General features: G+C 69.1%; 47 protein-coding genes and 1 pseudogene. 21 read left to right on the top strand and 27 right to left on the bottom strand.

Features of this window, described 5'->3' with window-relative positions:
• Positions 1-41 precede the first annotated feature (41 nt).
• The 3 genes from mvaD to N5096_RS09655 all read right to left on the bottom strand — a co-directional run bounded on the left by mvaD (position 42) and on the right by N5096_RS09655 (position 1,745).
• Positions 42-1,040, bottom strand: coding sequence for a phosphomevalonate decarboxylase MvaD (gene mvaD / locus N5096_RS09665; RefSeq protein WP_267664274.1), 999 nt, complete (start codon positions 1,038-1,040; stop codon positions 42-44).
• Positions 1,041-1,113: 73 nt separating this feature from the next.
• Complete coding sequence (locus N5096_RS09660) at positions 1,114-1,506, bottom strand: PIN domain-containing protein (RefSeq protein WP_267664273.1); 393 nt, start codon at positions 1,504-1,506, stop codon at positions 1,114-1,116.
• Positions 1,503-1,745 carry an antitoxin VapB family protein gene (locus N5096_RS09655; RefSeq protein WP_007993051.1) on the bottom strand — a complete coding sequence of 81 codons (243 nt, stop codon included), beginning with the start codon at positions 1,743-1,745 and terminating at the stop codon, positions 1,503-1,505. The genes N5096_RS09660 and N5096_RS09655 overlap by 4 nt, the downstream gene beginning before the upstream one ends.
• A gap of 133 nt (positions 1,746-1,878) precedes the next feature.
• On the opposite strand from N5096_RS09655, the gene N5096_RS09650 reads away from it, so the two are divergent.
• Positions 1,879-2,217, top strand: coding sequence for a 2Fe-2S iron-sulfur cluster-binding protein (locus N5096_RS09650; RefSeq protein ID WP_267664270.1), 339 nt, complete (start codon positions 1,879-1,881; stop codon positions 2,215-2,217).
• Positions 2,218-2,252: 35 nt separating this feature from the next.
• On the opposite strand, the gene N5096_RS09645 is transcribed toward N5096_RS09650, so the two are convergent.
• A complete protein-coding gene (locus tag N5096_RS09645) occupies positions 2,253-2,573 on the bottom strand; it encodes an ASCH domain-containing protein (protein WP_267664269.1) in 321 nt (106 codons plus the stop codon).
• Positions 2,574-2,760: 187 nt separating this feature from the next.
• Here N5096_RS09645 and pyrB point away from each other — a divergent pair, with 187 nt between their 5' ends.
• The 3 genes from pyrB to N5096_RS09630 all read left to right on the top strand — a co-directional run bounded on the left by pyrB (position 2,761) and on the right by N5096_RS09630 (position 5,292).
• A complete protein-coding gene (gene pyrB, locus N5096_RS09640) occupies positions 2,761-3,702 on the top strand; it encodes an aspartate carbamoyltransferase (RefSeq protein ID WP_267664268.1) in 942 nt (313 codons plus the stop codon).
• Positions 3,699-4,157, top strand: a complete 459-nt coding sequence (gene pyrI, locus N5096_RS09635) for an aspartate carbamoyltransferase regulatory subunit (RefSeq protein ID WP_267664267.1) — start codon at positions 3,699-3,701, stop codon at positions 4,155-4,157. The genes pyrB and pyrI overlap by 4 nt, the downstream gene beginning before the upstream one ends.
• A 274-nt stretch (positions 4,158-4,431) precedes the next feature.
• Positions 4,432-5,292 carry an alpha-amylase family protein gene (locus N5096_RS09630; RefSeq protein WP_267664266.1) on the top strand — a complete coding sequence of 287 codons (861 nt, stop codon included), beginning with the start codon at positions 4,432-4,434 and terminating at the stop codon, positions 5,290-5,292.
• A gap of 743 nt (positions 5,293-6,035) precedes the next feature.
• Here the strand turns inward: N5096_RS09630 and N5096_RS09625 are convergent.
• The 9 genes and pseudogenes from N5096_RS09625 to N5096_RS09585 form a co-directional block, all read right to left on the bottom strand.
• The gene (locus tag N5096_RS09625; RefSeq protein ID WP_267664265.1) at positions 6,036-6,779 is read right to left on the bottom strand and encodes a ThuA domain-containing protein; all 744 of its coding nucleotides are present in this window, start codon (positions 6,777-6,779) and stop codon (positions 6,036-6,038) included.
• A 286-nt stretch (positions 6,780-7,065) separates the two neighbouring features.
• Entirely contained in the window at positions 7,066-8,193 is a 1,128-nt protein-coding gene (locus tag N5096_RS09620) for an ATP-binding protein (RefSeq protein WP_267664264.1), read from the bottom strand.
• 319 nt (positions 8,194-8,512) lie between these two features.
• Positions 8,513-9,118, bottom strand: a pseudogene (locus N5096_RS09615) (histidine kinase N-terminal 7TM domain-containing protein); the annotation flags it as partial.
• Positions 9,119-9,358: 240 nt separating this feature from the next.
• Positions 9,359-9,811 (bottom strand): DUF5804 family protein, encoded by a 453-nt coding sequence (locus tag N5096_RS09610; RefSeq protein ID WP_267664262.1) that lies wholly within the window; start codon positions 9,809-9,811, stop codon positions 9,359-9,361.
• 70 nt (positions 9,812-9,881) lie between these two features.
• Complete coding sequence (locus N5096_RS09605; protein ID WP_267664260.1) at positions 9,882-11,084, bottom strand: methionine adenosyltransferase; 1,203 nt, start codon at positions 11,082-11,084, stop codon at positions 9,882-9,884.
• 93 nt (positions 11,085-11,177) lie between these two features.
• Positions 11,178-12,299, bottom strand: coding sequence for a pyridoxal phosphate-dependent aminotransferase (locus tag N5096_RS09600; RefSeq protein WP_267664258.1), 1,122 nt, complete (start codon positions 12,297-12,299; stop codon positions 11,178-11,180).
• 72 nt (positions 12,300-12,371) lie between these two features.
• Positions 12,372-12,650, bottom strand: coding sequence for a hypothetical protein (locus N5096_RS09595; RefSeq protein ID WP_267664257.1), 279 nt, complete (start codon positions 12,648-12,650; stop codon positions 12,372-12,374).
• Positions 12,651-12,804: 154 nt separating this feature from the next.
• Positions 12,805-13,545, bottom strand: coding sequence for a tRNA (adenine-N1)-methyltransferase (locus N5096_RS09590; protein ID WP_267664255.1), 741 nt, complete (start codon positions 13,543-13,545; stop codon positions 12,805-12,807).
• Between the two features lie 10 nt (positions 13,546-13,555).
• Positions 13,556-13,969: a nascent polypeptide-associated complex protein gene (locus N5096_RS09585; protein WP_267664254.1), complete on the bottom strand. Its 414-nt coding sequence runs from the start codon at positions 13,967-13,969 to the stop codon at positions 13,556-13,558.
• Positions 13,970-14,075: 106 nt separating this feature from the next.
• Here N5096_RS09585 and N5096_RS09580 point away from each other — a divergent pair, with 106 nt between their 5' ends.
• On the top strand, positions 14,076-14,861 hold the full coding sequence (locus N5096_RS09580; protein WP_267664252.1) for a creatininase family protein: 786 nt from the start codon (positions 14,076-14,078) through the stop codon (positions 14,859-14,861).
• Here N5096_RS09580 and N5096_RS09575 read toward each other — a convergent pair.
• Both N5096_RS09575 and N5096_RS09570 read right to left on the bottom strand, forming a co-directional pair.
• The gene (locus tag N5096_RS09575) at positions 14,855-15,562 is read right to left on the bottom strand and encodes a 6-hydroxymethylpterin diphosphokinase MptE-like protein (RefSeq protein WP_267664251.1); all 708 of its coding nucleotides are present in this window, start codon (positions 15,560-15,562) and stop codon (positions 14,855-14,857) included. The two genes, N5096_RS09580 and N5096_RS09575, sit on opposite strands and share 7 nt — an antisense overlap.
• 180 nt (positions 15,563-15,742) lie before the next feature.
• Entirely contained in the window at positions 15,743-16,993 is a 1,251-nt protein-coding gene (locus N5096_RS09570) for a dihydropteroate synthase (RefSeq protein ID WP_267664250.1), read from the bottom strand.
• Between the two features lie 735 nt (positions 16,994-17,728).
• Here N5096_RS09570 and N5096_RS09565 point away from each other — a divergent pair.
• Positions 17,729-18,577, top strand: a complete 849-nt coding sequence (locus N5096_RS09565) for a ferritin-like domain-containing protein (protein WP_267664249.1) — start codon at positions 17,729-17,731, stop codon at positions 18,575-18,577.
• A 183-nt stretch (positions 18,578-18,760) separates the two neighbouring features.
• On the opposite strand, the gene N5096_RS09560 is transcribed toward N5096_RS09565, so the two are convergent.
• Positions 18,761-19,306 carry a DUF192 domain-containing protein gene (locus N5096_RS09560; protein ID WP_267664248.1) on the bottom strand — a complete coding sequence of 182 codons (546 nt, stop codon included), beginning with the start codon at positions 19,304-19,306 and terminating at the stop codon, positions 18,761-18,763.
• Positions 19,307-19,449: 143 nt separating this feature from the next.
• Here N5096_RS09560 and N5096_RS09555 point away from each other — a divergent pair, with 143 nt between their 5' ends.
• The 4 genes from N5096_RS09555 to N5096_RS09540 all read left to right on the top strand — a co-directional run bounded on the left by N5096_RS09555 (position 19,450) and on the right by N5096_RS09540 (position 21,945).
• A complete protein-coding gene (locus N5096_RS09555) occupies positions 19,450-20,043 on the top strand; it encodes a DUF8114 family protein (RefSeq protein ID WP_267664247.1) in 594 nt (197 codons plus the stop codon).
• Positions 20,040-20,903, top strand: coding sequence for an RNA methyltransferase (locus N5096_RS09550; RefSeq protein WP_267664245.1), 864 nt, complete (start codon positions 20,040-20,042; stop codon positions 20,901-20,903). Before N5096_RS09555 ends, N5096_RS09550 begins: the two co-directional genes overlap by 4 nt.
• 62 nt (positions 20,904-20,965) lie before the next feature.
• Positions 20,966-21,595, top strand: a complete 630-nt coding sequence (locus tag N5096_RS09545; protein WP_303654961.1) for an AzlC family ABC transporter permease — start codon at positions 20,966-20,968, stop codon at positions 21,593-21,595.
• A complete protein-coding gene (locus tag N5096_RS09540) occupies positions 21,592-21,945 on the top strand; it encodes an AzlD domain-containing protein (RefSeq protein WP_267664241.1) in 354 nt (117 codons plus the stop codon). The genes N5096_RS09545 and N5096_RS09540 overlap by 4 nt, the downstream gene beginning before the upstream one ends.
• 28 nt (positions 21,946-21,973) lie before the next feature.
• Here N5096_RS09540 and N5096_RS09535 read toward each other — a convergent pair whose 3' ends face one another.
• The 3 genes from N5096_RS09535 to N5096_RS09525 all read right to left on the bottom strand — a co-directional run bounded on the left by N5096_RS09535 (position 21,974) and on the right by N5096_RS09525 (position 24,738).
• A complete protein-coding gene (locus N5096_RS09535; protein WP_267664238.1) occupies positions 21,974-22,342 on the bottom strand; it encodes a DUF8147 domain-containing protein in 369 nt (122 codons plus the stop codon).
• A gap of 63 nt (positions 22,343-22,405) precedes the next feature.
• Positions 22,406-22,729 (bottom strand): DUF8066 domain-containing protein, encoded by a 324-nt coding sequence (locus N5096_RS09530; RefSeq protein WP_267664237.1) that lies wholly within the window; start codon positions 22,727-22,729, stop codon positions 22,406-22,408.
• A 77-nt stretch (positions 22,730-22,806) separates the two neighbouring features.
• On the bottom strand, positions 22,807-24,738 hold the full coding sequence (locus tag N5096_RS09525; RefSeq protein WP_267664236.1) for an aldehyde ferredoxin oxidoreductase family protein: 1,932 nt from the start codon (positions 24,736-24,738) through the stop codon (positions 22,807-22,809).
• Between the two features lie 277 nt (positions 24,739-25,015).
• Here N5096_RS09525 and N5096_RS09520 point away from each other — a divergent pair, with 277 nt between their 5' ends.
• From N5096_RS09520 to N5096_RS09510, 3 genes are all read left to right on the top strand, one after another.
• Positions 25,016-25,489: a hypothetical protein gene (locus N5096_RS09520; protein ID WP_267664235.1), complete on the top strand. Its 474-nt coding sequence runs from the start codon at positions 25,016-25,018 to the stop codon at positions 25,487-25,489.
• Between the two features lie 37 nt (positions 25,490-25,526).
• Positions 25,527-26,621: an archaeosine biosynthesis radical SAM protein RaSEA gene (locus N5096_RS09515; RefSeq protein ID WP_267664234.1), complete on the top strand. Its 1,095-nt coding sequence runs from the start codon at positions 25,527-25,529 to the stop codon at positions 26,619-26,621.
• A gap of 170 nt (positions 26,622-26,791) precedes the next feature.
• Complete coding sequence (locus tag N5096_RS09510; protein WP_267664232.1) at positions 26,792-26,995, top strand: DUF8106 domain-containing protein; 204 nt, start codon at positions 26,792-26,794, stop codon at positions 26,993-26,995.
• A 36-nt stretch (positions 26,996-27,031) separates the two neighbouring features.
• Here N5096_RS09510 and N5096_RS09505 read toward each other — a convergent pair whose 3' ends face one another.
• Both N5096_RS09505 and N5096_RS09500 read right to left on the bottom strand, forming a co-directional pair.
• On the bottom strand, positions 27,032-27,910 hold the full coding sequence (locus N5096_RS09505; RefSeq protein WP_267664231.1) for a 5-formyltetrahydrofolate cyclo-ligase: 879 nt from the start codon (positions 27,908-27,910) through the stop codon (positions 27,032-27,034).
• Between the two features lie 144 nt (positions 27,911-28,054).
• Complete coding sequence (locus tag N5096_RS09500) at positions 28,055-29,680, bottom strand: Na+/H+ antiporter NhaC family protein (RefSeq protein ID WP_267664230.1); 1,626 nt, start codon at positions 29,678-29,680, stop codon at positions 28,055-28,057.
• Between the two features lie 447 nt (positions 29,681-30,127).
• Between N5096_RS09500 and engB the strand changes: the two genes are divergently transcribed.
• The 5 genes from engB (at position 30,128) to N5096_RS09475 (ending at position 33,728) form a co-directional block, all read left to right on the top strand.
• Entirely contained in the window at positions 30,128-30,748 is a 621-nt protein-coding gene (gene engB / locus N5096_RS09495; RefSeq protein ID WP_267664228.1) for a GTP-binding protein EngB, read from the top strand.
• Positions 30,749-31,546: 798 nt separating this feature from the next.
• Positions 31,547-32,107: a thioredoxin family protein gene (locus N5096_RS09490; protein WP_267664227.1), complete on the top strand. Its 561-nt coding sequence runs from the start codon at positions 31,547-31,549 to the stop codon at positions 32,105-32,107.
• Positions 32,108-32,201: 94 nt separating this feature from the next.
• Positions 32,202-32,900, top strand: a complete 699-nt coding sequence (locus N5096_RS09485; RefSeq protein ID WP_267664225.1) for a hypothetical protein — start codon at positions 32,202-32,204, stop codon at positions 32,898-32,900.
• Between the two features lie 2 nt (positions 32,901-32,902).
• Entirely contained in the window at positions 32,903-33,316 is a 414-nt protein-coding gene (locus tag N5096_RS09480) for a JAB/MPN domain protein-containing protein (RefSeq protein ID WP_267664224.1), read from the top strand.
• Between the two features lie 85 nt (positions 33,317-33,401).
• Positions 33,402-33,728 carry a DUF5789 family protein gene (locus N5096_RS09475; RefSeq protein ID WP_267664223.1) on the top strand — a complete coding sequence of 109 codons (327 nt, stop codon included), beginning with the start codon at positions 33,402-33,404 and terminating at the stop codon, positions 33,726-33,728.
• On the opposite strand, the gene N5096_RS09470 is transcribed toward N5096_RS09475, so the two are convergent.
• The 3 genes from N5096_RS09470 to N5096_RS09460 all read right to left on the bottom strand — a co-directional run bounded on the left by N5096_RS09470 (position 33,725) and on the right by N5096_RS09460 (position 36,908).
• Complete coding sequence (locus tag N5096_RS09470; RefSeq protein ID WP_267664222.1) at positions 33,725-34,036, bottom strand: PRC-barrel domain-containing protein; 312 nt, start codon at positions 34,034-34,036, stop codon at positions 33,725-33,727. The genes N5096_RS09475 and N5096_RS09470 overlap by 4 nt on opposite strands.
• Positions 34,037-34,141: 105 nt before the next feature.
• Positions 34,142-36,376 (bottom strand): LUD domain-containing protein, encoded by a 2,235-nt coding sequence (locus N5096_RS09465; protein ID WP_267664221.1) that lies wholly within the window; start codon positions 36,374-36,376, stop codon positions 34,142-34,144.
• Complete coding sequence (locus N5096_RS09460; RefSeq protein ID WP_267664220.1) at positions 36,369-36,908, bottom strand: LUD domain-containing protein; 540 nt, start codon at positions 36,906-36,908, stop codon at positions 36,369-36,371. Before N5096_RS09460 ends, N5096_RS09465 begins: the two co-directional genes overlap by 8 nt.
• A gap of 177 nt (positions 36,909-37,085) precedes the next feature.
• Between N5096_RS09460 and N5096_RS09455 the strand changes: the two genes are divergently transcribed.
• A complete protein-coding gene (locus tag N5096_RS09455; protein WP_267664219.1) occupies positions 37,086-40,157 on the top strand; it encodes an FAD-binding and (Fe-S)-binding domain-containing protein in 3,072 nt (1,023 codons plus the stop codon).
• Between the two features lie 51 nt (positions 40,158-40,208).
• Here the strand turns inward: N5096_RS09455 and N5096_RS09450 are convergent, their stop codons facing one another.
• From N5096_RS09450 to N5096_RS09440, 3 genes are all read right to left on the bottom strand, one after another.
• Positions 40,209-40,418 (bottom strand): hypothetical protein, encoded by a 210-nt coding sequence (locus N5096_RS09450; protein ID WP_267664217.1) that lies wholly within the window; start codon positions 40,416-40,418, stop codon positions 40,209-40,211.
• A 21-nt stretch (positions 40,419-40,439) separates the two neighbouring features.
• Positions 40,440-41,435 (bottom strand): DUF5787 family protein, encoded by a 996-nt coding sequence (locus tag N5096_RS09445; protein ID WP_267664216.1) that lies wholly within the window; start codon positions 41,433-41,435, stop codon positions 40,440-40,442.
• Positions 41,436-41,524: 89 nt separating this feature from the next.
• The gene (locus N5096_RS09440; protein ID WP_267664215.1) at positions 41,525-41,971 is read right to left on the bottom strand and encodes a bis(5'-nucleosyl)-tetraphosphatase; all 447 of its coding nucleotides are present in this window, start codon (positions 41,969-41,971) and stop codon (positions 41,525-41,527) included.
• 203 nt (positions 41,972-42,174) lie between these two features.
• Here N5096_RS09440 and N5096_RS09435 point away from each other — a divergent pair, with 203 nt between their 5' ends.
• Together N5096_RS09435 and N5096_RS09430 are read left to right on the top strand one after the other, a co-directional pair.
• Positions 42,175-42,507, top strand: coding sequence for an uS10/mL48 family ribosomal protein (locus N5096_RS09435; RefSeq protein WP_267664214.1), 333 nt, complete (start codon positions 42,175-42,177; stop codon positions 42,505-42,507).
• 103 nt (positions 42,508-42,610) lie between these two features.
• Positions 42,611-43,891, top strand: coding sequence for an amidohydrolase (locus tag N5096_RS09430; protein ID WP_267664213.1), 1,281 nt, complete (start codon positions 42,611-42,613; stop codon positions 43,889-43,891).
• Positions 43,892-44,590: the final 699 nt, after the last annotated feature.

Genomic DNA, 44,590 nt, shown 5'->3' with positions numbered 1-44,590 from the left:
CGGGCGCTCGGCGGCACGCGCCACCGCACCGCCGCTTCTAGTTAAAAGAGCGCCTCGCTCTCGCCGAGGACCCGCGCCGGGCCGCCGACCTCCCAGACGTCGGTGTCGACGCCGATCTCGGCGATTCGGCTCTCGACCTCGCCGACGTGGTCGGCGAGCGTGTTCACGTACACCGAGGCGCCGGTGTCCGTCGAGAAGTAGACGGGGACGCCCGACTCGCGGAGCTCGCGCACCGCGTTGAACACCGCGATCGTCTCGGGCTGCCAGTACACCCAGCCCGCGGGGCCGGTCATGGTGGTCGCGGTGAGCGAGAGCGAGTCGTGCTCGGCCGTCTCGAAGATCCGGCCGAACTCGCCCGCGCGGAGCGCGTCGGTCATCTCGACGAGCTGGTCCTGCACGTGGGCGGTCCGCGCCTGCATCATGTGGCTGGCGGCGGCCTCGCGGTGCGCCTCCTCCGTCTCTTTATAAGCGGGCACGTGGGCGGCGACGATTCGGAGGTCCTCCTCGGGGTCGAAGCCGTCCTCGCTCACGCCGACGTCGAGGCGGTGCGAGCGGCAGTCTTCGTCGTTGAGCCCGGCGTCGAGCCGGGAGTACGCGCCCGTCACGGAGCGCGCCGCGGAGGAGGAGCCGCGGCGGGCGACGGTGGAGACCTCGGGCAGGGAGAGGCCGAGGCCGGCGGCCTCGGTGAGCGCGAGCGCGGCGGCCGCGAACCCGGACGACGAGGAGCCGAAGCCGATGTTCGACGGGAAGGAGTTCTCGCTCTCCAGCCGCACCGCGGCGTCGACGCCCGCCAGCTCGCGGACGTGGTCGACGACCATGTCGATGCGTTCGGCGGCGCGCCCGTCGACCGCCTCGCCGCCGATGCGGTAGACGTCCTCGCTCGCGTCGGGCTGCCACTCGACGGTGGTCGTCGTCGCGGTCGGGGCGGTACAGAGGCTGATGCTGTCGTGGTACGGGAGCCGGAGCTCCGGGTCGCGCATTCCGTGGTACTTGACGAGCCCCTGGATCGGGTGGGCTCGCGCGGTGGCCTTCTCGGTCATACCTCGGGAAGCGTCCGGCGGGGGATTAGTCGTTGCGATGAGCGGGAGGAAAGGGGCGCCCGTCGGCAAGCGCTCAGTACGTCTCGACGTCGAGACCGTCGATGCGCTCGAAGTGCTCGTGATTGCGGGTTACGACCGGTTCGTCGTTCAAAAGCGCCGTCGCCCCGATTATACAATCCTCTCTGTCGATCTCTTGGCCTTGGGCCCGAAGCGAGCCGGAAATCTTCCCGGCTTTTCGCATCACGGTCTCGTCGGCGACGACCGCGTGACGCGTGTCGAGTACGTCGAGAATCGCTTGACGGCGGTCTTCGGGGGCGTTCAACTGTGGGACCGCTTCGTACAGTTCGAGTACCGTTATCGAGGAAATCTTCTCGGGACGACTCTCCCGTTCGATGAGATCGAGGTATCGGACTGCGTCCCGATCGTCGTGTAGAACGTCGATGACGAACGTCGTGTCCTCGATCATTCGTCGCTCCGAACGTCCGAATCGAGGCGCTCACGCCGATCGCGAGACCGGGACCGCCCCTCCTCGACGAGAGATTCGAGTTCGTCGGCTTCGTCCTCTGAAAGGATCCCGGCGACCTCGGTCCACGATCGCTCGCCGGCGATCCGCTTGACCACGTCGGAAAACGACTCTCCCTCCCGCTTGTGGGATTTCAGACGCTCGTAGGCCTCCTCGTCGAGCGAGATCGTTTTCGTCGACATCACAATACACAGTTACGTGTGTATATTTATAAATGCCAGCGACGATTTCCGCCCGTTTCGTTCCCTTTCGTCCCCGCGACGGCGACGCGATCGAGGGGAACCCTTTTTGACCGGTCGGCGGGTACTCGGCGTCATGACCGAGTACACCGTCGAGTTCGTCGGCACCGGCGAGACGATAGAGGTGTCCGACACGGAGACGATCCTGAGTTCCTGCTTTGACGAGGGGATCGCCCAGGAGTACTCCTGCCGCGTCGGGATGTGTCTCGCCTGCTCCGCCGAGATAGTCGAGGGTGAGGTGACCCAGCCGGCGGCCCGCGGCCTCACCGACGAGGAGGCCGAGGAGTTCGCGCTCACCTGTATGGCGCGCCCGCAGTCCGACCTGAAACTCGACCGCGGGAAGTATCCGCCGAGCATCGATGACGACGCGGCGAGCGCGGTCGGCGAAGGCGGCGCGGCCGCGGACGACGACTGAGACGCGACTCGGGACGCTCCGGGCTCCCCGACGCCCTACTCCTCGACGCGCTCGAAGCGGTGCCGAACCACGTCGGCGTCCTCGTCCCAGTCGAAATTCCCGCCGTGGGCGCGCACCATCCGCTCTTTGTACGCCTCCAGCGACGGCGACCCCTCGCGCTTCGCGTCGGCGTCGGTCATGTCGCCGAGGGTACGCTCGGTGACCTCGGTCAACTCGAAGTCGACGCCGTCTATCTCGAAGATGTCGCCCTCCGCGCCGTACTGATTTCCGCGGTGAAGCTGCGTCACGTCGCCGTCGAGCGCCGCCTGCTTCACGCGGTCGTTCGGGAGCAGATCGGCCGGATCGGTCTCGCTCATGGGCAGACGTAGGACGCGAATCGGTTTATAAGTGCGGCCGCCGTTCGTCCGGGCGAAATCCGTGTGAACGCCCCTCGCGTTCTGCGAATCTCGAAACGGCCGCTCGCGGCGATCCGCATGCACGTGAACACCCGAGTCGACGCCCGAGCCGAGGGATTCAAGATACTGCCGACCCCCTACTCCGACGATGCGTCAGGACCACCTCATCACCGCGACGCAGCTCTCGCGGGATGACATCGAGGCGGTGCTCGACCGGGCCCGCGAGGTCGCCGACGACCCCGGCGCCTTCGCGGACCGGCACGCCGGGCACGTGCTCGCGCTCTGTTTCTTCGAGCCGAGTACGCGCACCCGGATGAGCTTCGACAGCGCGGCCAAACGCCTCGGCATGGAGACAATCGGGATGGGCGACGTGGACTCCTCGTCGGTGTCGAAGGGGGAGTCGCTCTCGGACACCGTCCGCGTCATCGAGGGGTACGCGGACGCGATGGTGCTCCGCCACCCGAGCGAGGGCGCCGCGACGCTGGCCGCCGAGCACGTCTCGGTCCCCGTCGTCAACGCGGGCGACGGCGCCGGGCAACACCCCTCACAGACCCTCCTCGACCTCCACACTATCCGCGAGAACCACGGGCTCGACGACCTCACGGTCGGGATCATGGGCGACCTGAAGTACGGCCGCACGGTCCACTCGCTCGCCGCGGCCCTGACGAACTTCGACGTCAACCAGCACTTTATCAGCCCGGAGTCGCTTCGGCTCCCGCGGTCGGTGCGCTTCGACCTCCACGAGACCGGCGCGCAACTCCGCGAGCACACCGACCTGGACGACGTGCTCGGCGACCTCGACGTGCTGTACGTCACCCGGATCCAGAAGGAGCGGTTCCCCGACGAAAACGAGTACCACCGCGTCGCCGGCGAGTATCAGATCGACGCCGAGACGCTCGACGACGCCTCAGACGACCTCACCGTGATGCACCCGCTCCCGCGCGTCGACGAGATCGCGCCCGACGTCGACGAGACCGACCACGCGACCTACTTCGAGCAGGCGCACAACGGGATCCCCGTGCGGATGGCGCTGCTGGACACGCTCATGGAGAACGCCGAGGCCGACGAGGAGACGGAGGCGGACCGATGAGCGACCACGAACTCCGCGTCTCGAAGATCCGTGACGGCACCGTGATCGACCACGTGGAGGGGGGACAGGCGCTCAACGTGCTCGCCATCCTGGGCATCGACGGCTCGGAGGGGTTCGGCGTCTCGGTCGGGATGAACGTCCCCTCGGACCGGCTCGGCCGCAAGGACATCGTGAAAGTCGAGGAGCGGGAGCTCTCGCCGTCCGAGGTCGACGTGCTCTCGCTCATCGCCCCCGAGGCGACGATCAACATCGTGCGGGACTTCGAAGTCGTCGAGAAGAACCGGGTGACTCGCCCCGACACCGTCACCGGCGTCCTCTCGTGTCCGAACCGCAACTGCATCACGAACGCCGACGAGCCGATCGAGACGCGGTTCGACGTCGTCGCCGACGGGGTCCGCTGCGACTACTGCTCGACGATCCTCCGCGCCGACATCGCCGAGCACATCGACGTGTAACACCCGCTCCGTCCTCGGGGTTGCCCCCCGTCGCTTCGTGTCGCGTCGGACGCTCCGGTAGGTTTTAGCGCCCGCCGTTCGATGCGTTGGATATGAGCAAGAAAGTCAAGCTCGTCCTGGTCGTGTCGCTCGTCGCGCTCGCGTACTTCCTGTTCGCCGGCGACAAGGAGCCGGTGACGGTCGAGTAGGGACGGACGACCGACCGCATCGACCGCCGACCCTCCCCGCGGGCGGATGCCCGCCGTTTTTACCCGTCACTCGCGTAGCGACGGGTATGTACGGGGTCGTCACGCGCAACGCCGACGAGGTCGAGATGGAGCCGTTCGACCTCGGCTGCTTCGAGGTGAAAGACGTCACGGGGCGGGCCGCCGCCCCCCTGCCGAACGCGGTGAACATGGTGTCGTGTTTCGGCGACAACGCCGCGGCGGCCGAGAACCCGGATCTCGTGCCGGTCGACGAACGCGGCGAGCCGGCCACCCGCGACCGGGACTACTTCGACTGGGCGTACATCTGCCCGACCCACCCGGAGTACCGCGAGGGGCTCATGGAGATAATCGCGGACTGCGCCGCCGAGAGCGACGACGTCCGGCTCGACGACGTGGGGTTCCCGCGCGAGGGGTTCTGTCGGTGCGACCGCTGCGAGCGGCTGTTCGCCGAGAGCGACCGCGAGCGGTGGAACGACTGGCGCGTCGACGTCATCACCGAGTTCGTCGCCGACGCCGCCGAACTCGTCTCCGGCCGCCTGCTGCTCACGCTGTACCCCGACCCGTATCCCGACCACCTCAGGGCGCGCGCCGGGATCGACCTCGACCGGCTCGCCGACCACGTCGACGAGTTTGTCGTCCCGCTGTACGACACCGAGTACGCGACGACCTACTGGCTGGAGACGATCGCCCGCGGGTTCCGCACGCGGCTCGGCGGCGACTACGACGTCCACGGCGCGCCGCCGGAGACGCCGTTCTCGCTTGAGCTGTACGCGGTCGACGTCGCCGTCGACGACCTGGTCCACGCGACCGAGGTCGCCGAGACGTACGCGAAGGACGTCTTCTTCGGTTACGACGCCAACAACGCGGCCGCCGCGCTCCGCCGGAAGGACGCCGACAGGCGCGACGGCGAGGTCCACCGGCCGGACTGAGTCGTCCGCGGCGGCGCTCGCGGCCGTCACGTGAACGAGGGTTTAAATACGGCCGCGGCGGACGCCTACTCGACCGGCCGCCGGCGTGTGACACACCGGTCGTCTCGCGTTCGCGCGAGGCGGTCGCCTTTCAACGTCCGCGCCGTAGCGGCGGTCACTCTACAGTCGCGAGCCGACGGCTCGTCGGTTTCTTCGGCACTGGTAGAATCCTCACATCGACAGCGATACAATAATTAAAGGAGCGAGTGACGGAGAAATTACTTAGATAGGTGGGCGGTGGCGCGTGCCGACGAGCGCCCGGAGGGCGCGAGTCGCACGCGCGAGGGACGCCGCGAACGCCCGAAGGGCGTGAAGCGGCGAGGTTGGGGAGGTGTGAGGTGCGGTGCTGTGCGGTGTGTGGTGGGACTCAAAGGGGCAGCCGGGAGGCGGGCGCAGGCGATGTAAGCACTGGAAGGAGTGAACGGAGTGAGCGACTGAAGCGCGCAGCGAGCGTGCGCCCGCCTCCCGGCTGGGGCTTTGGCGGTGTTCGCAGTCGTTCCGCAGTCGACTATTTATAAGCGAGCGGCTGGGGCTTTGGCGGTGTTCGCAGTCGTTCCGCAGTCGACTATTTATAAGCGAGCGGCTGGGGCTTTGGCGGTGTTCGCAGTCGTTCCGCAGTCAACTATTTATAAGCGAGCGGCTGGGGCTTTGGCGGGTTTCACCGACGACCCGTGGTCAACTACCCCCGAAACCGCCAGCTCCGATCAGCGCACCGTCCGGTCGTCGCTCGCGTCGATGTCTTCGATCGGCTCGGCGTTGCCGAACTCGGGGGCCGGCTCGTCGCCCGGTTCCGCCCAGTCGACCGCGTTCCGAAGTACCCGCCTGACGTCGTCGTCGTGGTAGATCGGGTACGTCTCGTGGCCCGGCCGAAAATAAAACACCTTGCCGTTCCCGCGCCGGTAACAGCAGCCGGAGCGGAACGTCTCGCCGCCCGCGAACCAGGAGGTGAAGACGAGGGTGTCGGGCGCCGGGACGTCGAAGCGCTCGCCGTACGTCTCGGTCTCGTCGAGTTCGAGGTACTCGCCGACTCCGGCCGCGATGGGGTGGCTCGGCTCGACGGTCCAGAGCCGCTCCGTCTCGCCGGCCTCGCGCCACTTCAGCGAGCAGCTGGTGCCCATCAGCCGCTTGAAGATCTTCGAGTAGTGCGCGGAGTGGAGCACGAGGAGGCCCATCCCGTCGAGCACGCGCTCGTGGACGCGGTCGACGACCACGTCGCGCACCTCGTCGTGCGCGGCGTGCCCCCACCACGTGAGCACGTCGGTGTCGTCTAACACCGCCTCCGTGAGCCCGTGCTCCGGGCCCTCGTCGAGCGTGGCGGTGCGGACCTCGTGACCCGCCTCCTCGAAGGCGTCCGCGAGGACCGCGTGGATCCCGTCGGGGTAGCGGTCGGCGACGGCGTCGCTCTCGCGCTCGTGTCGGTACTCGTTCCAGACCGTGACGCGCGCCATACACCCCCTGCTCTCCGAACTGACTTGTAGGATCGCCTCCGCGCCGGAAGGGGTTCGTACCGGGTCGCGCAGCGGCGGGGCAGCCGGAGGAAGTCCGGCGACGAGGCCGGGGTTTGGAGTTGTTTTCCGCGACCCCTCATCGACCACTTATAAGCGAGAACCGAGGGTTCGTGAGCGCTCCCCGCGAGGTCGTCGGGTACAGACGGTCGACGTCGACACTGCGTCCGCGGCTAATCGTCCGTACCGTCTTCGGACACGCCTGCCCGTGACAGCCGACGGTCGCGCCTTACGACGTCTTCGGGAGGCGAATCGTGACCGTCGTGCCCTCGTCTCCCGCCGTCGTCTCGAGTTCGCCGTTGAGGCTGGTGACGATCCAGTGGATCAGCCACAGGCCGAGCCCCTCGCCGTGAACCAGCGGCGTCTCCACGGTGGACTGCAGGACGTCCTGCTCTATCTCGGGGATCCCCGGTCCGTTGTCTCTGACGGCGATCACTACCCCCGCCTCGGTGACCGTTACGTCGACCTCGACGTCCGGTGGGTCACCGCCGTGTTTCGCGGCGTTTTCGACGACCTCCCACAGTGCCGTCTTAAGACGCTCGTGGGTGTCCGCGACGACGGTGTCCGGGGCGTCGACGGTCACCGACGCCTCAGGGAACTGCATCCGCAGCTCCGAGACGGTGTCCTCGAGCATCGGGGCGATGTCGATCGGTTCGAGCTCGGGCGACAGCTCCCGGTACTCGTCGAGACGCTGGGCCGACTCGGTCAGGTCGAGCAACTGGTCGGCCGTGTCCTTGATCTTCGTCGCCTTCTCGGCGTCTTCACCGCTGAGTCGCCCCTCGAGTATCCCCGCGTACCCGGTGATGATGCCCATCTTGTTCCGCATGTTGTGACGCAGCACGCGGTTGATGACGCTGATGAGCCCCTCGCGCTCCCGGCGTTTCGTCGCGTCACGCACCATCAGCTGGATGCCCACGATGTCGTCCGTTGTCCGCTCGTCAGCGGGGACGCTCCCTCGATAGATGGGAACGCCGCGCACGTCCGTGAACACGGTCGGCCCGGCTTTCGTCTCCAGCGGGAAGTCCTGCACCAGGTTGCGTTCGCCGTCGAATATCGGCTCGATTTCGTCCCACGCCCGTTCGACCGTCGCCTCGTTCGGGAGGAGGACCGACACCGGTTCCCCCTCGAGTTCCGCCGGTGAGTACCCGAGGAACTCCGCCACGGACGGGGAGGCGAAGGTGAACCGACCCTGCTCGTCGATCCGGAAGACGAAGCCGAAACTGGCGTCGATGACGCCCCGGTAGAGCTCGTTCTGCTCGTTGAGTTCGATCTCGCGTTCGGCGAGCTGGCGCCGCTGCCGCTCCGTCTGGGTCACGTCCGAGAGCCGTACGACTTGGGCCCCGGCGTCGCCGAGCATGGCGGTGCTCGTCGAGACGAAGTAGTACCGCGGTTCGCCGGCGGCGCTCGCGTTCGAGTATCTGGTCGTCGCTCTCGAGCGCCTCGGCGACCGACGGAACGGCCTCGGAGAGCGGGTCGCCCGTCGCCCCCTCGAGTTCCGGCAGCACCTCCCTGACGGTCGCCGAGTGGTCGCGGATGCGCCCTCGTTCATCGAGGTAGATGGAGAGATCGTCACCGAACGACGCCCGCTGCACCGCGAGGAAGCGGCGTTCGAAGACGAACAGCACGCCGACTGCAAACACTGCCACCCCGATGGGGGCGTAGATGATGTCGATGACCAACGGCGTGAACTGAGCGCCGACGTCGAACACGACCGGGAGCCCGATCAGGGCCGACAGCGCGCTGAGGGGTCGGGTCTCGTACCCCGATTCGAAGAAGAGCTGGAAGATCATGAACAGCCCCACCGCCGCCAGCACGTACGATAGCCCCGTCGCGGTCCAGTGGAGCACGTTGTGTTCCACCGCGAGGTGTGCGAACGGCGTCGACACCTGCCTCGGCGTGAAGTAGGCCCCGTGGACCGGATTCGTAGCTTTGATCAAGACCACGACGAGAAAGACGGCCGCGCTCGCCCGTCGTAACGACGGGTCTCGGTGGTAGTTCCGTCCGGAGTAGGCCGAACAGAAGTAGAGCCACGCCCAGACGGTGGCGAAGCCGATGGTGAGTCCGACGATGTACGTCGGCACGCCCAGGGAGTCGGGGAGCAGGAACCCGGCGGCTCTGAGGAGCGCCCACCCCCCGGCGGTGGCGAGCAACCCCACCAACCCCCGGCGGGCGTCGGGGTCCTGGAACTTCCGCGCCCGACCGATAGCGGCGAAACAGACGATACCGCTGAGCGCGAAGACGCCGACGTATATCTGTCCGACGACACCGAGACTCTGCAGCATCAGTCGTGTGGAACTCACTTCATGTGGGGATAAACATTGGCTTGTGGAACACGGGGACGCCGTTCGTGGGCGTCCCGCGGACGCTCGGCCGGTGAGCGTTCTGCGAACGCCCGGCAGGTGAGCGCACGTGGCGCCATGTCCCGCGTCTCGGGGCCCGACGGCCGGCGCCTATTTATATACGAATGCGGCCGATCGGGCCCGCGACCACCGCGACCGGCGACGCCGATGGCCGACGGCCGGTCACCCCGAGAACTCGGTCTCGCTCACCCGGACGATCACGGTCTCGTCGACGTCACGGAGGTCGTACTCGGGCGTCTCGCCCTGCGTGCGCCGGACGTACAACGGCTCGACCGGCCGGCCGTCGACGAGGCCGAACACCTTCAGGCGCTGGTCGGTCTCCTCCGGCGGGACCGCGCCGTCGCGCACCTCGCGGGCGAGGTCCCGTGAGAGCCACTCGTGGGTCGAGACCGACGGCTCGCGGACGAGCGCCTCGCTGACGAAGCGCACGAGATACCAGTTGAGGTCGTTTAAAAGGGACACCGCGGCGCCGAGGCTGACGGTGTCGACGGCGAGGCCGTTCGCGAACGGCTCCTCGATGTCGTACGTCGCCAGGGCGTCCCGGGCGGTCTCGCGCGACAGCAGCTCGTAGGTGAGGTTGACGTCCGGATCGCCGAGGAGACACACCCGCGTCACACCCTATCGGTCTCGTCGGCTCCCCAAATCGGTTGCGGTCGGTTAGCCGCCGACCCCGTCCCGCGCCGGCTCAGAACGTCGAAACGTCCCCATCGATGACGCTGCGGGTCACGTCGGTGACGTCGGACAGCTCGCGGTCGACGATCTCGAGGACCGCCGCCTCGATGTCCCCGATCGCGACGCCCTCCTCCGTGACGAGCTGCGCGTCGGCGACGTGCGGCTCGTCGATCGGGCGGCCGATCTGCGAGAGCAGGCGGACCTGCAGGTCGCGGATCCCGTCGATCTCGTCGGTGACCGACTCCGCGATCCGGGTCGACAGGAGGTTGTAGATCTTCCCGATGTGGTTGACCGGGTTCTTCCCGGAGGTCGCCTCCATCGACATCGGTCGGTTCGGGGTGATGAGCCCGTTCGCGCGGTTGCCTCGCCCGACCGACCCGTCGTCGCCGTGCTCGGCCGAGGTGCCCGTGACGGTGAGATACACCGAGCCGTCGTCGTAGTCGTCGGCGGTGTTGACGTCGACGTGCACCTCGCGGTTGGTGTGGTCCTCGGCCAGTTCGGTGACGAACTCGCGGACGTGCTTGACCGCGTCGTCGTACTCCTCGAGCCCGTCGACGTAGGCGTCGACCATCGCGGCCGCGACCGTGATATCGATCCGGTCGCCCTCGCGTTTCCCCATGATCTTCACGTCCGGACCGATCTCGGGGTGGTCGTCGTGGTACCGGCCGTTGAGCGCGCGCTCCGCCTCGCGGACGATCGTCTCCGTCTCCGTGAGGGGCGCGTGGCCGACGCCGAAGGAGGTGTCGTTCGCCATCGGCACCTGCTGGGTCTCCTCGCCGAAGACGTCCTGGAGGTCGCCGGAGCCCTCGCCGAGCTTGGCGTCGACGACGACGTCGGTGCCGTACTCCAGCTCTGGGATCGCCTCGGCGAGGTAGTCGCGGGCGGCCGCCAGCGCGGTCGAGTTGACCGGAAGCTGCTCGCCCTCGTACTCCTTCGTGGCGCGCCCGACGATGAGGACGTAGATGGGCTCGACGACCTCGCCGCCGCCGTAGGCCGGCGCGGCGCGCCCGGCGACGAGCTGCGTCTCGTCCGTGTTGTAGTGCAGCACCTTCCCGACGCGGTCCAGGTAGAGCTGCGAGAGCGCCCGCGACACCGACTCCGCGATACCGTCGCAGATCGAGTCAGGGTGTCCGATACCCTTCCGCTCGACGATCTCGACCTCCTGGTCCTCGACGGCCCGCCGGTCGAGGCGGCTGACCTGAATGTTCCGGTCCATTACCTTTCGGTACTCCGCCGGCCGCAGTATAACTTGCGGAAACCTCCTGCGTCCCGGTAATGCTTTGAGGTTATACTTTCGGCGAGGTCGATCTCACTCGACGGCCTCGTACGCCTCGCCCATGACGTCCAGCGCCTCACGGAGCTCGCTCTCGTCGGTCGCGTACGAGATCCGCGCGTGACCGCGACCGCCCTCGCCGAACGCCTCGCCCGGGACGACGATCACTCCGCGGTCGAGGCACTCGTCGACGAACCCCTCCGGCACCCGCGGCATCGCGTAGAAGGCGCCCTGCGGGGTGGGACAGTCGAGGCCGATCTCGTCGAGGCCGTCGAGGACGAGGTTCCGTCGCCGCTCGAAGGAGGCGGTCATCTCGTCGACGACCCCGCGGTCGCCCCGGAGCGCGCCCTCGGCCGCGTACTGGGCCGGGGCCGACGCGCAGGCCTGCGCGTACTGGTGGACGCGCAGCATGCGCTCCACGCGCTCGTCCGAGCCGTACACCCAGCCGAGCCGCCAGCCCGTCATCGAGAACAGCTTCGAGGCGGAGTTGACGACGACGACGCTGTCGGTCTCCGCGAACTCCATCGGCGAGCGGTGCTCGCCGTCGAAGACGGTGTACTCGTACACCTCGTCCGAGATGCAGAGGACGTCGTACTCGTCCGCGATCCGCGCGAACTCCCGAACGTCGGCCTCGGAGGAGACCGCCCCGGTGGGATTCCCCGGGGAGTTCACCACGAATGCCGCGGTGTCGTCGGTGATCGCCTCCTCGATCGCGGCCGGGTCGATCGTGAGGTCGTCGCGCAGCGGGGCGGGGACGGGCTCGCCGCCCGCGAGCTTCGTCAGCGCGTCGTAGGAGACGAACCCCGGGTCCGGGATCACGACCTCGTCGCCCTCGCTCACATGCGCCTCCATCGCGACGTGGAGCGCCTCGCTCCCGCCCGCGGTGGCGATCACGTTGTCGGGGTCGAGGTCGACCCCCTGGTCCGTCCGGTGTTTCTCCGCGATCGCCTCCCGGAGCGACCGGGTCCCCTTGTTCTCGGTGTACGCGTCGGCCTTCCCGTCCTCGATCGCGTCGACGGCCGCCCGGCGCGCGTGTTCCGGCGTCGGGAAGTCGGGCTGTCCGAGCCCGAGGTTGATCGCGTCGTCGCCGGCCGCCTCGAACACCTCGCGGATCCCGCTGATGGAGATCCGCTCGACCCTGTCGGAGAAGTTCGGCATATTCGTTGGGGGGCGCTGCCGGGAGTTAGTTCTTGTCACGTCGGCGCCGCCGCGGAGCCGCTCGACCGGCGCTCACCGCTTCCGGTCCCACACCGGTCGGCGCCCCTCGCCGTCGGGACCGCGGCGGAGGGTTCCGTCCTCGTCGAGCGGGAGCGCGAACCGCCCCCGGAGCACGCTGAGCACCTCGGTCGGCCTGGCCCGGCGGAGCGCGTCGACGGCGTCTGGGCGACAGGCGACCCGCCACGACGCGCCGCTCTCGGTCCGTCGCCGAGCCGCGAGGACCGGCGGGAGCAGTCCGAGCGGGACACCGACGGCGACGACGCCGGACCGTCCCGCGAGCGCCGACTCCAACGCGTCGGTGAAGTCCTCGCCGGACTCGCCGATAGCGACGGCGACCGCGGAGGGCTCGGCGGTCGCGCCGTCGCTGTCTCTGTTTCCGTCGCCGCTCTCCGCCGGAGAAACCGTACGGTCCGTGGCGGCGGAACCGGAAAGAGCGTTGCGCCGGTCAGGGCGCCCGCGCGAAGACGAGGTAGCCGGTGTGGCCGACGCCCGCCGTGGAGGGGCGGGAGCCGCGGTCGGAGAAGTCCATCTCGCGCTGGATCGTCTCCAGCGTCTCGATCCCGTCGAGACCCGCCTCGCGGGCGGCGAGGACGGCGTCGCGGGTCCCCTCCACGAACGGCGAGTAGACGGCGAGACAGCCGCCCGAGGCGAGCACCTCGTCCGCGCGCTCGACGACCGCGGGCGCGTCCCCCGTGTCGAGCGTGAGGGCGTCGAAGGGGTCCCCGTCGGCGAGCGCGTCCAGCTCCTCGGTGATGTCGCCGGTGCGGACCTCGACGCGGTCGGCGACGCCGGCAGTCGCCATGTTCGCGCGGGCGACGTCGGCGAACTCGTCGTCGACCTCGTAGCTCGTCACGTCCGCGCCGGCGCGGCCGAGATAGGCGGCGAGGATCCCCGTGCCGGTGCCGGCGTCGAGGACGCGGTCGCCCCCCGACGCGCCGGTGTGGCCCATCACGAGCCCCACGTCGCGGGGCATCATCGGGGCGCCGGTGCGCTCGAGGTGGTTGAACAGGTCCGGGCCGCGGAGTTCGCGGACCTCGAAGGCGGTGCCGAGGTGGGTCTCGACGGTGTCGCCGTCGGCGACGTCCTCGGGAACTTCGAGCACGCCGAGGTCGGTGCCGAACTCCTCGCCGGGCTCCAACAGGTACTCCCGGTCGTCGTGGACCAGCAGGTACGCGGCGTCCGTCACGCCGGATCAGTCACTCCAGGGCCGCGATCGCGGCGGCGAGGTCGCCGTCGGCGTCTTCCAGGGCCTCGCGAGCCGTCGACTGCGGCACGCCGGCGCGCTCGGCGACCAGCGCCACGTCCTCGTCCGGGACGCCGGCGTCATCTGTGCCGTCGTCTTCGATCGCCGCCGCGCCCGCGTCGGCCTCGACGGCCGAAGGCCCCCCGCCGGCGCCCGCGTCGGCGACCGCCTCCGGCGAGCCGACGATCTGGTAGGTCTCCTGGCCCTGCGCGTCCATCTTGGTGACCTGGGCGCCGTCGAAGACGAGGTCGTCGCCGTCGGCCGTCTCGATGACGACCCGCTCGGCGTCGATGTCCTCGACGTCGATTCCCATCTGTTTCATCATCTGTTTCATCTTTCGCGGGTTCATGCCGCCGCCTCCGAACATAACGGCCAATTCGGCCGGACGACACAAAAAGGGTGGCGACACGCGACGAGACGGCGAGCCGCGCCGGAACGGCCGGGTTCATACGTCCCGACGCACACCTCCCGATATGTACCTCGCCGACCGGACGTGGCCGGAACTCGGAGCGCGGCTCTCGGAGGAGTCCGTCGCGGTCGTCCCCCTCGGCTCCACCGAGCAGCACGGACCGCACCTCCCGCTGGCGACCGACCACCTCATCGCCGAGGCGCTCGCGAGCGCGGCCGCCGAGGAGGCCGACGTGATCCGCACGCCGACGATACAGGTGGGCGTCAGCCCGCACCACCGGCAGTTCCCGGGGACGATGTGGGTCGACCCGCCGGAGTTCAGAGAGTACGTCGAGGCGTTCACCCGGAACCTCGCGTACCACGGGATCGACCGCGTCGTCTACGTGAACGCCCACGGCGGTAACGTCCAGCACCTCCGCGAGGTCGGCCGACGGCTCCACCGAGACGGGACGACGTACGCGTTGGAGTGGATGTGGGACGAGTCGATCCCGGAGCTCGTCGACGAGTTGTTCGAACACAACGGTCCCCACGCGGGCCCGAAAGAGACCGCGATGATCACCCACATCGCCCCCGAGCTCGTCCGCGAGGACCAGCTGGAGAACGCCCGCGACGACGGGCTGGTCCACCTCGGCGACTCCGACGCGTTCGTCCACGGCGCCCGGACGTTCTACGACTCGGTCGACAACTCCGCGAACGGGGCCTTCGGCGACCCGACCGACGTGACGCCGGAGAAGGCCGAGCGGCTGTTCGAGGCCGCGACCGATCAGCTCGTGCAGCTGGTAGAGTGGCTGGAGGCGCGCGACCGCGAGGAGCTGCTGCCGAAGGAGCGCGTCGAGTCGTCGCCCTACTGATCGCCGCCGGACAGGATCCGGTCGAGCGCCGCGTCCGACTCCCCTCGCCGCCCGTCGAGAATTCCGAACCGCTCGTCCCGGCGGCGTTCGAGCCACCGCAGCAGCCGGGCGGCCCAGTCGAGCTTCCTGGCCTTCATGGGACCGACGTCGGGGTCGTCGAACTCCCAGCCGGGGAAGACGAGCCGGCCGGCGCCAACGTGGTCGGCGAGGAAGGCGGCGCGGTCGCCGTCGGTGAACCCCCCCGTGTTGACGACCGGTCCCGTCGGCGCCGCCTGCGTCGTCGCCAGCGTCCACTCGTCGGCGAACCGCGGGAGCCACTCGCGGACGGCGGGGACGTTGTCGCCGTGGGCGTGGGCCGCGACCGGCACGCCATCGCGGGTCAGCGCCGCGGCCGTCTCCGGGTTCTTGTCGAGGTCGGTCACCATGCAGTCCACTTCGACTCCCCGGTCGCGGAGGACGTCGACGGCGGTCGAGGCGGCAACGACGACGTCGGCGTCGCGGGCGATATCGACGTCCTCGACCAGTCGCGGCGCGGCGCCCGCGACCGCGACGGTCGCGCCGCGCCAGTCGCCGAGCCGGTCGAGCGGGAAGGGGGTCGCCAGCTCGGCGGCGACGTCGCGGGCGCGCTCGTCTGCGGCTCGCTCGAAGCCGAACTCCGCGAGGATCGCCTCGTAGGTCGGCTCGAACGTCTCGAAGTTCACGTGGGCCCCTCCGAGTGAACTCCGCCGACGTCGCAGTTCCGCCCTCGCTCGGGCGCCGCGCGGCGCCGTCGCTGGCGGGTTCGAATGTGGTATGGGCCGGAGTAGCACTGAGTACCCCTACCCGCGTGCCCCTCCGGCGTCCGATCGATTGGTTGTCTGCACGACGGCATAAACTTTCTCTTACTTCCGGCCGGCGTCAATCGTTTCGAGCGCGGCGTCGAGCGCGGCGGAAACACCGGAAACCGCGTCTCTGATCCCTGCGAGCCCGGCAGGCGTACAGACCACGAGCCCGGTCCCGCCGGCTCCCGCGGGCTCGTCGACCTCACCGCCGTCGACGGCGCCCCCGTCGGTCGCGGAGGGCGGGTCGGCGGTCGCCGCGTCGGCCGCCCCCGCGAGGGCGAACGCGGCCCCGTCGACCCCCTCGGCTCCCGCTGTCGCGGCCCGGAGCGCGCCGACCGCCGGCTCCGGGAGCCCGGCGAGTTCGTAGGAGCGAACGGCGGCGTCGCCGGCGACGTCGCGGTCGACGCCGAGCCTGTCGAGGTGGCGCTTCGCCTCGCGCGCGGTCGTCACGTCGAGCTCCTCGACGGCGACGTCGCCCGCGTCGCGGCCCGAGCGGACGCGGTCGCGAGCGAACTCGGCGCCGACGAGCGCCGCGTCGCGGGTCTCGGCGACGTCGTGGGTGCGGATCACGTGTGCGCCGCGCTCGACCGCCATCGACGTGGCGGCGAGCGACACCGGAAGGGCCTCCTCGGTGGAGCGGCCCGCGATCGTCTTGAGGAAGCTCTTGCGGTTGATCGAGACGAGCAGGGGGCGGCCGTACCCCCGGAACTCTCGCAGGCGGTCGAACGTCTCGCGGTCGTCGGCGTGGGTCTTCGCCTCGGACCACCCGCCGAAGGCGGGGTCGAGGATCGTCTTGTCGGTGAGCCCGTTCATCGACAGCGCGTCGTATATCTCGTCCACGTCCTCGATCGCCCCCGGCCGCTCCACGTCCGGCGGCGAGGCCATCTTCGAGACGGCGGCGTCGTGCTCGCGGCAGACGCGGGGCATCTCGGGGTCGGCGAAGCCGCAGATGTCGTTGACCATGTCGAACCCCCGCGCCAGCGCCTCGTCGGCGACCTCGTGATAGCGGGTCTCGATCGACCAGACGGCGTCGCCGGAGGTCGATTCGAGGGTCTCGATCGCCGTGTCGAGGCGGTCCAGCTCCCCCTCGGCCGAGAGCACGTCGAGGTCCTTGTTGGCCGATTCGAGGCCGACGTCGACGATGTCGGCGCCCTCGCCGATCAGCTCCTCGTCGACGTACGCGGCGGCCTCGCCCGGGTCGTCGTACACGCTCGGATCGTACGGCGACTCCGCGGAGACGTTGAGCACGCCCATGATCCGCGGTGGGTGATCGTCGCCGATTCCGAGCCCCGCGGCGTCCACGTTTTGCATACCGTTACCACGGGCGCGAGCGACATAAACGGGGCGAGTACCCGACGTCCTCGCCGGGAGACCGGAGTCGGAATCGGGTCGAGCGCGACCGGTGCGGCATCGGGACCAATACCCGACTAAGCGGTGCCGTGAGCACCTATCGGCCGCGAGTAAGCAGGAGCCAACCGCTCCGCCGACGGCCGACGACGACGCCGCCGGCGACGGCTGCGCGAACACCGCGAACCCGTCGTCTCGACCGCTGCCGGCGCTGTGAACGTACTATTCAGTTATGCAAAAGTAACGCAGCGGTACTGTTTCTACCCTGTATATAACTATGAGTCATGTGCCCGAACCGTCGGACGCCGGGGATCACCCGGTTTGACATCCTCTCCGCCCTGAAGGGCGAAGATTCCCACGGCACCGCACCGCTGGGTTGGGATGTTGAAGGTTTGTAGACGCCTCGATGACGGCTACTGGCTGTGCCAACCAGCCGTTACTCCTATCCCGGCATGGGATTCGGAGGTACTTCTGACTGCCTACACCCTATTTCGACACGGAAGAGGGTGTCTTCCGCTTGAAATGAGGGAATCCCGATATTGTCCGATTAGTGGGGCGGGTGGACCGCCTCGGTTGCCATCAAATACGTCTCAGGTTACTTAAAACATCCTTTCGGCACGCCGAACGTGGTTCGTGGAGGGTTTGTCGGATTCATCCCCGCCGTGAACGGCGAGGCTTTCTCCTCAATTCTCCGTAACGATGACAGACATAGACGACCCCAAGGCGTACGCGGAACGAATCGCAGAGTCGGTGAAAGAACAGGCGGAGGGCGGCGATTCCCGTCGGAGCTTCCTGAGCCGCTCGGCGCTCGCCGGGGGGACGGTACTCGCGCTCGGCGGTGGCACGGGCCTCGCGATGGGACAGGGCGGGGACAGCACTGCGGAGGAGATGACGGCGGACTTCGACGACGTGCAGGGGACCGACATCGACGTGTTGAACTACGCGCTCACGCTGGAACACCTCGAGAACGCGTTCTATCGCGAGGAGTTAGAGACGTTCAGCGCGGACGACTTCGCGCGGGCGGAGTACGATATGCCCCTCTCGGAGCTCAGCAGCGAAACGTCGAACGAGGTCCAGATGACGTACGACTACGTCGAGGTGATCGGCGAACACGAGGCCACCCACGTCGAGGTCCTCAGCGAGGCGATCGCGCTGCTCGGCGGGGAGCCCAACGCCGAGGCCACCTACGACTTCGGGGTTGACACCGTGGACGGGTTCCTGGCGACCGCCCAGGTGTTCGAGAACACGGGGGTCGCGGCGTACGCCGGCGCGGCGCCGTTCATCGAGAGCCCCGACCTCCTGGGGGCCGCGCTGTCGATCCACAGCGTCGAGGCGCGTCACGCGGCGTTCCTCAATCACATTAACGGCGAGATCCCCTTCCCGAACGCGTTCGACTCGGCCCTCTCCCAGCAGGCCGTTCTCGACGCTGTCACCCCGTTTATCGGGTCAGACGACGGCGACGACAACGGCGACAGCGGCGGCAACGGCAACGGCGGTGGAAACGGCAACGGCGGTGGAAACGGCAACGGCGGAAACAGCAGCCAGTAGCGACCGACCGAACGCACTCTCGGAGGGGCGTTTCGCGCCTCTCCGCGATCCCTCTCGATTCGCGGTCTCTCCTGTTCGTTCCGCGCCAGTCTCGCCTTCGACGAACTCTCAGTGACCGGGACCTACCGAGACCTGAGACGCCGGAGTCCGGAGACGACTATTTATAAACAGACCGACGATCGGTTATAAATCGAACAGTAACGCGTCCCCGACCTCGACGCCGTGGCGGTCGGTCCATTTATACGGGACTTCGAGCACGTACCGCCCCGAACCGGGGTACCGCTGCTCTTCGCCGTCCTCGTTCGGGCCGGGCGCCGGCGCGTTGTGGATCTCGACTATTCCCCCGTCGCCGTCGGCGTAGACGATGTCGATTCCGAACGCCATGTCGCGCATGACGAACGCGAGGCTGTCCCGCTCCGCGGGGAAGACGAACAGCATGCCGGCGTCCTCCGGAAGCGATTCCGCGTCGCTCAGGCCCAGAAACCGCTGGTCGCCGGTCTCGGCGACCGCGGCGGTCACCGTCCCGAGGCGGTCGCCGTCGGGGGTTCGGGCCTCGACGGGCGTCGCGTCGTAGTCGGCGTACGCGCCGGAGGGCCAGTCCGTCGCGGGGTCCGTGTCGGTACCGGCCCCGGAGCCACCGTCGCTCGGGGTCGGCCCGCTCCCGACACAGCCCGCGAGCCCCCCGACCGAACCGCCCCCGATCGCGGCCAACATCTCGCGGCGTCGCATTGGCGGACCCACGAGGCGCTCGGGTATATGCCCCGCGAACGGGTCCCCCGTCCCGCCGACCGCGCGCGCGGCCGCCTCGCCGACGCCCGCCCGCCCGCCCCGGGAAGGACGCGCTTTTATTTGGGGCTCGCCTACCCGCTGGCATGGCGAAAGTGAGCGTCGGCCTCCGCGGGTGGCGGTTCGACGAGGAGGAGATCTTCACCGACGACGGCGAGCTCAAGCCGCTCGACGAGATCCCCGAGGGGCCCCGAGAGCGCCTCTTCAGGCTCGTGGGGCTCGTCGAGGAGCCGTGCGACGTCTGTTACCTCGAGTACGGCGAAAGCGAGGTCCACCGCTGTAACCAGGCCGAGATCGTCTACGGGGAACCCAACGGCGAGGTGCTCTGCTGCCCCGAACACGAGCCCGACCTGATCTACTGGTTCCGCGAGGAGGGCGGCAGCGAACACGCCGGCGAGCTGGAGTTCGGCGACCGCTTCCACGAGTGGGTCGCGGCCGGCAACGGGGCCCCGGAGGGGTACGGCTCCGTCGAGCACGTCGACGAGGACCCCGACGGGCTCCCGGACCTGCCGGACCAGGAGGAGATCCAAGAGCGCGTCGAGCGGGACTTCGAGGGCGACCGGATCGACATCCTCGGACTCGCCGGCGGGGAAGGCGGCGAGGCGGACGCGGACGACGAACTAAGCGAGGACGACTTCGAGGACGTCGACCTCTCGACCGACTACCCGTCGAACCGATGAGCGGCGACGAGGGCGCGGGCGTCGACCGAGACGCGAGCGTCGACAGCGACAGCGCGAGCGCCGGGGACGACGGATCCGAGGGGTCGACCCGCCGCAAGCCGGTCGTCGTCGTCGTCGAGCCGGAGACGCCCGGCAACGTCGGCACCATCGCCCGGGCGATGAAGAACTTTGGCCTCTCGGACCTCAAGCTGGTCGATCCCCCGGAGCTGAAGGAGGGCGGCGAGGCGTACGGCTTCGCGGGTCACGCCCGTGAGGACGTCCTCCCGAACGCGGAGACGGTGACCTTCGACGAGGTCGTGTCGAACTACCACACCGTCGGGACCACCGCGATCACCGGCGAGGACGACCGGAGCCACGAGCGCTTCCCGTTCAAGACCCCCGTCGAGCTCCGGGAGTCGTTGAAGACCGTCGACGCCCCCACGGCCGTCGTCTTCGGCCGGGAGGGCCGCGGGCTCAACAACGAGGAACTCTCGCGGCTCGACGAGGTGTGTTCGATCCCCGCCGCCGACGACTACCCGGTCTTGAACCTCGGGCAGGCCGCGACCGTCCTCCTCTACGAGCTCCGCGACCTCACCGTCGACGAGACGCAGCTCCCGGACACGGCGGTCACGCGCGCCCCCGAGGCCGACCTGGAGCGCTTCCACGAGTTTTTCGGCGACTTCCTCGCGGTGACCGGCCAGCGCGAGCACGTCCGCGAGAAGAACGCGCTGCTGATGCGCCGGCTGCTCGGACGCGCGCACCCGACCGAGCGGGAGATCCACTCGCTCCTGGGGACGTTCCGCAAGGCGAACGCGAAGCTGGAGCACGCGGACCACCTCGCCGCCAAGTACGACGAGCCGGTCTACCCGCGGGACGGATAGCCGTGAGCGACTCGCTCCTCGACGGCGACCTCTGGGCCGGCGTGCGAGACGTGTCGCCGCTCATGCTCGGGATCGTCCCGTTCGCGCTCGTCGCCGGCATCGCCGCGGTTGACGCCGGCCTCGGGCTCGCGGAGGCGGTCGGGATGTCGGTGATCGTCTTCGCCGGCGCCTCCCAGCTGGCCGCGCTCGACCTGCTCGGGGCGGACGCGCCGCTCGCGGTCGTCGTCGGGACGGCGGTCGTGATCAACGTCCGGATGGTGATGTACTCGGCCTCCATCGCGCCGTACTTCGCCGAGTACGGCCGCCGGCTCCGCGCGGGCCTCGCGTACGTGCTCACCGACCAGGCGTACGCGCTCTCGGTCGCCGAGTTCGACGAGAACCCCGACCGGAGCCGCTGGCGCTACTACCTCGGCGCCGCCGCGTCGCTGTGGGTGGTCTGGCAGGTCGGGACGGTCGTCGGCGTCGTCGTCGGCGCCGGCGTCCCCGACGCGTGGGGACTCACCTTCGCGGTGCCGCTCGTCTTCCTCGCGCTGCTCGTTCCCGCGATGAAGGACCGACCGACGACCGCGGCGGGCGTCGCGGCCGGCGCGGTCGCCGTCGTCGCGGCCGGGCTCCCGCTGAACCTCGGGCTGCTCGTCGGGGCGGTCTCCGGAATCGTCGTCGGACTGCTGGCGGAGGTGGTCGGCGAGTGACGGGCGCGCTTCCCGCCGCCCCCTCCGTGCGCGTCTGGATCGCGATCCTCCTCATCGGGGTCGCCACGTACGGGTTCCGGCTCTCGTTCATCCACCTGTTCGGCCGGATCGACGAGGTGCCCGCGGCGATAAAGCGCCCCCTGCGGTACGTCCCCCCCGCGGTGCTCGCCGCGCTGGTGCTCCCCGATCTGGTGACGCTTGGCCCCTCCGTCGCGGCGACGCTACTCGACGAGCGGCTGATCGCGGGCGCCGTGGCCGGCGTCGTCGCCTGGCGCACCGAGAACGTGTTCGCGACCATCGCGGTCGGGATGGGCGTGCTGTGGCTGTTCCGGTTCGTCGCGTTCGCGTGAGCGGCGGCCGGGGTGTGACGCGGTCTTTTCAGTTGACCCGTTCCGGGTAGCGCCGCGCCAGGAGCCCGACCCCGACCGCGCAGACCGCGGCGAACGGGACCGCGGTCGCGACGCTCACGAGGTCGCGAGCCGGCGGCACGGCGTACGAGACCGCGGCGGCGACGAGGAGCGCGTAGCCGAACGCGGCGATCCCGAGCAGGGCCGGTCGCGCGCTCGGCGAGCGCCAGAGGCGAGTCCGGACCGCCGCGCCCGCGACGACTCCGGCCGCGAGCCCCGCGGGGAGCCCGACGAGCGCGGAGAAGGCGATTTGAGCCGCGAGCGCCTCGGTGAAGACGGCGGCGACGACGAGGAACGCGGTGAGTGCGACGCCGATCGTCGCGATAGGGCGGGCGTTCATGACGCGCCGAGACGACGGCTCACGTTTTAAATAACGCGCCGAGTTCTCGGTTCGCGAGACGGGCTACCGCTCGCGCTCCCGCTCCGTGACTCGATCCGCGGGCGACTCCGCGCGCTCGCTCACCGATCCGAACCGGGATCCCCGTTCGGCCTCGCGCTCGCGGGCGTCGGCGATCCGCTGGGCGCCGTCCGCGAGCGCGTCGAGCGCGGCGAACAGGCGGTACGAGATGTACGGACCGACCGAGAGCGCGAGGACGACGACGACTCCGAACAGGACCCGTCCGACGATCAGGAGCGAGTACACGAGCACGAGGAGACTCACCGTTGCGAGGACGGCCCCGGTGCGAGTACGGAGGGCTTCGGCGGGAGAGAGCGGGTCGTGCGCCATGCGCGCCGCTATCGGCGCGAATCACTTAAAAATGAACGCGGAACCGAGCGGCTCGCGGCGGCCGGACGCGGCCGTCCTCAGTCGTCGGCCGGGGCCGCGGAGTCGCCGGTGGAGACGCCGGTACCGGGGCCGACATCGATCCCGAGATCGGCGAGCTTCTCGTCGGGGACGACGCCGTCGACCCAGCCGCGGGACTCGTAGTACTCCGCTTTCATCTGGTCGAGCTCGACCAGCTCGCCCTCGCTGGCGCCCGTGCCGGGGATGGCGTCCGGGTGCCCCTCGATGAAGCGGTTCGGCAGCGTGTCGTCCGCGCCGTCGAAGCCGGCGAGGTTGTTGAAGTACCGCTCGAGGTTGTACACCCGCTCGCCGGCCTCGAACAGCTCGTCTTCGGTGACATCGCGGCCGGTCACGCCGTTGTACTGGAGGACGTACTCCTCGATCCCCTCCGCGAAGGCGCTGAACTTGCAGATGTCGAACGAGTCCGACACCGCGTGCAGGTCTTGGAAGGTGGCGGTGAGCTCGCCTTTGCCCTCCCACTCGTACGGGTCGACCTTCTCCGGAATGCCGAGAATCTCGGCGGCCGGCGTGTACCCGCGCAGGTGGCAGGCGCCGCGGTTGGAGGTCGCGTACGCGATCCCCATCCCCTTCATGCAGCGCGGGTCGTACGCGGCCATCGTCTGGCCCTTGACGGAGAGCTTGTTGTCGTGGGCGTCTTTCCCCTCGGCGACGCGCTCGGGGCCCTCCGCGAGGAGGTCGCCGAGATCCGAGGACCGGTGACCGATCTCGTCGATGAGGTCGATCATCGTCTCGGAGTCGCCCCAGTCGAGGTGACCGACGCCGTCGAGTTTCCCCTCCTCGCTCATCTCCATCGCCATCGCCATCATGTTGCCGGCCTCGATGGTGTCCATGCCGAGGTCGTTACACCGGTCGAGCATGACAGCGATCTCGTCGCGGTCGGAGTGGCCGGAGTTCGGGCCGAGCGCCCACGCGGACTCGTACTCGTACGACTCCATGCGGACGTTCAGGTCCTCGCCCTTGTGCGTGACGTCGACGTCGACTTCCTTCTTACAGGCGACCGGACAGGAGTGACACGTCGGCTCGTCGACGAGGATGTTCTCCCGGACGTTCTCGCCGGAGACGCGCTCCGCCTCGATGTCGACGCCATCGGCCTCGTTGTACGCCTCCGTCGAAGTGTGCTGCGCGTTCTTCGTCGGGAGACCGTCCATCTCCTCCGTCGCGTTCATCAGGACGTTGGTGCCGTACATCGAGAGCCCGCCCTCGTTGGGCGCGGTGACGTCGGACTCGCGGATGACCTCCATCGCCTGCTGGTAGCCCTCCTGGAACGTCTCCGAGTCGGCGGGCTTCGGCATGTCGGTCCCCGATTTCACGACGACGGCCTTCACGTTCTTCGCGCCCATGACAGCGCCCGTGCCGCCGCGGCCGGACGCGCGGTCGTCCTCGTTGATGACGCAGGCGTAGCGCACGCCGTTCTCGCCGGCCTGCCCGATCGCCATCACGGAGAGGTTCTTGCCGACGGACCCCTCGACCTCCTCGCCGAGGTCGTCGATCGTGTCGTGGACGCCCTGGCCCCAGAGGTGGGAGGCGTCGCGTACCTCGACGTCGCCGTCCTCGACGACTAGGTAGACGGGCTCGTCGCTCTCGCCGTCCAGCAGGATGCCGTCGAGCCCGGCCCACTTGAGCCGCGCGCCCGACCAGCCGCCGTGGTGCGAGTCGGTGACCGTCCCCGTCAGCGGGGACTTCGTCACCAGCGCGATGCGGCCGCTCATCACGGTCTGCGTCCCCGTGAGGGGGCCCGTCATGAACGCCAGTCGGTTGTCCGGTCCCATGGGGTCGACGTCCGGCCCGGCGTCGAAGACGTACTTCACGCCCAGCCCGCGCGCGCCGATGTACTTCTCCGCGTCTTCGTCGTCGATTCCGCGGTACTCGACCGCTCCTCGGCCGAGATCGACCTGTGCAACTCGGTCCCTGTAGCCGCCCATTTCAGTCATGTAATGCTCGTTCATTATAGACGGACTGTAGCGTGTTAGTTGTTCACCTCCCGACGTAGCTGATACCGGTTACGCCGACCCGAACATGAACGGGTTAGCAGTATAAATGAACTGCGCGAGCCGAACCGTCGAAATCCGGCGACGAAGACCCAATCGCGGGGGCGTCAGGGCGACGCCTCGACGGTCGTGCGAGCGAGCGGTTTCGGTGACTCCCGGCGTCAACGCCGATCGCCCGCGACGGCGTGAGCCCTAACTCCCCGCGAACCGAACCGCGAGCGTGACGGACGCCGACCGAGGGCGACGACCGGACCGCGGCCCGGGAGACGCGTCGCCGCGGGCGTCGGCGACGCGGTCCCGGCCCCTCGCGGCCGCGGTCGGCGTCCTCGTCTTCGTCGCGTCGGTCGTGCCGGTCCCGAGCGCGCGAGCGACGGGGGGCCCCGACGGGGCCGTCGGTGTCGTCGACGGAGCGGTCGGCCTGGTGGTCGGGGCGCTCCCGGCCGGGGTCGGACTCACCGTCCCGTTCCACGTCGTCGGCTACGCGATTCTCGCGGCCCTGCTCGTTCCCGCGACGGGACGGGAGCCGCGCGTCGTCGCCGTCGTCGCGGCGGCTGCCGCGGCGACCGCGTTCGGGTTCGGGATCGAGCTCGTGCAGGCGCCGATCCCGTGGCGGTCGTTCGCGTGGAGCGACGCCGTCGTCAACGCGGTCGGCGCGGTCGTCGCTGCGATTCTCGCCTGGGAGCGTCCGCGATGACGACACGGCTTTACGCGCGCGGCCGCTTTCCCCGGTAATGAGCAAGCCGAGCCCCGACGCGTACGAGCAGGGGCGCGGGATGGACGCGCACAACGCCGTGATGCGCGACGTCCGCGCCGAGCGCTCGGAGACGTACGACCCGACGCAGCCAACCCGCGTGTGGATCGACGAGGACAACACGCCCGACGGCGTGGTGAACTCCCTCACGATCATCCTCAACACCGGCGGGTGCCGGTGGGCCCGCGCCGGCGGCTGCACCATGTGCGGCTACGTCGCGGAGTCGGTCGAGGGGGGCAGCGTCAGCCACGAGGCCCTCATGAACCAGATCGAGGTGTGTCTCGACCACGAGCGCGAGGAGGCGGACGCCCCGGCCGAGCTCATCAAGATCTACACCTCCGGCTCCTTCCTCGACGAGCGCGAGGTGCCCGCGGAGACCCGCCGAGCCATCGCCGAGACGTTCGCGGACCGCGACCGGATCGTCGTCGAGTCGCTGCCGGACTTCGTGAGCCGGGAGAAGATCGGCGACTTCGCGGCCCACGGGATCGCGACCGACGTCGCGGTCGGGCTGGAGACGGCGACCGACCGCGTCCGCCACGACTGCGTGAACAAGTACTTCGACTTCGCCGACTTCGAGGACGCCTGCGCCGAGGCGGCCGCGGCCGACGCCGAGTTCGACGCCGACGTGGGGATCAAGGCGTACCTTCTCATGAAGCCGCCCTTCCTCGCGGAGCCCGAGGCCGCTGCCGACATGGTCGACTCGATCCGGCGCTGCGCCGACGTCGACGGCTGCCACACCGTCTCCATGAACCCGACGAACGTCCAGCGCTACACGATGGTCGACGAGCTGTTCTTCGAGGGCGGCTACCGCCCGCCGTGGCTCTGGTCGGTCGCGCACGTCCTCGAGGAGACGGCCGACGTCGACGCCATCGTCGTCTCCGACCCCGTCGGCCACGGCTCCGACCGCGGCGCGCACAACTGCGGCGAGTGCGACGACCGCGTCCAGACCGCGATCAAGGACTTCGACAAGCGCCAAGACCCGAGCGTCTTCGAGCAGGTCTCCTGCGACTGCGAGGCGACGTGGGAACACGTGATGGACGCGGAGACGAGCTACAACATGCCGCTGGCGCGGTAGACCCCGTCGACCGGAAACGCGGTGGGAGCCCGCGAGAAAATACAGTCAGACTTCTGAGACGAACGATCGCCCCGGATCCGAGTAGTCGTGCGTTCGCCGGTTATCGTTCGCTATATACCGAATGATCGGGTCGAACAAGACCCATATACGTCCGGATACTACGGTAGAACATGAACGCAGTCGCCAGCGGTTCCCGGTCGTCCCGCCGGAAGTCGGTCCTCTTCTGTGCGGAGTGCAGCTTCCAGAACCCCGTCTCGGAGGGGTGGCTCGTCGTCAGCGACGGCGACGAGCGCACCATCGTCTGCCCCGAGTGCGGTCACGTCGCCGACCACCGCACGGAGCGGTCCGCGCCGTCGCCGCAGCGCGCGGACTGAGCCGTCTGTAGTCGACGCCCGACAGCCGAATTCCTCCTATTTTCGCCCCGGTGCCCGCTCCGCGAGCACCGGTATCGCGTCCAGCCGCTCCGAGTCGAGCGCGTCCCAATCGATCCCCGACGGGCGCGGGTACGGCGTCTCGGTCCGGACCGTTCGCTCCGGCGTGACGATCAGGTCGAGCGGGACGTCGTGCGCGTCCGGCTCGGGAAGCGTGACCGCCGAGTCGCCGTCTTCTCCCCGGCCGGCCAACGCCGACTCCGGCCCGTCGACCACGGACAGCTCGTGGACTGTGGTCGCCACCGTCGTCTCGTCGCCGCCGGACTGCGTCCGGCTGTCGGAGGCGCGTTGCGCCTGGCTATCGTCGGACTGTGTCCGACTGCTAGAGGCGCGTTGCGCCTGGCTATCGACCGCGTCGAGTTCGCGTAGCACACCCCACTCCAGGTCGCTGTACCCCTCGCCCTTCCCGATCCGGGCGCCGTCGGTCGTGACCGCGACGGAGCCGGAGACGACGAGGTCGACGTGGGGGACCTCCTCGGGCCCGACCGGCGTGCCGTGCGTCGAGACGCCGGAAACGGTGGTCGCGTCGTCGACCGTCGGGAGGTCGGCGTCGTCGTCGGCCGCGAGCCCCTCGGGATCGAGCCGGAGGAACGGGTCCGAGTCCCGCAGTCGCGGCTGCGCGACGTACACCGTCTTGCCGGCGCGGAGCGCGGCGCGCCTGACCGGGAGCTGGGGCGCGTCGGGGTTGCACTTGAGCGTCGCGGCCGCGGCCCACTCGGGGGTTTCGGTCAGGCGCTCGCACGCCGCGTCCGCGCCCGCGAAGTTCGGGATCCGGTCGCGGGGCGGGAACGGGAACCGGGCCTGATCGCCCGCCTCGAACGCGTCCCAGACGGCCTCGCGGACGGCCTGTTTGTCCATACGACAGGGAAGGTTGGAGACGACAAGTAAGCCCCGACCGCGGCCACGGGAGAGCAACCGAGAGGGCCGGGTTCGGCCCGCCGCGAGCGTAACTCGGTCGGTCGTCCGCCTGCGGGTGGCAGGGAGACCGCGGGACCGCGACGCTCAGTCGTCGTCGCTGGTCGACCGTTTTCCGACCTGAACCGTGCGGGTCGCCTGCAACCCCTTCCGTTTCGCGTCGAACTCGGAGAGCACGTAGACGAGGCCGACGAGCGTCACCACGCCGATGGGCAGCAGCGCCAGCGGCGTGATCCGGGTGGCGCCCCACACCGTCAGCAGCGTGGCGGCCACGGCCAGCACCGTCGTGGCGTAGGTCATCTGGGTGCGGACGTGGTCGATGTGGTCGGCGCCGGTGAACGTCGACGAGAGGATCGTCGTGTCGGAGATGGGTGAGCAGTGGTCCCCGAAGATGGCACCGCTGAACACGGTCCCGATCGCGACGGGCAGTAGCGCCGGCGTAGCGCCGCCGACGCTCCACGCCAGCGGGACCGCGATCGGCGTAACGATCGCCATCGTCCCCCAAGAGGTGCCCGTCGAGAACGCGATGAACGCGGACGCGACCAACACGACGACCGGGAGCAACGTCGGCGTCACGAAGTTCTCCGCGATCCCCGTGACGTAGATGCCCGTGCCGAGCGCGGTGGTCACCGTCCCGATCGTCCACGCCATCACGAGGATCGTGAGCGCGGTCAGCATCATGCCGAAGCCGTCGATGACCGTCTCCATCGCCTCGTCGAGGCTGGCGATCCCGCTCGCGACGCCCATGACGAGTGCGACGGCGACCATCGTAAACGTGCCCCACAAGAGCGCGTCGACGAACGCGGCGTTGCCGGCGATCTGGAACACCGACGCGCCGGGGTCCGAGGCCCCGAGCCCGGTGTAGGCCGCGCCGCCCACCACGACCGCCATCAACGAGAGGGTCGGGACGAGGAAGTACCGGAGCTGCGGCGTGTCGGTGAGCACCTCTCCGAGGCTGTCCTCGGCGCTCTGCATCGGAACGGCGTCGTCTCGCAGGAGCTTCCCCTCCGTCGCCGAGCGGTGCTCGGCGTCGAGCATCTCGCCGAAGTCGCGCCCGGTGAACACGATGATTCCGACCATCACGACCGCGAACAGGCAGTACATGTTGAACGGGATGCTCTGTAAGAACAGCGCGAACGCGTCGGGGACCTCGCCGGCCTCGACGGAGACGCCGGCGGCCTCGTACCCCTCTCGGATCATGCTCAGCTGGTACGCGACCCAACTCGAGATGCCGAACGTCGCGACGGGCGCGGCCGTCGAGTCGATCATGTACGCGAGCTTCTCGCGAGAGATCCGCACCTCGTCGGATATCTCTCGCATCGTGGTGCCGACGATCGCGGTGTTGGAGTAGTCGTCGAAGAACCACAGCATACCGAAGATCCACGTCGCGAATCCGACCTTCCGCTGGGTGTCGAGGCTGGAAGTCACCGTGTCGGCGATGGCGTTCGCCCCGCCGAGCCGCCAGATGAGCGCGACCCCGGCGCCGAGGAACAACACGATCAGCATGATCTTCGCGTTGAACGTGCTGTCGCCGATCGAGGAGACGAGCCAGCTCAGCGTCTGCCCCACGCCGTGGCTCGCCGTGAAGATCACGCCGCCGGACCAGATCCCCAGGAACAGCGAGAGGACCGGTTTCCGCGTCACGATCGCGAGGACGATCGCCAGAAGCGGCGGGACCAGCGAGACGGCGCCGAACGTCTCGGCACCCGTCATGCGCCCCCCTCCGAGCGGCCCGGGGCGCACGGTCGAGACGAGCGACCCGCGACGGACGATCGCGACTCTCGTCGCACGCGGTCCGAGGCGTCGACACGAGGTTCCCTCGCGTCGACACGGGGTCCTCTCGGCTTCGTCCGGCCGATACGACCGTTACGAGCCCTCGTCGGATGGACCATGTTACGCTGCTTCACATCCAGTCAGAGTATATAAATGCATCGGAGGTTTAACAATTCATATTAATTATTTTCGAGATATGAAATTTCTATTCGAGGTAGCGACAGGTTCGAGAACCGCCTGACGAGGCGTTCGGGAGCGTGTCGGTCTGAAAGTATATCGGGCAGCGCACGTCGTCGCCGCTCGCCGGGCACGCACCCGCTCCCCGCCGGCGAGGCGGCCGAGCGCGACGACCCGCCTTTTAAACCGTTCAGCCGCCCACGTACGCGTATGTTCGAAGACCGGCCGGACCGCGACGCCGAGGTCGTCCTCGTGGGGCGCTCGAACGTCGGCAAGTCCACGCTGATGCGCGAGCTGACGGGCCACGACTTCTCGACCGGCGGCAAACCGGGGGTCACCCGCCAGCCGAACCACTTCGACTGGGCCAGCGAGAGCTTCATGTTCACGGACCTGCCCGGATTCGGCTTCATGTCCGGCGTCGAGGAGGAGCACCGCGAGGCAATCAAGACGAACATCGTCCGCTACCTGGAGGCGAACGCCGACTCCATCCTCGCGGGCGTCGTCGTGATGGACGGGAAGGCCGCCGTCGACATCATCGACCGCCACACCGAGCGCGGGAACATCCCCCACGACGTGGAAATGTACGGCTTCCTCGAGGACATCGGGGTCGAGCCCATCGTCGCCGTCAACAAGACCGACAAGATCGACGACCTCGACGAGCGGCTCGACGAGATCTGCGACCGGCTGGGCCTGTACCCACCGTGGCAGCAGTGGTCCGACCGGATCGCGCCGATGTGCGCCAAGCGGGGCGACGTCGAGGCGCTGGAGGAGTGCCTGCGAACGCGGTTCCACGAACACAACCGCGACGACCTGCTGAAGTTCGTCTCATAGGCGGTCGTTTCCGCCGGTGAGGCGAATCTCGCTCTCACCTGGAATCATTTATAAGCGGTTCGCTGTGATTCGGCGGTGACAGCCTCCGAATTCTCAGCCGATCGTTTATAAACAAATTACAACTGATCGGCGTTGAAGACATCCAAAGCCCCAGTCGCGAGGAGCGCACACGCTCGCTGCGCGCTTCGGTCGTTCGCTTCGCTCACTCCCTGCAGTGCTTACGTCGCCTGTGCGCTCCTCGCGACTGCCCCTTTGAGTCCCACCCGACCGCGACCGAACCGTACCTCACGCCTCCCCAACCTCGCGGCTCCCTCCGGTCGCCGCGTCCAGCGAGGGACCTCCGGTCCCTCTGGCAGCCGGCGCGTAGCGCCGGCGACCTCGCGCGTGCGACTCGCGGCCTTACGGAGAATTGAGGAGAAAGCCTCGCCGTTCACGGCGGGGATGAATCCGACAAACCCTCCACGAACCACGTTCGGCGTGCCGAAAAGATGTTTTAAGTAACCTGAGACGTATTTAATGGCAACCGAGGCGGTCCACTCGCCCCACTAATCGGACAATATCGGGATTCCCTCATTTCAAGCGGAAGACACCCTCTTCCGTGTCGAAATAGGGTGTAGGCAGTCAGAAGTACCTCCGAATCCCATGCCGGGATAGGAGTAACGGCTGGTTGGCACAGCCAGTAGCCGTCATCGAGGCGTCTACAAACCTTCAACATCCCAACCCAGCGGTGCGGTGCCGTGGGAATCTTCGCCCTTCAGGGCGGAGAGGATGTCAATCCAGCCGACGGTAGCGTCCCCTATGGTGATGAAGGAATCCGACTCGACGCTCGATCGGGGCGACGCGGCCCCCGGCTTCGAACTGCCCGGCGTCGACGGGGACACGCACGCGCTCGACTCGTTCGACGCGGACGCGCTGCTCGTCGTCTTCACCTGCAACCACTGCCCGTACGCGCAGGCGAAGTTCGCCCTCCTCAACGAGCTCGCGGCCGAGTACGACGACCTGGCCGTCGTCGGGGTCAACCCCAACGACGCCGACGAGTACCCCGACGACTCGTTCGAGGCGATGCGCGAGCGCGTCGCCGACGGGACGGTCGCCTACGACGCGTACCTCCGCGACGAGACGGGCGCGGTCGCCGAGGCGTACGGGGCGGCCTGTACGCCCGACCCGTTCCTGTTCGGCCGCGAGGACGGCGCGTGGCGGCTCAGGTACCACGGGCGGCTCGACGACGCGTTGAACCCCGACGACGAGCCGACCGAGTTCTACGTCCGGGAGGCCGTGGAGTCGGTACTCGCGGGCGAGGACGTCGAGGTCCCCGACCGACCCTCCCGCGGCTGCTCGATCAAGTGGCCGGAGGCGTAGGCCTCGTCGGTGTCGACGACGTCCCGACGAACGCGCGGCAGGCCCCCTCACCGCCGGAGACGGGTTGAAAGGGATCCGGGCCGATAGAGTCGGTATGGGACTGAAAAGCGGCGGCGAGGCGGACCTCCACGAGATCGATCGGTTCGACGGCGGCGTCGGGTGGATCGCGTACCCCGACGAGACGATGGAGCGCGCGAGCCACGCGGTGGCGGTGCCGAACGAGGAGGGCGAGAGCGACGACGTCTGGGTGTTCGATCCGGTGGACGCGACTGGCCTCGACGACCTGCTCGCCGAACTGGGCGAGGTCGCCGGCGTCGTCGTCGGCCTCGACCGCCACGAGCGCGACAGCGCCGCGATCGCGACCCGCCACGACGTCGCGGTGTGGGTCCCCGAGTGGATGACGGGCGTCGCGAGCGAGCTCGACGCGCCGGTCGAGCGGTTCGGCGACCGGCTGGCCGACACCGGCTTCGAGGCGTTCCGGATCCGCGACTCCTCGCTGCCGCCGTGGCAGGAGGCCGGGTTCTTCGACGGCGAGACGCTGATCGTCCCGGAGGCGCTCGGCACCTCGTCGTACTTCCGCGGGGACCGCGAGCGCCTCGGCGTCCACCCGATGCTGCGGCTGACACCGCCGACGAAAGCGCTCTCGGGCCACGACCCGGACCGCGTGCTGACGGGGCACGGCGTCGGCGTGTTCGACGGCGCGGCGATCGCGGTCGAGGACGCGCTCTCGAACTCGCGGGGGAAGGCGCCGGGGCTCTACGCGAAGACGCTCCGGTCAGCCATCGGGATCTGAGCGTGATCCACGTCACGCGCGACCTGTTGACGGTGTTGCTCGAGCGCGCCGCCGAGAACGACCCCGGCGAGACGAACCTTCGCCTCTCGGCCACGCGCGCCGGCGACTTCGAGAGCGACACCGGGCTGGACCCGGAGACCCCCGTGATAACGCATTTCACCCCGGACGTCGGCGGGTCGGTGAACGCGGTGTTCGGCGTCGACCTCGGGACGCCGGCGGGGCACGGCGGGGCGCGGTTCCTCTCGCACCCGGAGGGGTTCCTCGGCGTGTCGAAGACGGACGACCTCGCCGCGGTCGTGCTCGTCGCGATCCCGCCGTACGACGGCGAGAGCGTCGCCGCGTTCGACCGTTCCGGCGACGGGATGGGGCTCGCCGCGGTCGACGCGGCTCCGCCCGAGGAGTCGATTCCGGAGTGACGTCGCCGCGCGGAGGCCACCGGGTCGCTCGCGGTCGGTCGCGCGAGCATGGGTTTAAAAAGGGCCGAGCGAGTACGTTTCGCCGATGGCAGCACGCCCACCCAGCGGCGGCGGTTCCGCCGATCCCGACGCGATCGAGTTCGGTATCGCCGTGCTCGACGAGCGGATCGACGAGGCCGGCGTCTCGTTTCCCGCGACCGGCAGGGAGATCGTCGACGCGATCGACGACGGCGCGATCCCCTACGACGCCAAGGGGCGGACGGTCGGCCTCTCCGAGGCCCTGGACGAGGTGCCGCAGACCGAGTTCGAGAACGAGACCGAGTTCCTCGACGCGCTGTACCCCGTGTTCGACCGCAAGCGGCGCGAGGGCGGGAGCTTCCTGACCAGCCTCCGTGACGCGCTTCCCTTTTAAGTAGACTGCGCGGACTGGCCGATCTCCGGCTCCTCCTCCTCGCTCCCCGTGTCGAGCCGCTCGATGACGTCGTTGATCAGCACCACGTCGCCCACGGCCCGGACCCAGCGGTACGGGAGGATGACGCCGGTGTTCCCGTCGACGCGCCCCGCGAACAGCTCGTGGTTGAGCTCCGCGAGCGCGAGCCCGGTCACCGATCGGGCGTCGAGGTCGAGGCGGACGTCCTCGATCTCGCCGACGAAAACGCCGTTGTTCGAGTACACCTCACGACCGACGAGCGACGTGATCTCCTGTGGAGCCGCGTTCATACGCGTACGGTCAGTAGCGCGCCTATTAAGCGTTCGTTGTCGAACGACGCCCGTCAGACGGCGGCGGAGCGACGGCGGCCCCCGCGAGGCCCCCGCCCTACCGCGTCACTCCCGCGGCGCGACGAGCTCCACGGGGTGCATCGGCGCGTCGCCGAGGAGCGCGTCGATCTGCTCGGTACAGGACGTGCCGGCGGCGACGACGGTCCGGTCGGTGTCGCCGAACTGCTCCCGAATGGGCTCGCCGACGTCCATGCTCAGCTCGTAGTAGTCTTCCTTGTAGCCGAACGAGCCGGCCATCCCGCAGCACTCGGTGTCGGAGACCCGCACGTCGTAGCCGAGCGCCTCCATCACGGCGGTCGCGTGCTCGCTGACGCCGATCGTCCGCCCCTGACAGTGCGGGTGGTAGGCGACCCGCTTCCCGGCCGCCACCGGGCCCGTGCCCTCGGCCGGCGCCCGGAGCGCGGCCGGGTCTCCGCCGTTCTCCAGCAGGCCGAAGACGTACTCCATCACGTCGTAGCTGGCCTCGGCGAGCCGCTCGTGGGAGGCCTCGGGGAGGAACTTCTCGTACTCGCTCCGGAACATCGCGAGGTCGCTCGGCTCGATCACGACCACGTCGCGGTCGGCGTCGACGTGGGCCGCGAGCCCGGCGTACACGTCCTCGGCGGCCGACTCGGCCGTCGCGATCATCCCCTGCGAGAGCGGCGGCCGACCGCTTCCGGGGAGGTCCGGGACCCGGACGTGGACGTCGAGCGCCTCCAGCGCGCGCACGGCGGCCTTCCCGCGGTCGACGTCGACGTAGTTCGTCGCCGTGTCCGGGTAGAGTACGGCCTCGCGGGCGGCCTCGTCGCGGGGGACGGCCGCGCCGCCGCGGGCCTCGAACCAGTCCACGAGCGGCTCGCTCGCGAACTCGGGGAGGTCACGCCGGCGGTCGATCCCGGCGACGCGCTCGACGATCGCGCGGACCGGTCCCGCGTCGGTGAGTCGGTTCGCGACCGGCGCGGTCAGGCTCCCCAGCTTCGCCAGCGTCTCGTAGTTGCCGACGATCCGGGTGCTCAGGTCCAGTCCCGCGGGCTCCTCGTCCGGGACGAGCTCTTCGAACATCCAGTCCGTCTGGCTGGGGTCGGCCTCGCCGCGGTTGATCCGGTCGCGGACGACCGTGTTGATCCACGGGATGTCGATGTCGACCGGACACGCCGGGACGCAGCGCGAGCAGCCGGTACAGAGGTCGTTGAACTCGGCGGCGGTGTCGAGCCCCTCGATACCCGCCTCCCAGCCGGTCGCGATCCCGCCGGAGTACGTCTCCCCGCCGAACGCGTGGCCGCCGACGCTCTGGAAGTTGCCGCAGGCGTTCGAGCAGGCGGAACACCGGATGCAGTACAGCGTCTCCTTCAACTGCTCGTCCTCGCGCATCGCCATGCGCCCGTTGTCGATCAGGACGAGGTGGAAGTCCCGGTCGTCGCCGGATCCGTCGGCGAGGGGCTCGTCGTCGGCCTGGAAGTCCGGCACCGGCGAGTCGACGGGCGGGGTCAGCGTGGAGATGTACGAGGTCACGTCCTGGCCCGTCCCGGACCGCCCGATCAGCTCGACGAACGGGGCGAACTCCTCGACGGTCGGGACGATCTTCTCGACGCCCGCGACCGCGACGTGGGTGTCCGTCGCGGTCACCGACTTCCGGGCGTTGCCCTCGCTCGTGACGAGCAGCATGGTGCCGGAGTCGGCGGCGATGAAGTTCGCGCCTGTCATCCCCACGTCGGCGTCCTCAACCAGCTCGCCGAGCCGCTCGCGGGCGAACATCGTGAGCTCCTCGGCGGTCTCCGGCGGATCGTCGAGGTCGAACCGCTCGGCGAACAGCTCCGAGATGCCCTCGCGGGACTTGTGGATCGCCGGCGCGACGATGTGAGAGGGGGCCTCGTCCGCGAGCTGGAGCACCCACTCGCCCAGGTCCGTCTCGACCACCTCGACGCCCTCGGCCTCCAGCGCCTCGTTCACCTCGATCTCCTCTGAGGTCATCGACTTCGATTTCACGAGGCGGTCGGCGTCGCACTCCTCCGCGGTCAGCTCGGTGATGTAGCGGTTGGCGTCGGCCGCGTCGTCGGCGACGTAGACGGTACCGCCGTTGGCCTCGACGCTCTCTCTCACCCGCTCGATGAGTTCCGGAAGGCGACCGATCGCGTCCTCTTTTATATCGCGGGCGTCGGCCTTCAGCTCCTCGTAGCCGTCGAGGCGCCCCGTCGACTCGATCCGCCCCTCGTTGAAGCCGCGGGTGTTCTCGGCGACGGCGTCGCCTTCGGTCGCCATCAGCTCGCGGATGCGGTCCCCCTTCGTCGCGTCGCTACTCATCGGCGGACACCTCGGAGTCCGCGGCGTCCGCGCCGTCCTCCCGCAACAACACCACGTGAACCTCTTTCGGGCCGTGCGCGCCGTGGACGAGGCCGCCCATGTCCGCGGTCGCGCTCGGGCCGGTCGCGAACACCACGTCGGCCGATTCGCCGCGCGCCTTGGGACCGAGCCACTCGAACGCGTCGGGCATGTCCGGGACGAGGTCGGCCTCGCGGAGGACGACGACGTGCCGGTCGACGAAGAGGCTCACCGGCTCCGTGCCGGCGCGGTCGGCCTCGATCGCGACGCTCCCGTACGCGGCGACCCCGAGCTCCGCGTCCGTGACCCCGGTGTGGGCCGCGCGGAGCTCCGCCGTGGTCGGATCGGTCTCGACGCGCTCCGGGAGCGAGCCCGCGTCGAGCGCGACGCCGACCGCCGGGTCGCCGGCGGCCTCGTCGATCAGTTCCGCGCACTCGTTCTCGGGCCCCTCGGTGACGGTCACGCCGAGGGAGTCCAGTCGACGCTTGAACGTCGAGCGGTCGGCGACTGACATACCTTACCATCCGACGGGACCTATATGGGTGTTGCGCCGGTTCCCGCGCGCCAGCGATTCGGGCCGCCCGCCGTCCGGTTCGCCCCTCCCGCCTCCGTCGCCGCCGCCCCCGGTTCGGATTCCCGTCCCCGCGGCGGGGTCAGGGGATTTTTGGTAGTTCGACCGTAATGGTTTCTCATGGCAACCAACACGCCGGATCCGGACCCCAAAGACGGGGGGGACTTCGATTACACGGGCGGTGCGGTCGAGCGGCCGGAGCTCGTGGACGCGCTCGACCGCCGGGTCGAGGGGGACGTGCGCTTCGACGACTACTCGAAGCGGCTCTACGCGACCGACGCCTCGGCGTACGAGGCCACGCCGATCGGCGTCGTCATGCCGGAGTCGACGGCGGACGTGGCGGCGGTCCAGGAGTACTGCTTCGCTGAGGGGATCCCCGTGCTCCCGCGCGGCGGCGGCACGTCGCTCGCCGGACAGACGGTCAACGAGGCGGTCATCCTCGACCTCACCGACTCGATGGACGCGGTGCTCTCGACGGACCCGGAGGCGGAGACGGCTCGCGTGGAGGCCGGCGCGTACGTCGGCGACCTCAACGCGGCGGTCGAGCCGCACGGGCTGAAGTTCGCCCCCGACCCGGCGTGGCGCGACAAGTCCGCGGTCGGCGGCGCGATCGGCAACAACTCCACCGGCTCGCACTCGCTGAAGTACGGGAAGACCGACCACTACGTGGAGGAGGCGGAGGTCGTACTCGCGGACGGGACGGTGACCACGTTCGGCGAAGTCGCCGTCGACGACCTCCGCGAGTCAGCCGACCCCGACGCCGACGATCTCCTGCCGCGGATCCACGCCGAGATCGTCCGGATCCTCGACGAGGACGCCGACGAGATCGGCGAGCGCTATCCGGAGCTGAAGCGGAACGTCTCGGGCTACAACCTCGACCGGCTCCTCGGCGAGTACCGCGGCGAGTACGGCGAGGCGGGCGTCGTCAACCTCGCCCGGCTCATGGCCGGCAGCGAGGGGACGCTCGCGACGGTCACGGAGGCGACCGTCTCGCTCGTGGCGATCCCCGACACCAAGGCGGTCGCGCTTCTGACGTACGACGGCCTCCTCGACGCGATGGAGGACGTGGCGCCGATCCTCGACCACGACCCCGCCGCGGTCGAGGTGATGGACGACGTCCTCCTCGGGCTCGCGGCCGACACCCCCGAGTTCGCAGACGTCGTCGGAATGCTGCCCGACGGCACGGACTCCGTCCTCCTCGTCGAGTTCTACGCGGAGGGCGACGCGGCGGGGAAACGGAAGGTGGCGGACCTCGTCGCGGACCGGGTCGGCGCGACTGACGACCGGCCCCGCCCCGAGACGGAGGCGGACCCGAGCGAGGGCGCGGCCGACGTGACGAGCCAGCCGCGCCGCGCGGTCCACGCGATGGAAGCGCACGATCCCGAGAAGCGCGACCGGTTCTGGAAGATGCGCAAGGCCGGACTCCCGATTCTCCTGTCGCGCACCACCGACGAGAAGCACATCTCCTTCATCGAGGACTGCGCGATCCCCCCGGAGCACCTCCCCGAGTACACCCGCGAGTTCCAGGAGATTCTGGAAGACAACGACACGTTCGCGACGTTCTACGCGCACGCCGGCCCGGGCGTGCTGCACATCCGGCCGCTGATCAACACGAAGGCGGTCGACGACGTCGAGGCGATGGTGGACATCGCCGACCGCGTCACCGACGCGGTGGTCCGCCTCGGTGGGTCGGTCTCGGGCGAGCACGGTGACGGGCGCGCCCGGACCCAGTGGAACCGGAAGCTGTACGGGGACGACCTCTGGGAGTCGTTCCGCGACCTGAAGACCGCCTTCGACCCCGACTGGCTGCTCAACCCCGGGAACGTCTGCGGCGACCACGACATGAGCGAGAACCTCCGGTTCGACTCGGAGTACGAGTACGACGCCGGCTTCGACCCCGCCATGGAGTGGGCCGTCGACAACGGGATGCAGGGGATGGTCGAGCTCTGTCACGGCTGCGGCGGCTGTCGCGGCCCGCAAGAGACGACCGGCGGGGTGATGTGCCCGACCTACCGCGCCGCCGAGGAGGAGATCCAGACGACCCGCGGCCGGGCGAACATGCTCCGCGGCGCCATCAGCGGCGAGCTGCCCGACGACCCCACCGACGACGAGTTCGTCACGGAGGTGATGGACCTGTGCGTCGGCTGTAAGGGGTGTAAGAAGGACTGCCCGAGCGGCGTGGACATGGCGAAGCTGAAGGCCGAGGTCGAGCACGCGCACCACGAGGAGCACGGGATCGACCTGCGCACCCGGCTCCTCGGGAACTTCGAGTCGCTCGCGCCGCTCGGGTCGAAGCTCGCCCCGCTCTCGAACCTCCCCGGGAAGCTCCCGGGCGCCGGCCTCGTCATGGAGAAGGTGCTCGGGATCGCGAAGGAACGAGACCTCCCGACCTTCCGCTCTGAGAGCCTGACCGACTGGTTCGAGGCTCGGGGCGGCGCCGGCGTCCCCCGCGCCGAGGCCGACCGCGACGTGCTGCTGTTCCCCGACGTGTACACCACCTACACGAACCCCGGCGCGGGGAAGGCCGCGGTGCGGGTGTTAGAGGCCGCGAACTGCCACGTCGAGATCCCGGACGTCGACGGGAGCGGGCGCCCGCCGCACTCGAAGGGGATGCTCGACGAGTCGCGGAAAGCCGCCGAGGACGCCGTCGGGACGCTCGCTCCCGACGCCCGTGACGGCTGGGACGTGGTCGTCGTCGAGCCCACCGACGCCGTGATGCTCCAGACCGACTACCACGACCTGCTCGACGGCGACGCCAGCGACGTGCCGGACGCCGACGTGGCGACCGTCTCCGAGAACACCTACGGGGTCATGGAGTACGTCGACGCCCACCGGCTCGACGAGGCGGCCGACCTCGACGCGCCCACGGAGTCGCTCACCTACCACGGCCACTGCCACCAGAAGGCGACGAAGAAGGACCACCACGCCGTCGGTGTGCTCCGGCGCGCCGGCTACGGCGTCGACCCGCTCGACTCCTCCTGTTGCGGGATGGCCGGGTCGTTCGGCTACGAGGCCGAGCACTACTCGATGAGCAAGGCGATCGGCCGGATCCTTTTCGACCAGATCGACGAGAGCGACGGCGACGAGGTGGTCGCGCCCGGCGCCTCCTGTCGGACCCAGCTGAAGGGACGCGACGACAGCGCCCCCGAGCCGCCGCACCCGGTGGAGAAGCTCGCGGCCGCGCTGGCGTAGGCGTAGGCTGCAGCTCGTCCACAGGCGGTTCGGGCGGTTCCGGCGCGACCCTCACTCCGCGTTCGATCGCACGTTCGCCCCGACGAGGGCGATCAGATACGAGAAGGCGGGAAAGGTAACCGCGACCACGACGAGGAACGCCGGGTCGAGTCCGGTGGGGTCACCTGAGAGCCAGCCGGTGTACTGGAGGACCGCCAGCGTGAGGACGACGACAAGCGTGTTGATCGCGTACTGGGAAAGCGACGGACTCGGAAACCGCATACGGCCGGCTGGCGCCGCCGGTCACTCAACCCTTTCGGCCCGGTCTCGCTCGCGCTCTCGCCGTCGGGCCAACACCTGCTCGAACCCCTTCCCGGGACCGCCGTCGATCGGCCACCCATTCGTCCGCCACTGAGGCGGCTCGGGCGAGAACGACGGGCAGGAGCCGGCGCACTCCCGCGCGGTGGGGACCTTCTCCTTCGCCGCGCAGTACGGGACGAGCGCGCGGCCCTCGCGCCGCAGTTCGAAGTGGCGGCAGTCAGGCCGCATCGTGTCGTGGAACGAGCGCCACCCCTTCCCGTAGGCGCGCTCGGCGATCTCCAGCCGCAGGGTCTTGGCTTCGGGATCGCGGCACTCGCGGTCGGCAGGCGAGAGGTCGCTCGGGTGCCACGTCACGCTCCCCGCGTTTCCGTGGACGCCCTCGGAGAAGTCGGTCGCGAGGATGCCGGCCTCGACCGGTATCTCCCGGAGGAGCGCGGGTTCGACGCGCTCGCCGGTCGTCTCGGTCGCGAGCCACGCCTCGTCGGCGAGGGCGGTCTCGACGTCGTGTTCCAGCTGGTCGGCGAGCCGGTCGGCTGCGGAGCGGTCGAGGTCGGGCTTGTTCTCGACCGCGACGATCCGCTCGACCCAGTCGGGATAGGGTCGCGTCCGGCGGAACTCGATCCGTCCGTTCCGCCGCCGCTTCTCGATCAGGTCCCGGTCGGCGGCGCGGTGGACCGCCTGCCGCACGTAGCGCCACGGGTAGCCGGGGTGCGGGAGCGCGTCGCGGTACCACGCCCACTCTGCGGGGGCGCCGCGGACGACGTGGAGGAGGTCCGAGTCGATGGTCCGCTCGCCGAAGGCGCGGCGCTCGCCGAACGCCGCCGGGTCGACCTCGATCACGACCGTGTCCCAGCGGCGCTCCTTGGTGCCGAGCTGGCGGGCGACGATCGCGGGGCGCGAGCCGTCGCTCGGGTGCCACGCCAACTCGGCGTACCGGCAGACGAGGAGTTCGTAGCCGAACTCGGCGTCCGGAGTCACGGCCGTGATAGCGCGGGACCGCTTAAAAACGAAGCGTCGCGGCGAGTCGGGCATCGGAGCGCCCCGGTCGTCGAGGCGCTCTCGGCCGCTCAGACGTAGTCGCCGGTCTCCTCGTCTTTGCGCTCCTCGAGGTAGTCGTGGGCGTCCTCGAGAATGTCGCGGGGCCCGTTCTGGGTGATCGTGTTGAGCGCCTGGTCGTAGTCGCGCCACTGCAGGTCGCGGTGCTCGTTCGAGATCTCGGCGCTCGCCTCGAACGAGCGCGCGATGAACAGGTGGACCGTCTTGTGGATCGTGTTGCCGTTCGCCTCGAACACGTAGTCGTACTCCTCACGGAAGCCGTCTATCAGCCGGAAATCCTCGATCCCGGCCTCCTCACCGACTTCCCGTATCGCCGTCTGCTGGAGCTCCTCGTCCCCCTCGACCCCGCCCTTGGGGAACTCCCAGTCCCCCGGCCGGCTCTTCAGGAGCAGGTACTCCCGTTCGCCGCGGGTGTCGCGGAAGAGGATGGCTCCGGCACTGGTCGCTTCGACCGTCATTAGCGTCAGGTAAGCCACCACCCCTAAAGAGGGTGTCGGACTCCCGAACGCATCGGGCGTTTCAGCACCCCTCAACCGATCTGCGCGGCGCCCTCCGCTCCGGCTCGCGCGCTTATATACCGGAGGCCGTGGCCACCGTCCCCCGGGCGCTCGGTAGATGCGTTTTTACTCCTCGGGCGACCATGCACGGACGACCCCCAATCATGACCTTCGTCACGAAACTCTCCTTCGCCTCCGGCGACCACGACGTACTCGCCGAGACGGTCGATGAGCTCAAGTCGACGCTCGAACGCAAGGGCGCGGAGTGTAAGGGCCCGCACGCCACGCCGGCCGAGACCGTCCGCGTTCCCCTTTATAAGCAGCTCCGCGCCGGCGACGAGTTCTCGCCGTGGAGCTACTCGGTGTACCGCCGCTCAATGGAGATCCACGGCGCCGACGACATCGCCCGCGAGGTCGTCGGTCGCGACTTCCCCGACTCGATCCACGTCGAGGTCGAGGTCGACCAGAAGAAGCCGCTCGGCCACCGGCGCGACTGAGCGGAACGGCCGATTTCGACCGGTCTGATTCTGGTCACGGACCACTCACCGCCGACCTCCCAGTCACGCGATCGTTTAAGCCCGCGCGAGGCCACCCACGCCCATGAGCGCGCTCGAATCCGACGCGTACCGGGAGTTCCGCCGCGACCTCCATCGCCACCCCGAGCCCGCGTGGCGCGAGTTCTACACCACCGCCCGGATCGTCGAGGAGCTCCGGAAACGCGAGCTGACCGACCTGCACATTGGCCCCGATGCCCTCGCGACCGACGACCGGATGAACGTCCCCGACGACGATGCGCTGGCCGAGTGGGAGCGGCGGGCCCGCGACGCGGGCGCCGACCCGGGGACCGTCGACGAGCTCACCGGCGGCTACACCGGCTGCGTCGCCGTCGTCGAGCGCGGCGACGGCCCCGTGATCGGGCTCCGCGTCGATATCGACGCGCTCCCGATCCCCGAGTCCGAGGACGGCGACCACGTCCCTGCCGCCGAGGGGTTCCGCTCGGAGCACGAGGGGTTCATGCACGCGTGCGGCCACGACGCCCACGCGACGATGGGCCTCGGTACTCTCGACGCGGTGCTCGACTCCGACTTTTCCGGCACGCTGAAGCTGTTCTTCCAGCCGGGCGAAGAGCAGGTGGCGGGCGGGAAGCCGATGGCCGAATCCGGGCACCTCGACGATGTCGACTACCTCTACGCGGTCCACGTCGGCCTCGATCACCCCTCCGGCGAGGTCGTCTGCGGCGTCGACGGCTTCCTCGCGGTCCGGCACTTCCTCGCGGAGTTCACGGGCGACCCGGCCCACGCCGGCGCGCGGCCCGAACAAGGGCGCAACGCGGTGCAGGCGATGGCCGCGGCGGTCCAGAACCTCTACGCGATCCCCCGCCACGCCGACGGGCCGACCCGGGTGAACGCCGGGCTCGTCGGGGGCGGCACGGCGACGAACATCATCCCCGAGGAGTCGCACATCGAGGGGGAGCTCCGCGGCGGGACGACGGCGCTGGCCGCGTACATGTCCGACCACGCCGACCGGATCTTGGAGTCGGCCGCCGCGATGCACGACTGCGAGGTCGACGTGGCGACGAAAGGGGAGGCGCCGAGCGCGACCAGCGACGACGCGCTCGCCGGGATCGTCGGCGACGTCGCCGGCGGGACCGCGGGCGTCACGAACGTCGTCGACAGCGCGGATCTGGGCGGCTCCGAGGACGCGACGTACCTGATGAACCATGTCCAAGAGCAGGGCGGGCTCGCCTGCTACCTCGGCGTCGGCACCGACCACCCGGGCGGCCACCACACCAGCGACTTCGACGTGGTCGAAGACGACATCGCGATCGGTATCGACGTGATCGCCGGCGCGATCCGTCGGGTCGCCGAGACGCGGCCGTAGGGATCTGGAGCGCTTTTCTGACCGATATTTAAAAGCGTCTGCGACAGCTTTTATAAATGAACGCGGTGGCGCGTGCCGACGAGCGCCCGCAGGGCGCGAGTCGCACGCGCGAGGGACGCCGCGAGCGCTTTTAAGCGCGAGCGGCGAGGCTGGGGAGGTGCGAGGTGCGGTGCGGAGCGGGGCGGGACTCGAAGGGGCAGCTGCGAGGCGGGCGCAGGCGACGCAAGCACCACAGGAACGAGCGAAGCGAGTGACGAGGAGCGCAGCGAGCGTGCGCCCGCCTCGCGGCTGGGGCTTCGGAAGTGTCGGTATCGATCAGTCATTTATAAATAAAAGTGAACAGCTAAACGGCTGAGATTTGGAGGCCTTCACCGGAGCTCTACTGGCAACGATTTATAAGCAATCGGCTGCGGATTCGACGGACATCACTGCGAAGCGGTCATTGATAACATAGGCTCTGTTGTAATCGTCTTTTTCGGATACGTTATCGACTGAAACAGCCGAACGACGAATAGTGCGTATTGACCGTTCTATATAAATGGACACAATTGGTTTATGCCAGTCCAACCTTCTTATAACGCCTGTACAGGTATACTACTCCCGCTGGAATCGTAACTAACTGTACAGCCGGTATGTGTTTACCCCGAGGTCTCGACAGCCGGCACAGCGTGAGCCCGTGAGATAACCTCATTATTGCTG

This window comes from Halorubrum yunnanense (assembly GCF_026586675.1).
In the GTDB taxonomy this organism is placed as follows: Archaea; Halobacteriota; Halobacteria; order Halobacteriales; family Haloferacaceae; genus Halorubrum; species Halorubrum yunnanense.
Note: the sequence above shows the minus strand (reverse complement) of the source record. Positions and strands in the feature narration are given on the sequence as shown.

What these genes read in the sequence shown, in the direction of transcription:
- mvaD (WP_267664274.1), bottom strand. Translation starts at nt 1,040, where the DNA reads ATGACCGAGAAGGCCACCGCGCGAGCCCACCCGATCCAGGGGCTCGTC.
- N5096_RS09660 (WP_267664273.1), bottom strand. Translation starts at nt 1,506, where the DNA reads ATGATCGAGGACACGACGTTCGTCATCGACGTTCTACACGACGATCGG.
- N5096_RS09655 (WP_007993051.1), bottom strand. Translation starts at nt 1,745, where the DNA reads ATGTCGACGAAAACGATCTCGCTCGACGAGGAGGCCTACGAGCGTCTG.
- N5096_RS09650 (WP_267664270.1), top strand. Translation starts at nt 1,879, where the DNA reads ATGACCGAGTACACCGTCGAGTTCGTCGGCACCGGCGAGACGATAGAG.
- N5096_RS09645 (WP_267664269.1), bottom strand. Translation starts at nt 2,573, where the DNA reads ATGAGCGAGACCGATCCGGCCGATCTGCTCCCGAACGACCGCGTGAAG.
- pyrB (WP_267664268.1), top strand. Translation starts at nt 2,761, where the DNA reads ATGCGTCAGGACCACCTCATCACCGCGACGCAGCTCTCGCGGGATGAC.
- pyrI (WP_267664267.1), top strand. Translation starts at nt 3,699, where the DNA reads ATGAGCGACCACGAACTCCGCGTCTCGAAGATCCGTGACGGCACCGTG.
- N5096_RS09630 (WP_267664266.1), top strand. Translation starts at nt 4,432, where the DNA reads ATGTACGGGGTCGTCACGCGCAACGCCGACGAGGTCGAGATGGAGCCG.
- N5096_RS09625 (WP_267664265.1), bottom strand. Translation starts at nt 6,779, where the DNA reads ATGGCGCGCGTCACGGTCTGGAACGAGTACCGACACGAGCGCGAGAGC.
- N5096_RS09620 (WP_267664264.1), bottom strand. Translation starts at nt 8,193, where the DNA reads ATGCTCGGCGACGCCGGGGCCCAAGTCGTACGGCTCTCGGACGTGACC.
- N5096_RS09605 (WP_267664260.1), bottom strand. Translation starts at nt 11,084, where the DNA reads ATGGACCGGAACATTCAGGTCAGCCGCCTCGACCGGCGGGCCGTCGAG.
- N5096_RS09600 (WP_267664258.1), bottom strand. Translation starts at nt 12,299, where the DNA reads ATGCCGAACTTCTCCGACAGGGTCGAGCGGATCTCCATCAGCGGGATC.
- N5096_RS09585 (WP_267664254.1), bottom strand. Translation starts at nt 13,969, where the DNA reads ATGTTCGGAGGCGGCGGCATGAACCCGCGAAAGATGAAACAGATGATG.
- N5096_RS09580 (WP_267664252.1), top strand. Translation starts at nt 14,076, where the DNA reads ATGTACCTCGCCGACCGGACGTGGCCGGAACTCGGAGCGCGGCTCTCG.
- N5096_RS09570 (WP_267664250.1), bottom strand. Translation starts at nt 16,993, where the DNA reads ATGCAAAACGTGGACGCCGCGGGGCTCGGAATCGGCGACGATCACCCA.
- N5096_RS09565 (WP_267664249.1), top strand. Translation starts at nt 17,729, where the DNA reads ATGACAGACATAGACGACCCCAAGGCGTACGCGGAACGAATCGCAGAG.
- N5096_RS09560 (WP_267664248.1), bottom strand. Translation starts at nt 19,306, where the DNA reads ATGCGACGCCGCGAGATGTTGGCCGCGATCGGGGGCGGTTCGGTCGGG.
- N5096_RS09555 (WP_267664247.1), top strand. Translation starts at nt 19,450, where the DNA reads ATGGCGAAAGTGAGCGTCGGCCTCCGCGGGTGGCGGTTCGACGAGGAG.
- N5096_RS09550 (WP_267664245.1), top strand. Translation starts at nt 20,040, where the DNA reads ATGAGCGGCGACGAGGGCGCGGGCGTCGACCGAGACGCGAGCGTCGAC.
- N5096_RS09545 (WP_303654961.1), top strand. Translation starts at nt 20,966, where the DNA reads ATGCTCGGGATCGTCCCGTTCGCGCTCGTCGCCGGCATCGCCGCGGTT.
- N5096_RS09535 (WP_267664238.1), bottom strand. Translation starts at nt 22,342, where the DNA reads ATGAACGCCCGCCCTATCGCGACGATCGGCGTCGCACTCACCGCGTTC.
- N5096_RS09530 (WP_267664237.1), bottom strand. Translation starts at nt 22,729, where the DNA reads ATGGCGCACGACCCGCTCTCTCCCGCCGAAGCCCTCCGTACTCGCACC.
- N5096_RS09525 (WP_267664236.1), bottom strand. Translation starts at nt 24,738, where the DNA reads ATGACTGAAATGGGCGGCTACAGGGACCGAGTTGCACAGGTCGATCTC.
- N5096_RS09515 (WP_267664234.1), top strand. Translation starts at nt 25,527, where the DNA reads ATGAGCAAGCCGAGCCCCGACGCGTACGAGCAGGGGCGCGGGATGGAC.
- N5096_RS09510 (WP_267664232.1), top strand. Translation starts at nt 26,792, where the DNA reads ATGAACGCAGTCGCCAGCGGTTCCCGGTCGTCCCGCCGGAAGTCGGTC.
- N5096_RS09505 (WP_267664231.1), bottom strand. Translation starts at nt 27,910, where the DNA reads ATGGACAAACAGGCCGTCCGCGAGGCCGTCTGGGACGCGTTCGAGGCG.
- N5096_RS09500 (WP_267664230.1), bottom strand. Translation starts at nt 29,680, where the DNA reads ATGACGGGTGCCGAGACGTTCGGCGCCGTCTCGCTGGTCCCGCCGCTT.
- engB (WP_267664228.1), top strand. Translation starts at nt 30,128, where the DNA reads ATGTTCGAAGACCGGCCGGACCGCGACGCCGAGGTCGTCCTCGTGGGG.
- N5096_RS09490 (WP_267664227.1), top strand. Translation starts at nt 31,547, where the DNA reads ATGGTGATGAAGGAATCCGACTCGACGCTCGATCGGGGCGACGCGGCC.
- N5096_RS09485 (WP_267664225.1), top strand. Translation starts at nt 32,202, where the DNA reads ATGGGACTGAAAAGCGGCGGCGAGGCGGACCTCCACGAGATCGATCGG.
- N5096_RS09475 (WP_267664223.1), top strand. Translation starts at nt 33,402, where the DNA reads ATGGCAGCACGCCCACCCAGCGGCGGCGGTTCCGCCGATCCCGACGCG.
- N5096_RS09470 (WP_267664222.1), bottom strand. Translation starts at nt 34,036, where the DNA reads ATGAACGCGGCTCCACAGGAGATCACGTCGCTCGTCGGTCGTGAGGTG.
- N5096_RS09465 (WP_267664221.1), bottom strand. Translation starts at nt 36,376, where the DNA reads ATGAGTAGCGACGCGACGAAGGGGGACCGCATCCGCGAGCTGATGGCG.
- N5096_RS09460 (WP_267664220.1), bottom strand. Translation starts at nt 36,908, where the DNA reads ATGTCAGTCGCCGACCGCTCGACGTTCAAGCGTCGACTGGACTCCCTC.
- N5096_RS09455 (WP_267664219.1), top strand. Translation starts at nt 37,086, where the DNA reads ATGGCAACCAACACGCCGGATCCGGACCCCAAAGACGGGGGGGACTTC.
- N5096_RS09450 (WP_267664217.1), bottom strand. Translation starts at nt 40,418, where the DNA reads ATGCGGTTTCCGAGTCCGTCGCTTTCCCAGTACGCGATCAACACGCTT.
- N5096_RS09440 (WP_267664215.1), bottom strand. Translation starts at nt 41,971, where the DNA reads ATGACGGTCGAAGCGACCAGTGCCGGAGCCATCCTCTTCCGCGACACC.
- N5096_RS09435 (WP_267664214.1), top strand. Translation starts at nt 42,175, where the DNA reads ATGACCTTCGTCACGAAACTCTCCTTCGCCTCCGGCGACCACGACGTA.
- N5096_RS09430 (WP_267664213.1), top strand. Translation starts at nt 42,611, where the DNA reads ATGAGCGCGCTCGAATCCGACGCGTACCGGGAGTTCCGCCGCGACCTC.